This is a genomic window from Streptomyces sp. MCA2 (genome assembly GCF_023544705.1).
In the GTDB taxonomy this organism is placed as follows: Bacteria; Actinomycetota; Actinomycetes; order Streptomycetales; family Streptomycetaceae; genus Streptomyces; species Streptomyces decoyicus.
In genome coordinates this window covers 1-57,500 of the sequence record NZ_JAMJFM010000011.1, presented here as the reverse complement: position 1 = coordinate 57,500, position 57,500 = coordinate 1, and the positions used below count along the sequence as shown (strand labels likewise).

Here is a 57,500-nt window from a genome sequence, read left to right as displayed (position 1 = left end):
GCCACGGCGAGGCGCCGGGAATGCGGGAGCCAGGCGGCGCCGGAGCGATAGGCCTTCGGGGGTTCGGCGGCCGGTGTCCAGGTGGCGCCGGCGTCATTGCTGACCGCGGCGGCATGGGGCGAGGGCTGGTCGGGGCGGAAATCGCCGCCGACCGCGAGGGCGTGGGTGCGGTCGCGGAAGGCGAGCGCGAAGACGCCACGGGCCGGGTCGCCCGCCGGGATGGGGGTGTCGGTGACCGACCAGGTACGGCCGCGGTCGGCGGTGTGCAGGACGCGGGCGGTGGCCGCCCCGCCGGTCGCGATCCAGGCATCACGGCTGCCCGCCGACACCAGACACTGACCGCTGGCGGCGAACGCGGCTTCGCCCTTCTGGGCCGACGGCATGCCGTCCGACGGCAGTACGCGCCAACTGCGGCCCCCGTCCGCGGTGGACAGGATGCGGTACCTGCCGTCGACGGGATCGCTGAGTGCGATGCCGTGCCGCCGGTCGAAGAACGTCAGGCAGTCGTAGAACGCACGAGGGTCGGTGTTGCGGAAGCTTTCGGTCCAGGTGGCACCGGCATCGTCGGTGCGGAAGACGCGTGAGGCCTCGCCCTCGCCGATCGCGAGGACGACCGCGCGGCGTGCATCAAGCGCTTCGATGTCGCGGAACTCCAGCTCCCCGGCGCCGGGCGGGGAGATGTCCCTCCAGTGCTTGCCGCCGTCGTGGGTGCGCAGCACGGTGCCCGCCGTGCCGGCGACCCAGGCCGTCGTGCGGCTGACGGCCGCCAGACCCCGGAAACGGGCGGTGCTGCCGCTGTCCTTGAGCCGCCAGCCGGCGTGCGGGGTGGTGAGCGACGCCGCCGAGACCGGCTCGCCGGCCGAAGCCGGTGCCGCCGCGTACGAACGCGCCTCCCTGGTTCCGTACGACCGCACATACCTGCTTCCGTACGAACCCGCGTCCCCGGTTCCATGCGGATTCTCGTACGTGGTTTCCGGCGGATTCCCGTACGTGGTTCCGTGCGCACTCGCGTATGTGGGTCCGTACGTGTCGGTGTCCGTCGGCCGGGCGGCGGACGCCGGGCCGGATGCCATCGTGGCGAGCGCCGCCGCGCCGGCCGTTACGGCCGCCCAGCGCCGGGCTTTCCGTGTGCGCCGCGCCCGCCTCGTGTCCCTGTCCGAGCTCTCCCACAACAAGCGTCCCGTGCGCCGCATTCGCCCCACCCCGCTCTGGTTTTGGGCTGGAAGCTAGCCCAGCCCGCCCGCGCCGTCCAGACCGCCCCTCGCTCGCGGTCGAGCGCAGCCGCCCCCAGCCGACCGTCCCCGCCCGCGGCAACAGCCCGAGCCACCGGCAGCCGACGGGGTCGCGATTACGGCGCACCGCCAACGCACCACCAACGCGCTGTCAAGGCCCCGCCGACACGCCACCGACGCGCCCACACGCCCCCGCGCCGACGCGCCTGACGGCCCCGAAGCACCTGACGGTCCATCACTTCACGCCCTTGAGGCCCGGTCACCCGCTCCGGGCGCACAGCAAAGAGGGCATATGCGTACATTCAAAGGTCCGTGACGCAGGTCACGCAGGAATCCAATGCACCTGGTGGGATGCCCTACGCGTCCTAGTGGTCAAAGACCCAACGATCCGCACCGAATGCAAGGGAGCCGGCGATGTCCAGCGTCATCGATCAAGCCGTTCAGGCCCGTCTCATCGCGACCGCTCCCCGGTCACAGGTGATTCCGGCGAGCCTGCGTTACGACCGCGCCGATCCGTTCGCGGTGCATTTGGTCTTTCCGCCCGCCGCGTCGCTGGACGGCGCGGAGGTGACGTGGACGTTCGGGCGGGACCTGCTGGAGGAGGGCCTGAGCGAGCCGGCCGGGGCGGGCGATGTGCAGATCTGGCCGTACGACTCCGATGACGTGGTGGTGGAGTTCCACGCCGTCAGCGGCATGGCGGTGGTGCAGTTCGACGTACACGAGCTGCGGGCCTTCCTGACCCGGTCCTACCAACTCGTCGCCAAGGGCGACGAGGCGGGACACCTGGATGTCGAGGCCGATCTCGTCGCCCTGTTGCGCGAGGCGTAGGACTCGCCCCTGAAGGCAAAGACAAAGGCGGAGTCGAAAGCGAAGGCGCAGGCGCAGGCGAAAGCGAAGATGCGGGCGCCGGCGGCGAAGAGGCGCTCCATCGAGGCCGTCGCACATACGAGTTCGGCGCGCACTCCCCTCAAGCCCGCTCCGCCGCCGATACCGGGCGATCCCCGGCGGATGAAGACGGCGCCTCCCCTCCTCCCGACGAGGGCGACACCTCCCCTTCTCCGGACGAACGCGGCACTCCGCCCCCTCCGGACGAACGCGGCACCCCGCCCCCTCCGGACGCAGGTGCCGCATCCACCCCGCGGCCGGAGGACGTCGGCCCTTCCGCGGCCCGCTCCGCCCCGAAGAGGTTCGCCAGATGCAGATCCAGCAGCCGTAGCGCGGTGCTGGGGTCGTGCACACCCAGCAGGACGTAGGTGGCGAGGCCGTCGGCCGTGCTGATCAGCAGCATCGCCTCGTCCTCGGTGGCGCGTTCCGGTGGCAGCTCACCGCGGTCCGCGGCCAGCCGCAGTTGGTCGGCGAAGAAGGCACGGAGCTGAGGGATGCCGCTCTCGGCCTCGGCGCGCAGGGCCTCGTCATGGATGGCGCGGGCGAAGTAGGCGGCACCGACCAGCAGCCCGATGCGACTCTTGTCGTCCAGCGGCAGCATGCCCGACAGACAGGCCCGCAGCACCTGGCGGGGCGTCGGCTCCTCGGTCAGCGACTCGATGCGGGCGCGAATCCGGTCCGCGGCGAGCCGGTTGATGTGCTGGAGGGCGAAGACGAGCATCTCGTCCTTGGTGCGGAAGTAGTGCTGGAGCCGCCCGAGCGAGATACCGGCCTCCGCGGCGACATCGCGCAGGCTCGCGCCGTCCAGCCCGCGGGTACTCGCGATCCGCCACAGCGCCTCGGAGATCTCCTGGCGCCTGGCTTCGTGGTCCACCTTCTTGGGCACGGATGACCTCCCTCATACAGTGCGCGGTCCCTCGCACGTGGCTCCGGCTCGGGAGACCCGGCCCGCTTTTACAAGTCGCTTGTACCGTTATAACGTATCGCCACTCAATACGCTTGACTTGGAAACCGGTGACCCCTCATGCCCGAGCCTGCCGCCCCACTGCTGCGCCCGCCCCGCCACCGTGTCGATCCCCGGGCCCGTCGCTGGTGGACGGTCCAGGCACTGCTGACGCTCAGCGGTCCGATGCTGCTCACCGCACTGACCATGGCGGTCCTGTCCCTCCTCTTCTTCCCGGGCGCACTGCCGTGGCTGGGCCCGCTCCTGCTGGTCGTGCTCGTCCTGCCGGCCGTGGGCTACCTCGCGGTCATGCCGCGGTGGCGGTACGCGGTGCACGCCTGGGAGCTGGGCGAGCGGGCGGTCTACGCGGCCGGCGGCTGGTTCTGGCAGAAGCGGCGGATCGCACCGCTGACCCGGGTGCAGACGGTGGACACGGTGCGCGGCCCGCTTCAACGGCGGTACGGGCTCGCGACGGTGACCGTCACCACCGCCTCGACCGCGGGCGACATCAAGATCGCGGGGCTGTCCGACGCGGACGCCGAGGAACTGTCCCGGCGGATCGGCGAGGCGGCGCAGGACGTACCGGGTGATGCCGCATGAGCGCGCCCCTGGAACCCGAGGTCCCGGGCACGGCCCACGACGCACCCGGAGTGGACCGCACCGTACGCGGCACACACCCCGGCATACCCGGCCCACTTCCGGAGGTATCCGGCATACCCGGCGCACACCCCGATACCCCCGGGACGCCCAGCGCGCACCCCGACGCATCCGCCACACCCAGCACACACCCCGCCACCCCCTCCGTCACGGCCCAGTGGCGGCGGCTGGATCCGCGCACCCTTCTGGTGCACTGCGGCTGGATGGCCGCACCGCTCGGTTCGCTGGCGCTGACGGCGCTGGCCACCGGGGGCCGGATCACCACCGGGGCCTGGTTCACGCTCGCCGCCATCGCCGCCTCGTTCGCCGTCGTCACCACGATCGGCCTGATCCGCTGGGCCCGTACGGAGTTCCGTGTCGCCCTCCCCCGGAGTGCGGACGGCACGGGAGAGGGTTCCGTCGACGGAAGCCACGGACACCCGGCCCTCACCCTCGACGTACGCAGCGGGCTGCTGACCCGGCGGCTGCGCAGTGTGCCGCTGCACCGCATCCGCACCGTCGATCTGACGGCGTCACCGCTGCACCGGCTGCTGGGTGTCACCGTGCTGCGGGCCGGTACGGCGGGCTCGGGGGACGGCCGCAGCGAGCTGTCGCTGGAGGCGCTCGCCGTTCCGGAGGCGGAACGGCTGCGTGCGGAACTGCTCGCGTACGCGGATGCCGAGGCGGTCGCGAACGACCCCGTGGTGGCCCGTATCAGCTGGCGCTGGCTGCGGTATGCGCCGCTCACCTTCTGGGTCGTCGGCGGGGTGTTCGTGGTGGCCGGTTCGGCCTACCGGGTCCTGGACGGCATCGGCATCGAGGCCTGGAAACTCGGCTTCGTCCAGCGGGCGTTCACCGAATTCGGTGCGAGCGCGCTCTGGCTGACGGTTCCGGTCGCGCTGCTCGTCGTCCTCGCCCTCGGCTCGGTCGGCGCCCTCGCCCTGTACATCGAGAACTGGTGGAACTACTGCCTGGAGTGGACCGACGCGCGCACTCTGCGGGTGCGCCGCGGCCTGTTCACCACCCGCTCGGTCACCATCGAACGGGCCCGGCTGCGCGGAGTGTTGCTGCGCGAACCGCTGCTGCTGCGAGCCGGTGGCGGGGCCCTGGTACGGGCCGTAGCGGGAGGCCTGGGCAACCACGAGGAGAACCGCAAGCGCAGCGGGCTGCTGCCGCCGGCGCCCCGTCCGGAGGCGCTGCGGGTGGCGGGCGGCGCCCTGCGGTCACCCTTCCCGGGAAGCACGTCGCCGGCAGCGCTGGCAGCGCACCCCCGCGTCGCCCTTCGCCGGCGCCGGGTGCGCGGGCTGCTGTGGGCGGTGCTGCCCGGCACCGCCGTCCTCGCCGCTCTCGGCGCCGCGTTCACCCCCGTACTGCTGCACTGCGCCTGGATCTACGCGGTGGTCAGCACGGCGGTCGTGCTGTGGCTGGCCCGGGACGCGTACCGCAATCTGGGGCACGGCGTGGACGGCCCGTATCTGGTCGCCCGCTCGGGCACCTTCAGCCGCGACACCCTCGCCCTCCAGCGCGAGGCCATCGCGGCCTGGACGTTCTCCACTTCGCCGTTCAGCCGCCGGGCCGGTCTGGTCACGCTCACCGCGGCGGTCGCGGCGGGCGAGGACGGCTATCGCCTCCCTGACCTCGCGGCCGCCGAGGCCCCGCGCTTCGCCGCGGCGGCGGCCCCGGGGATCCTGGAGGAGTTCCTGACGCACCCCGGGACATCGGCACATCTGCCGGAGCAGCGACTGCCGTAGCGGCGGGGGAACTGCACGTGAGGGATGCGTCCTTACTGTTGGCCGGCTGACAACCGTTCCGGTGGGGACGCCCCGCTCACGGCGTGCGGCGGACCGCCGGACAACGCCGCGGCAACATGAGATACATCACACACATGTCGCGTGCACGGCGAGCGCGGGCACACCGTCCTACTGGACGAGCCATTGCCCATGACCCGGCAGCCGTGAGGGAGCAGCGCGATGAACCCAGTCATCGACCAAGCCGTCCAGGTCCGCCTCATCGCCACCACCTTCGGCCCGCATGCAGTGCCGGCGGTGCTGCACTATCAGCCCGCCGATCCGCTGGCGGTACGGATGTTCTTCCCACCGGAGATCTCGCTGGACGGCTCCGCCGTGGACTGGGCGTTCGCCCGCGAGCTGCTCGACGAGGGGCTGCGGGCGCCTGCTGGGCGGGGCGATGTGCGGGTGCGTCCGTCCGGCCCGGACCGCACGGTGATGGAGTTCCACGCCGAGGAGGGCATCGCCATGGTCCAGTTGAAGACCGCGGATGTCCGGCTGTTCCTCGCCCGTTCCTACGAGGCCGTGCCCGCGGGCGGCGAGCTGGCGCACCTCGGCATGGAGCGCGGCCTCGCGGAGCTGTTCGGCGCGGCGTGAGGCGGAGCATGAGGCACGGCATGGGACACGGCGGGAGGCCGAGCGTGGGGCACGCCATGGAGCAGGGCGAGGTGTTCACGGCGTAGGGCCGGGGGGAGGAGACCGTCGTCCCCGGGGTGTCCGACACGGCCCGGCCAAGCCCGCGAAAACCGGAAAGCCCCGCCCCGCCCGCGGTCGAGCAGGCGGACGGCGGGGCTTCCCGGTCATCCCTCAGCGCTTCGGGAACCCGAACCCGTAACCCTGCTGCTGCAACCACGGCAGCAGCCCGTCCAGCGCATCGACGGTCCGGGAGCGGTCACCCCCGCCGTCGTGGAACAGGATCGTGGGCCCTTTGGGGAGTTCGCCGCGCACCGTTGCCTTGATGCGCTCGACGGTGCCGCCCTCGAAGTCCTTGCTGTCGACGTTCCAGCCCAGCGGGCGCATACCCTGCTTCGCGGCCAGCTGCCGGCTGTAGGGCGTGAAGGCGCCGCCAGGGGCGCGGTAGTACTCGACCTGCGCGCCGCCCGCCGCGTCCTCGATCATCTTCTGCGCGTCGAGTATCTGCTGCGACTGGTAGCTCTCCGGCTGGTGATCCATGCCGGTGTTGTGGCTGATGGTGTGGTCACAGAGCTTGTGCCCGGCGGCCACCACCTTCTTGACCAGGTCCGGGTGCGCCTCGGCCTGCGGGCCGATCATGCAGAAGACCGCTTTGACGTTGTACTTCTTCAGCACGTCGAGCACCTTCGGGGTCCAGACCGGGTCCGGGCCGTCGTCGATGGTGATGTTCAGGCTGCGGCCGGGGCGGTCCGAGGCGTGCACGATGGAGGAATCGACCGGTGCGACGGGGGCCGCCCGCTTGGCCTTGGCCCCGACGCCTTCCGCCTCGGCCTGGGAGGCCGATCCGAAGTTGCCGAACGCGAGCGTCCCCGCAACCGCGAGTGAGACCACTGCCGCCGCAGCCACCCCGATGATGCCGCTCTGCATGCCGAAGCGCCGTGCCATCCCGATCCCGTCCCTCATACCGTGCTCGTGTGCGTACCGACGGCGGTGGGTGTGTGTGCCACGCACCGCCTTGCACCACGTGAGATGCAGCAGAGTTCGGGCAGGCTGCTCCTGTTACCGATCCATCATGAAACTTATTGATACTGGACCCATGCCACGTGTACTTCTGATCGAGGACGACGCCGCCGTACGGGACGGAGTGTCCCTGGCCCTACGGCGGCGCGGCCACGAAGTGGCCGCAGCGGCCAGCGGCGAGGAGGGTCTCGATGTCCTGCCGGGCTTCCGCCCGGACATCGTGCTGCTGGATCTGATGCTCCCGGGCAAGGACGGCTTCGAGGTCTGCCGGCTGATCCGCGCCGATCGGCAGCTGCCGATCATCATGCTCACCGCCCGTGGCGACGACCTCGATGTGGTGCTCGGACTGGAGGCCGGGGCCGACGACTACATCGTCAAGCCGGCCCGCGGTGAGGTCCTCGAAGCACGCATCCGTGCGGTGCTGCGCCGTACCGCGCCGCCGGCCGATGGCGCCCCGGCCGTCGCCGAGCGGGGCCCGTCCCCGGTCGAGACCTACGGCGAACTGGCCATAGACCGCGCCGGTCTGGTCGTCGGCAAGGGCGGCAAGGACCTGGCGCTGGCCCCCTCGGAGATGAAACTGCTGCTGTTCCTGTCCGCCACCCCGGGGCAGGTCTTCAGCCGCCAGCAGCTGCTGGAGCACGTGTGGGAGCACAGCTACCACGGTGATGCGCGGCTGGTCGACGCCTGCGTCATGCGGCTGCGGACGAAGATAGAGGACACCCCGCGCAGCCCCCGTTACGTCCAGACCGTGCGCGGCTTCGGCTACCGCTTCGGACCCCTGTGAAGCGCCCCCGCCGCTGGGCGGACCTCCCCCGTCTCCGGCACGGGAACCCCCAGCTGCTGCGTGGACTGCGGGCCCGGCTCGTCGTGGGATTCCTGGTGGTGGCCGCGGTCAGTGCGCTGACCACCGCGCTGCTGACCTACCAGGAGGCCCGTAACGCCATCCTCCAGAGCGCCCAGGACACCGCCGTCAACGATCTGCGGGCGCAGGTCAATTCGCTGGCACCCGAGCTCCCGGTGCCACCGTCGCAGGCCGACCTGGACTCCCTCCGCGTCCAGCTGGAGCGCTCCGGAAAGGCTCGGGACTGGGGCATTTCGGTGCATTACCGCGGCATGCGGGACAGCGGCGCGGGAAGCCTGCGGAGCGATATCGTGATGCCTGACGACCTCAAGAGGTCGGTGGAGAAGCGCCATGTACCGGTCTTCCAACGCGTGGAGCGCGACGGGGACCCCTATCTGCTGATCGGGATGCCGGTGCGGCAGACCGACGGCCATGCCTCCCCGCTCTCCGTCTATGCCCAACTCCCGCTGTACGACGAGGAGACCAATGTCGAGGCCCTGGTGACCGCCGCCCAGCGGGGCGCGCTGCCGGTGCTGGTGCTGACCGTGATCCCGGCGCTGCTCGCCGCGCGCGGTGTGCTCCGGCCCGTCCGGGGGCTGCGGCAGGCCGCCGGGCGGATAGCCGAGGGCAAGCTGGACACCCGGCTGGAGGTCAAGGGCGCCGATGAACTCGCTGATCTGTCCCAGACGTTCAACGACATGGCGGCACGGCTGGAGGAGAGCATGGCCGAGCTGCGCCGGCTGGAGTCCAACGCCCGGCGGTTCGCGGCCGATGTCTCCCACGAGCTGCGGACGCCGCTCGCGGCGATGTCCGCGGTCACCGATGTGCTCGACGAGGACGCCGACTCCCTCGACCCCGACACCGCCTCCGCGGTCCGGCTGATCAGCCAGGAGACCGGGAAGCTGGCGCGGATGGTGGAGGACCTGATGGAGGTGTCACGGTTCGACGCGGGGGCCGCGGCGCTGCATCTGGACGAGGTGGACGTCGCCGAGACCATCCGCAAGACCCTTCAGGCCAGGGCCTGGCAGAAGCGGGTGTCGGCGGACCTGCCGGCGAACGTACGGGCCGGGCTCGACCCACGGCGGCTCGATGTGGTGGTCGCCAACCTGGTCGGCAACGCCCTGCACCACGGCGGCGAGCCGGTCCGGGTACGGCTGCACGCCCCCGAGCCGGGCGCGGACCGGCTGCTGATCGAGATCTCCGACAGCGGCCCCGGCATCGACCCCGAGGTCCTGCCGCATGTCTTCGACCGCTTCTACAAGGCGGACTCCGCCCGCGCCCGCTCGGAGGGCAGCGGCCTGGGGCTGGCCATCGCCCAGGAGAACGTACGGTTGCACGGCGGCTCCATGCGCGCCGCCAACGCCCCCGGGGGCGGCGCGGTGTTCACGGTGGATCTGCCGCTGCGCCACGAGGAGGCGGGCGAGCCGACGGCCGTCGGGGACTCCGGCCCGCCGGACGACGTCTGGGCGGCCGGGGAACGGACCCCGGACGACGACGGGGGTGCAGGGGCCCGTACCGCGGACGACGACCGGGCCGCCGGGGAGCGGACCGCGGACGACGACCGGGGCGGCGCACTCCCCGAAGCCGGGAAGGAGACCCACGCATGAGCGCCACGAACGCCCGGAACGCGCTGAACGCCCTCCGTGCGACGCGGGCCCGGCGGCGGGCGCTGACCGGGGCGTTCACCGCTGGGCTGGCCTGTGTCCTCACCGGAACCCTGGCCGGTGTGCTGGCCGGCTGCGGTATCGCGCCGACCGATGTCATCGACGCCGGCGAGCCCGCCACCGGCGTGAAGTCGCCGGGCCAGCCCGAGGCCGAGGTCCAGCTGTTCTTCTACGGACCGTCCGGGCTGCGCTCCGCGACCCGGCGGGCGAAGACACCGGCCGATCCGGAGCAGGCCCTTGAGATCCTGCTGAAGGGACCGAATCACGCCGAGCGGATGCGCGGCCTGTCCAGCGTGCTGTCGAAGTTCCCCGGACCGCTGACCGCCGCCACCCGTACGGGCAGCGTCGAGATCACCCTGCCGATCAACGCCAAGGGGCTGGACTCCGCCTCGCTGAACCAGCTGGTGTGCACCGCGGCCAACGCGCAGGTGCCCGGGAACAGGCCGCCGGAAGAGGTCACGGTGACGCTCGCGGGCGACTCCGCCCGTATCGGGCCCATGGTGTGCGGCGGCAACAACGCGTTCCCCGTCGTCGAGCCGAGCCCGACCCGCACCGCCTCGCCCGCCCCGACCCGGACCGCCACGGGCGGGACCGACGCGGGCCCGACGGACGTGGAACCGGGCCCGACGGGCTGACCGGCCGCCCCCACGGGCCCGCCCGGCGTTATCGTGAAGACGGGCATCCGCCCGCCCCGCACCGCGTCCGGAAGAGGAACGGCCGACCAGCCCCGGAAACCTCGGGAGACTCACGCGATGACCGAGCGCAAACCCCCCGGTGTCAGCTTCGAGACCTGGATCGACAAACAGATCCGCGAGGCGACGGAGCGCGGCGAATTCGCCCACCTCTCCGGTGCCGGCAAGCCGCTCCCCCATCTCGACCAGCCATATGACGAGATGTGGTGGATCAAGGACAAGATGAGCCGGGAGAATCTCTCCTGTCTGCCACCGAGCCTCGTACTGCGCAAGGAGGCCGAGGACGCCCTGGAGGCGGCGGTCCAGGCTCCCACCGAGGCCGCGCTGCGCCGCATCCTGACCGCGGTCAACGAGCGGATCGACGCGGCGCTCCGTACGCCGCTCGAAGGCCCGCCGCTGCATCTCGCACCGTTCGACATCGACGAGGTGGCCGGTAAGTGGCGCCAGGAGCACGGGAGTTGAAGCGCGGACGCGGTCCGGGCCGGCCCGTCGGCGACCAGGCGCACCGCTCCACACCCAGCGCCCGGCCCCGCCGTCGTCACCGCCCGGCGGGCCCCATCCGTACGCGCAGGAAGCGCGGCCGGTAGAGCTCCACATCGCCGTTGACCCGGGGGTCGGCCGGGACGCCGGGCGGGCCGAGCCAATTGACGTCGTAGCTGAGCAGAAACTCCCCGTTTGCCGTGAATTCCGGGTGTATCTGGGGGTTGTAGACGGCGACATGCTGCGGGTCGGGGGCCGGCGGGCGGGGCGGGGTGAGGCGGCCGTTCGGCCCGTGCCAGGGGCCGAACGGTGAACAGGACCAGTAGCTGGTGAGCGCCCGCATCCCCGCCGCGCCGTCTCCCCCGGTGTCCATGGTGATCAGCACCCAGGCCGGACCGTCGCGCACGACGCTGAAGGCGCTGCCGACGCCGCGCCGGCCGCCGGCCCGCAGCACCGGTCCGGCCCGCCCGGCCTGCCGCCGCCAGTGGGCGCCGTCCCGGAACCGCCAGCTGCCGCGGTCCGCGAGCCGCCCGGCCGGGACCCGCGCGAGAAAGGCGCTGGAGGCGGGTGACGAGGGCGGGTCATCGCTGCCGAAGACGTAGGTCCAGCCGCCGTCGCGGACCGCCGCCGCCCCGTAGAGGACGCGTCGACCCGGGTCCGCGACGGAGGCCGGGCCGACGGTCTCCGTGATGCCTTCGAGGCGCAGCGCGGGGAGCGACAGCGTGGCGACCTCAGTGGCGTGCGGCACGCCGAAGATCCACGGTCCGGTTCCGGGCGCGCGGTGCCACAGCAGCACCCGGACGACCTTCTCGGGTGCGCCGGGCGTACGGGGCTCCACGCTCGCGCGGACCGGCCAGCGCCAGCCACCACCGGGCGGGTCGGGGAAGAACGGTCCAGGTGCTCCCGCGGCGGGGCCGCCGGTCAGGGTGCGCTCCAGCCGGCCCGAACGGGACATCACCACGGCGGAGTTGTGCCGCAGCAGCGGGACACCGGTGTCGGCGGTGCGCCAACGGTGCTTCTGCCCCTGCGGGTTGGGCGGCGGCTGGATCCGGTCGAGGAAGGTGTCGGAGAAGAGCCAGAGGGTGCGGCCGTCGGGAAGGCGCACCGAGTGGGTGCCGTCGCCGCCGGTCCAGTCGTCCATACGGGCGTTGTCATCGCCATAACGAGCGAATTCCGCGGTATGCCAGGAATCTACGGACCAGGAGGCGATCCGGCGCCCCGCGCAGTCCGCGGCCCGGCCGGAGGGAGCTGCCCGCGGCAGCCCCCACAGGGGCGCGACGCCGAGAAGCAGGGCGGCGACGGCCGCGGTGCGGATCATCGGCCCCTTGGACATGGCGCTCCTCGGTCGGTGCCGCGCCACCGTACTGAACCGCCGCCGCGTGTCCCGGGGCGGCGCGTCCGGTACGGAAAAAGATGACTCCGTGCCATACGGACGACCCGCCCCACCTGCCCCTTCCGACGCATAAATATGAAGATCCATGGGAGGTCAACGAGTGCAACGTCACAGCTGGAGCCCCTGCTCCAGCTAACGGTCGTTCGCCTAGCCTGCTGCCATGACCGCCGAGTCCCCCGAACTCCCCCTGGCCGCCGCCTTCCCCGATGCCGATCGAGAGCAGTGGCAGCGCCTCGTCGAAGGCGTGCTGCGCAAATCGGGCGTCACCGAGGCGACGGGCACCGCCGCCGAGGACGCGCTCGCCACCGATCTCCAGGACGGCATCCGCATCCGCCCGCTCTACACCGCCGAGGACGGCACGGCCTCCCTGGGCCATCCGGGCTTCCCGCCGTTCGTACGGGCCGGCCGGCCCGAGGGCACCTCCGTCGCCGGGTGGGACGTACGCCAGCGCCATGTCCACACCGATCCGCGGCGCGCCAATGAATCGGTGCTGGCCGATCTGGAGAACGGCGTCACCTCGGTCTGGCTGACCGTCGGCGACGGCGGGGTGCCGGTGGAGGGTCTGGAGCAGACGCTCGACGGCGTCTATCTGGACCTGGCCGCGGTGGTACTGGACGCGGGCGCCGATTTCGCGCCCGCCGCCGAGGAGTTGCTGCGGCTGTACACCGCGTCCGGCGCACCGCTGAGCGAGGCGGCCGGATGCCTGGGCGCCGACCCGCTCGGCCTGCTGGCCCGTACGGGCGACGACGCCAAGCTGCGCCTTCAGCTGGAGTCGGCCGCCCGGCTGGCCGCCCGCTGCACCGCCGAGGCGCCCGGCATCCGGGCGCTGGCCGTCGACGCGCTGCCGTACCACGAGGCGGGCGGCTCGGCCGCCGAGGAGCTGGGCATCTCGCTGGCCACCGGCGTCGCCTATCTGCGGCAGCTGACGGCAGCCGGCATCGGTGTCGACGACGCCTGCCGGCAGCTGGAGTTCCGCTATGCCGCCTCCGCCGACCAGTTCCTGACGATCGCCAAGCTGCGCGCGGCCCGCCGGCTGTGGGCCCGGGTCGCCGAGGTCTGCGGGGCCTCGCCCGCCGCGTCGGCGCAGCGCCAGCACGCCGTCACGTCCACGGTCATGATGACCCGTCGGGACCCGTGGGTGAACATGCTGCGCACCACGGTCGCCGGGCTGTCCGCGGGCGTGGGCGGCGCGGATGCGGTGACGGTGCTGCCGTTCGACGCCGCGCTGGGCGTGCCCGACGCGTTCGCCCGCCGGATCGCCCGCAACACCCAGTCCGTGCTGCTGGAGGAGTCGCACCTGTCGAAGGTGATCGACCCGGCGGGCGGCTCCTGGTACGTGGAGAGCCTCACCGACGAACTGGCCCGTGCGGCCTGGGCCTGGTTCCAGGAGATCGAGGGCGCGGGCGGCCAGGCCGCCGCGCTGCGCTCCGGCATGATCGCCGGCCGGCTGGCCCGCACCTGGGAGCGCCGCACCGAAGACCTCGCCCGCCGCCGTGAACCGATCACCGGTGTCAGCGAGTTCCCCCATCTCGCCGAGCCGCCGGTACACCGCGAGCCGACACCCACGCCGATCGGCGGCGGGCTGCCGCGGGTGCGCAGGGACGACGCGTACGAGCGGCTGCGGTCGCGCTCCGATGACCACCTGGCGGCGAGCGGGGCCCGGCCGAAGGTCTTTCTGGCCGCGCTGGGCCCGGTGGCGGCCCACACCGCGCGGGTGGCGTTCGCCGCCAATCTGTTCCAGGCGGGCGGCATCGAGACGGTCGCGGAGCCCGCGCCGGTGGATGCGGAGTCGGTGGCCGAGGCGTTCGCCCGCAGTGGCGCGCGGATCGCCTGCCTGTGTTCGAGCGATGCGGTGTACGGCGAGCAGGCGGCGGCCGTGGCGGCCGCGCTGAAGTCGGCGGGGGCGCTGCGGGTGCATCTGGCCGGCAAGCCGGGTGAGCGCCGGGAGGAATGGGTAGCGGCCGGTGTGGACTCCTTTGTCTTCGCGGGCTGCGACGCGGTCGAGGTGCTGTCCTCGGCCCTGGATGTCATGGAGGTGGCGTGATGAACGACACGACACAGCAAGCGGGCGCCATCCCGGACTTCAGCACGGTCGAGCTGGGCGCCCCGGTCACCGCGGACGCCGCCGGTGACACCGGGGAGTGGGCCGCGGCCGTGGCGCAGTCCACCGGCAAGGGCGTGGCGGACCTGACGTGGGAGACGCCGGAGGGCATCGACGTCAAGCCGCTGTACACCGACGAGGATCTCGACGGTCTGGACTTCCTGGGGACGTACCCGGGGATCACGCCGTATCTGCGCGGCCCGTACCCGACGATGTACGTCAACCAGCCCTGGACGATCCGGCAGTACGCCGGGTTCTCCACCGCCGAGGAGTCCAACGCCTTCTACCGGCGCAATCTCGCGGCCGGCCAGAAGGGCCTGTCGGTCGCCTTCGACCTGCCCACGCACCGCGGCTACGACAGCGACCACCCGCGGGTGACCGGCGATGTCGGCATGGCGGGCGTCGCGATCGACTCCATCTATGACATGCGGCAGCTCTTCGAGGGCATCCCGCTGGACAAGATGACCGTGTCGATGACGATGAACGGCGCGGTGCTTCCGGTGCTGGCGCTGTACATCGTGGCCGCGGAGGAACAGGGCGTAGCGCCCGAGAAGCTGGCCGGGACCATCCAGAACGACATCCTCAAGGAGTTCATGGTCCGCAACACCTACATCTATCCCCCGCAGCCCTCGATGCGGATCATCTCCGACATCTTCGCGTACACCTCGCAGAAGATGCCGCGCTACAACTCCATCTCCATCTCCGGCTACCACATACAAGAGGCGGGCGCGACGGCCGACCTGGAGCTGGCGTACACCCTCGCGGACGGGGTGGAGTACCTGCGTGCGGGCATGGCGGCGGGCATGGACGTGGACTCCTTCGCGCCGCGGCTGTCGTTCTTCTGGGCGATCGGCATGAACTTCTTCATGGAGATCGCCAAGCTGCGGGCGGCCCGGCTGCTGTGGGCGCGGCTGGTCCAGCGCTTCGACCCGAAGAACCCCAAGTCCCTCTCGCTGCGCACCCATTCGCAGACCTCGGGCTGGTCGCTGACCGCGCAGGACGTGTTCAACAACGTCACGCGGACGTGTGTGGAGGCGATGGCGGCGACGCAGGGCCACACCCAGTCCCTGCACACGAACGCGCTCGACGAGGCCCTCGCCCTGCCCACCGACTTCTCCGCCCGGATCGCCCGTAACACCCAGCTCTTCCTCCAGCAGGAGTCGGGCACCTGCCGGGTCATCGACCCGTGGGGCGGCAGCGCCTACGTCGAGAAGCTCACCCACGATCTGGCGCAGCGGGCCTGGCAGCACATCGAAGAGGTCGAGGCGGCCGGCGGGATGGCCAAGGCCATCGACGCGGGCATCCCCAAGCTGCGTGTCGAGGAGGCGGCGGCGCGTACTCAGGCACGGATCGACTCGGGGCGGCAGGCGCTGATCGGCGTCAACAAGTACCGGGTGGAGACCGATGAGGAGATCGACGTCCTCAAGGTCGACAACTCGTCGGTGCGCGCCCAGCAGATCGAGAAGCTCAAGCGGCTGCGGGCCGAGCGCGACGAGGACGCCTGCCGGACGGCGCTGGAGGCGCTGACGGCGGCGGCGAAGTCCGGTCCCGGCGAGGGTCTGGAGGGCAATCTGCTGGCGCTGGCGGTGGATGCGGCCCGTGCCATGGCGACGGTCGGCGAGATCTCGGACGCCCTGGAGTCGGTCTACGGGCGGCACTCCGGCCAGATCCGTACGATCTCCGGTGTGTACCGAGACGAAGCGGGCCCCTCCTCCGGTGTCGAGCGCACCCGGGCGCTGGTGGCCGAGTTCGAGCGCGCCGAGGGGCGCCGGCCGCGCATCCTGGTGGCCAAGATGGGCCAGGACGGCCATGACCGCGGCCAGAAGGTGATCGCCACGGCCTTCGCCGACCTGGGCTTCGACGTCGATGTCGGCCCGCTGTTCCAGACCCCGGCCGAGGTGGCACGCCAGGCGGTGGAGGCGGACGTCCACATCGTCGGGGTGTCCTCGCTGGCGGCCGGGCATCTGACGCTGGTGCCCGCGCTCAAGGAGGCGCTGGCCGCGGAGGAGCGGGAGGACATCACCATCGTGGTGGGCGGGGTGATCCCGCCGCAGGACGTGCAGCCGCTGCGCGACATGGGCGCCGCCGCGGTCTTCCTGCCCGGCACGGTCATCCCCGAGGCCGCCCACGATCTGGTGCGGGACCTGGCATCGGTCCTGGGCCACGAGCTGTGAACGGGTGAGCATGCCTGCGAGGATCGATGTCGAACGGTATGCCGAAGGTGTCCGCGCGGGCTCCCGGGCCTGGATCGCCCGCGCCGTCACCCTGGTCGAGTCCACCCGGCCCGACCACCGGGCGGCGGCCCAGCGGCTGTTGATCGAGCTGCTGCCGTACTCCGGCTCGGCCCGCAGAGTGGGCATCAGCGGGGTGCCCGGCGTCGGCAAGTCGACCTTCATCGACGCCCTCGGTTCCCTGCTGACCGGCGCCGGGCACCGGGTGGCGGTGCTCGCCGTCGACCCGTCCTCCAGCCGTACCGGCGGCTCCATCCTGGGTGACAAGACCCGGATGGAGCGGCTGGCGACGGATCCGGCGGCGTTCGTCCGCCCCTCCCCCACGTCCGGCACGCTGGGCGGGGTGGCGCGGGCCACCCGGGAGTCCATCGTGGTGATGGAGGCCGCGGGCTATGACGTGGTCCTGGTGGAGACGGTCGGCGTCGGCCAGTCCGAGACCGCCGTCGCGGGCATGGTCGACACCTTTCTGCTGCTGACCCTGGCGCGCACCGGCGACCAGCTCCAGGGCATCAAGAAGGGCGTGCTGGAGCTGGCGGACCTGGTCTCCGTCAACAAGGCCGACGGCCCGCACGAGCGCGACGCCCGCTCCGCGGCCCGTGAACTGGCCGGTGCGCTGCGGCTGTTGCGCCCCCAAGCTCTCGACGACGCTCGAGCAGGGGGGACCCCCACCCCGGACGCGGCCTGGACACCCCCCGTGCTGACCTGTAGCGCCCGCGAGGGCACCGGTCTGAAGGGGCTCTGGGAGCGGGTCGAGCAGCATCGCACCCTTCTGGAGTCCACCGGTGCGCTGGCCGAACGGCGCCGTACCCAGCAGGTCGACTGGACCTGGTCGATGGTGCGCGAGCGGCTGATCGACCGCCTCCAGGAGCACCCCGAGGTGCGCCGGCTGGGCCCCGATGTCGAACGTGCCGTCCGCGACGGCGAGCTCACCGCGACCCTGGCGGCCGAGCGGCTGCTGGAGGCCTTCGGCCTGGGGGACGGGGCGGCGGGCGAGGCCTAGGCCGACGGCCGGGCGGTGTCCGGCCGCCCGGCCGTCGCACGCCCCGGCCCTGTCACGCCCCGGCCCTCCCCGATGCTCCAGCGCTCAAGAACTCCGGTCGGACCGACGCGACGTCTGACCTATCCCCCTGCACCCAACTCCCCCGCCGGGATGGTGCGTTGCGCCCGCTCGGCGAAGTGGGCGACGGCCATGTCACGGAACCGCGCGGCGGCCGTGGAGAGATAGCTGTCCTCGCGCCGGACCAGACTCAGGGTCCGTACGCAGTCGGGGGTGTCGAGGTGCAGCCAGGCGAGCGGCGTCCGGGAAAGATCGGCACGGGCGAGCGAGGGCATCAGCCCGATACCGAGACCTGCCGCGATCAGGAAGTGTGTGGCGCCCGGCTCGTCGCCCTCGCAGGAGATCACCGGGCGGCGTCCGATCGCGGTGAACAGCCGCTCCAGCAGGGCCCGTTGCCAGTGACCCGCCCGGGTGGTGATGAAGGGTTCCTCGGCGACCTCGGCGAGCGTCAGCCGGCCCCGGCCGGCCAGCGGATGACCGGCCGGCACGGCAAGCAGCACCTCTTCGTGCAGCAGCCGCACCGCGCCCAGACCGGGCCCGGACAGCGGCTGCGAGGCGAAGCAGAAGTCCACCTCCCGCGCCCGCAGCTGATCCCGCATCACCTCGGGCGTGGACTGGAAGCACCGGACGGTGACACCGGGATGGGCGGCACGGAATGCGGCCAGCAGCTCGGTGAGGGGCAGCAGGGTCTCGGCGGCGACGGCGACGGAGCCGTCGTCGAGCCCGGCGGCGTCGGCCGCCTCCCTGCGGGCGTCGTCGAGTTCGTCCAGCGCACGCTCGACCCGGGCCAGGAAGGCGGCGCCGCAGGGGTTGAGCCGGATGGTGCGGCCCTGCCGGTCGAAGAGCGGCACCCCCAGCTCCGCTTCCAGCCGGGCGATCGTCCGGCTCACCGAGGGCTGGGCCACCCGTAGTTCCGCTGCGGCCCGGCTGATGTGCTCTCGGCGCGCGACCTCCCGGAAGTAGCGCAGGGACAGCAGATCCATCGGCTTCTCGGACCTTCCGCTCGGGTGACGGCAACCCGGGAATCGTCACACACGGCAGGTCCGTGAAGTGTTCCGCTGAGGCGGGCCCGCCCCCCGTACGGGCCCGCCTCAGCCGCGCATCGACACCGTCGCCCACACCGTCTTGCCGGTGCGGTCCGGTGGTGTCCAGCCCCAGGCGTCGCTCAGCTGGTCGACGATGTGCAGTCCGCGCCCGGATTCCGACAGGGCGTCCGGGGGCCTGACGACGGGCGCTCCGGTGCCGGCGTCCGAGACCGCGCACAGCACCGTGGCGTTCTGCCGGGTCAGGGCGAGCCAGGCGTTGCAGAAGGGGGCGGGCACCTCGCGGGCCTCGTCCTCCCCGGGCGCCGTGCCGTAGCGCAGCGCATTGCTGACGAGTTCGGAGACGACCAGGGCCACGTCGTCGGCCACGTCGGCGCACAACTGCCAGCCGGCGAGAGTCGCCCGGGTGAACCGGCGGGCTTCCGGCACGGTGCGCGCGGAGCCGCTGAGGGCACAGGCGGCGAAACCGTCGGGAGCGGGCATCCACCAGCTGTCCTCGTGCGGTTCCTCCCTAAGGGCGTCGTGCACGGTCTCTGCCGGATGTGTGGTCATCAACATCTCCGCGAGGGCGATTTCAGGGCTGGGCCGGACTGCCTCGGAGAGCTAATATCCTCGGCAGCCGTCCCATGATGCAAGTGCATCTGCAATTACATCAGTAAGGACGGTCGCCCAGGGGCTCGTTCACGCCAAGGTGATCGCAGGCTCGAAAACGGTCGGAGAAGCGACCTCCAGCAAGGGAGCAGCTGATATGGAGTCGGTGACCAACGGCATGCAGGCGACCAGCATCGAAGGTGCCGTCTGGCGCAAGAGCCGCCGCAGCAACCCCAGCGGCAACTGTGTGGAACTGGCCGTTCTTTCGGACGGCGGGGTGGCGGTGCGCAACTCGCGGTTCGCCGCGGGTCCGGCCCTGGTCTACACCCGCGCCGAGATGGTGGCTTTCGTCCAGGGAGCCAAGGACGGCGACTTCGACGACCTCATCGCCGGCCACTGACAGATGCGCACCGCGATTGGCGCATATGTCGTTCGGATAGTCGCCCCGGCTGTACGAACCGCTCGGGGCGGTGGGACACTGGGCGCTCGCCCGACCACTCAGGGGAGTCAGCATGACCGCCGCGCAGCCGAGCAGCGATCCGTCCCTGCGCCGCTACCTGGACCATCCGCGCGGCGGCCCGACCGTCCTGCGTATCGTGCTGGGCACCCAGCTTCGCCGGCTGCGTGAAGGGGCGGGCATCACCCGGGAGGCCGCCGGGGACGCCATCCGCGGTTCGCACGCGAAGATCAGCCGCCTGGAGCTCGGCCGGGTGAGCTGCAAGGAGCGGGATGTCGCCGATCTGCTGACGCTCTATAACGTCACGGACGATGCGATCCGCTCCGACTTCCTCAAGCTGGCCCGCAAGACCAGCAGTCCGGGGTGGTGGCATCAGTACGGCGATGTGCTGCCCGGCTGGTTCGAGACGCATATCGGCCTCGAAGAAGCCGCCTCGGTGATCCGTACGTACGAAGTCCAGTTCGTGCCGGGCCTGTTGCAGACAGCGGACTACGCCCGTGCGGTGGCGCAGCTCGGGCATCCGCGGTCCTCCCCGGAGGAGATCGAGCGGCGGGTGCAGCTGCGCGTACAGCGTCAGGAGCTGCTGACCGTCCCGGACGCGCCGCGGGTGTGGGCCGTGATCGACGAGGCGTCACTGCGCCGTCCGCTCGGCGGCCCTGAGGTGATGGCAGGTCAGCTCAGACATCTGCTGAAGATGGCCGAGCTGCCGAATGTCACGTTGCAGATCGCGCCGTTCAGCCTCGGCGGCCTGGCGGCGGCCGGTGGTCCGATCACGATCCTGCGGTTCCTGGAGCCGGATCTGCCGGACATCGTCTATCTGGAGCAGCTGACCAGCGCGCTCTACCTGGACAAGCGCGATGATGTCGACCATTACCTCGCGGTGATGGACCGGCTCAGCGCACAGTCCGAGTCTCCTCGCGAGTCACGGGAGATCCTGGAGCGGCTGCTCAAGCAGGAGAACTGACGCGCCGCATCTCGGCGGAGAGAAGAGGGGCGGGGTGCCCGGTGGGCGCCCCGCCCCTCTTCCGCGCTGTGGCGCCCCGCCCTACACCTTGCGGGCGACGCCGCCGAACTCGATCCACTCCTGGGTGAGTTGCTTGGGGCCGATGTCCGCATCCGGCTTCCAGGTGGAGACCTCGACCAGGCCCGGCTCCTGGATCTCCAGCCCTTCCAGGAATCCCGCCAGCTCATGGGCCTGCCGCACCCGGCCCCACTGACCGTGGGTGCTGACCCGCATGAATTCGGTGACGAAGTCGCGGGTGGCGGCGTCCTCGCTGACGAGCTGACACACCACCAGGAAGCTGCCGGGCACGAGCCGGTCGGCGACCCGCTTGATCAGCCCGGCCGGGTCGTCGGCATCGGTTATGCAGTGGAGGACCGAGACGAACAGCGCGGCGACGGGCTCATCGAAATTGATCAGCCGCTCGACCTCGGGGCTGCCGAGGATGCCGTCGGTGTCGCGCATGTCCGCCTGGATGACGGCGGTGTTGGCGTTCTCCTCCAGCAGCGCGCGGCCGTGGGCCAGGACGATGGGGTCGTTGTCGACGTACACCACACGGGATTCCGGGTCGACCTGCTGGGCGACCTGGTGGACGTTGTCCTGGGTCGGCAGGCCTGATCCGTGGTCGATGAACTGCCGGATGCCGTGTTCGCGAGCCAGCCAGCGGACCACCCGCTGGAGAAAGCGCCGGTTGTTGATCGCCAGCACCTGGGTGCTCGGTACGACCTTGCTCAACTCTTCGCAGGCCTCGCGGTCGACCGCGTAGTTGTCCTTGCCACCCAGGTAGTAGTCGTACATCCGCGCCACACTCGGGATGCTGATATCAACGGCGCCTGCCTGCGGTTGTGATTCCTGGCTCATTCCACACTTTCCCGTCGCTTCGACAGTCATCAGCCATGGGGCAGGGGTGATCGCTCCGTATAGGAGTGACCACGCGCTGCAAGCCCCCAACATACCCATCGATCGGGGGTTGTTGCAGACGAGCGGCAGGGTCCCTTGAAGGAAGTGCGGGGTGTTGTTCCGCCGGGCACACATCAGTACCCCAACAGGCGTGCGAATCAAGGGTGTTCAATCAGCCAGATCGCGAGCCGGCGTGCCCGCCATGACCGTCATGGCCGGGAATCGTCCCATCAGGTTTGGCGATCAGGAGCAGCCCGGCCATCCCCATGTCGGAGTGGCTCTGGACATGGCAGTGATACATCCACGCGCCGGCCCCGACGCCTTCGCCGGCGACGACCTGGAAGCCGAAGGAGTCGGCGGGCCCGGTGATCTTGGTGTCGATGACACGGCTGGGGTCATCGGGGCCTCCGAGGAGGCCGGTGCGGTTGTCCGCCCAGCGATGACCGTGCACATGGAAGGTGTGGTAGTACTCCCCGTGCGTGATCATGATGATCTCGATCCGCTCGCCGACGGTCGCCCGGAAGTCGGGCCCGGCCGGCAGGTTGTTGATCGTCATGTCGTTGAAGACGATGGTGAACTGCCGGTCGGGCAGGGGGTCGCCGGCCCGGCGCACGACGACCGGGCCGTACATGCCGGCCCGGATGCCCCCGGTGCCGTGCTCGGTGCCGACCGCATGGTCGTGGTAGTGCCAGTAGCCGGCGCTCCCCGGCCGCCAGCTGCCGTCCTTGCGCCTGCCCGGTGCGTGGGTGCGCCAGGTGTAGGTGCGGGTGCCGCCGGGCTCGACGGAGCTGTGGCTCATCTTGGTTCCGTCGCTGGCCACGTCGTAGTCGAGGCCGTGGACGTGCAGGCTCGCCTCGACCTCCATGGTGTTCTCGAACTCGATGTGCAGGGTGTCGCCCTCGACGAGTTCGACAAGCGGGCCGGGGACGGAGGCCTTGCCCTTCTCCAGCCCGTATCCCCGCCTGCCGTCGGCCAGCTTCTCGGCGTACAGCTTCAGATGTTTCACCTCGCCCGCGGCCACCGCCCGTCTGCCGTCGGCGGCAGCCGGGGTGGCGGGGCCGGCGGCCGCGGTGACCGGCCCGAGCGCCGCGGCGGCGGCGCCGCCGGCCAGGAAGCGGCGGGTGAACAGGCGTCGCGGCAGGGTGCGGAGGGCGGGGTGCTCGACTGCCTCGGTCATCGTGCTCCCATCGGGTGGCGGGAAACGAACCGTCTGGGACGGTAGCCGCACGATCTTCGTTTATCCACGCCCAGGACAAAGTTTGTTGTACCGCGGTCATAGCTCTTGGCGGGCCACCAAAAGAGGTCTAGCTTCAACGGCTGTTCGGATGACCGGAGAGGGGTGGGTGGGCCAATGGGACGTACACCGCGTCAAGAACCCTCGGGCATACGGGGGTGGGGACGACGAGGGGCGGAGCGACTGCCGGGGCGGCCGACGGGAGCGCCGCGGGCTCGGCGGGAAAGACCCGGACCGGCCAAGTCCCGCAGACCGGGCGCACGTTACGGCTGGGTCGCCGCGATGGCCGCCACGGCCGTCACCGCAGCGCTGCTCGGCGGCGCTCCGGCAGTGGCGGGGACGGCCCCCGAGTCCTCGCCCCGACTCGATCTGCCGTCCCCGCCGGGCGGCGAGCAGGTCCGCGTCCTGGTCTTCCACGCCTCGGCCGGCGCCGAGCCGCCGACCGTCGACGCCGGAATCGCGGCCATCGAGAAGATCGGCCAACAGGGCCCGGCGGCCGAGCACTTCACCATCGAGGCGACCGATGACGCCTCGGTCTTCACCAAGCCCCGGCTCGGCACCTTCCACGCCGTGGTCTTCCTCACCGGCGGCGGCGATGTGCTCGACCCCGATCAGGAAGCCGGCCTGGAGAGCTATATGAAGGCCGGCGGCGGCTTTCTCGGCATCCATGACGCGGCGCGCACGGAACCGTACTCGGACTGGTTCACCGGGCTGATCGGCGCCCGGCCCACGGCCACCACTCCGGCCGGCACCCAGCGGGCGACCGTCGAGGTCGGCGACCGTACGCACCCGGCCACCAAGGACCTGCCGGTGCAGTGGAAACGCCCCGACCGGTGGCTCAACTGGCAGACCAGCCCCAGTGGTGCGGTACACACCGTCGCCCGCGTACGGGAGAGCACCTACCAGCCGGGCGCCGGGGCCAACGGCTGGGACCACCCGGTGTCGTGGTGCCGCGACTACGACGGCGGACGCTCCTTCTACACCGGCATGGGCGGCACCGCCGCCAGTTTCCAGGAAGCCGACTTCCGCACCCATCTGCGGGGCGCGCTGCTGTGGACCACCCGGCTCGCCCGCGCCGACTGCCAGTCCACCATCACCGCCAACTACCGAGCGGAGCGGGTCACTTCACCCAACCAGCCGGGGCAGTCCGATCAGATCGGCGAACCCCACGGCCTGGTGACCGCCAAGGACGGCCGGGTGTTCTACATCGGCCGCGGCGGTGGTGACGCGAGCGCTCCGGTGGTCACCGACTGGAACGATCCCGGCGTCGGCAAGGGCGAGGGCACCGTCCACATCTGGGACCCGAAGACCAAGAAGGTGACCCTGGCCGGTTCGGTGACGGTCTTCGGCAACAAGGGCGGCGGCGACGAACTGGTCAAGAACGAGGAGGGGTTGCTCGGCATCGAACTCGACCCCGGCTTCCTCTCCAACGGCTGGATCTACCTCCACTACACCCCGCACTCCCGCATCGACCGCGACGCCCACATGGCCGAGCGCCGGGTCTCCCGCTTCACCCTGAACCAGAAGACGAACAAGCTGGACCTCTCCTCCGAGAAGGTCCTCCTCGCCTGGCCGGTCCAGATCCACAGCTGCTGCCACGCGGGCGGCGGTATGGCCTGGGACTCGCGGAACAACCTCTACATCGCGACCGGAGACAACAACTCAAGCCAGTTCAGCGACGGTTACTCGGGCAACAACCCGGCGCCGAACTACAAGGGGGTCTCCTTCGCCGACGCCCGCCGCACCGCCGGCAACACCCACAACCTCAACGGCAAGATCCTGCGCATCCACCCCGAGCAGGACGGCACCTACACCCTGCCGGAGGGCAATCTCTTCACCGGCAAGGAGACCGACGAGGGCGGCGGCAAGACCCGCGGCGAGATCTATGTGATGGGCGTACGCAACCCGTCCCGGATCTCCGTCGACAAGAAGACCGACACCCTGTACGCGGGCTGGGTCGGCCCGGATGCCGTTACGCCGAGCACCACCTGGGGCCCGGCGAAGTACGACACCTTCGCCGTGATCACCCATGCCTCCAACCGTGGCTGGCCGTTCTGCATGGGCAACAAACAGCCCTACCGGGACCGCAATCTGCCCGATCCCGCCAAGCCGCTGGGCTGGTACGACTGCGACCACCTGAAGAACGAGTCGCCGAACAACGACGGCCTGGTCGCCATCCCGCCCGCCGAGGCCAACAACATCTGGTACTCCCCACAGGGCGGCGGCCCCGACTACCCGCGGGACGCCGACGACATCCCCAGTTACCAGCTCTCCGAGCAGAAGCTGCTGCTCCCCTGGCTCAAGGGCGGCGGCCAGGCCGCGATGGACGGCCCCGTCTACCGCTTCGACGCCGACAGCGCGAGCAAGGACACATGGCCGGCCTACTGGGACGGCAAGTGGTTCGTCGGTGACTTCTACGACGGTGACCAGCCGCGGCATGCGGTCGTGATGGACCCGAAGACCGCGGGCAGCGGCGGGCTGCCGGCCCATGCGGAGAGCCTGGACAAGATCGTCCCCGTGGGCGCGGACGGTATCCGCAACCTCATGGGCTGGACCTTCGGGCCCGACGGCGCGCTGTACGTCCTGGACTACGGGCGCGGCTTCTTCACCTCCGACCCCAAGTCCGCCCTGTGGCGCATCAGCTACCAGGGCGGCGAGCCGACGCCGCTGCCGCAGCAGCTCGCCCGAAAGGCGGCCCGATGACCCGCGGAACGACGCACCAAAGGACCTGGGCCGCACTGCTGGCCGCCCTCGCCCTGCTGCTCGGCCTGGCCCCGGCGATGGCATACGGGCAGCCGCCCGCCCCCGCCCCGCGGCAGGCCGCGCAGACCCTCACCTGGACCGCGGGCGACGACATCACCCGCTACACCTCCGCACCCGCGACGGCCGTGGCAGGCAAGGCCACCCTCGTCTTCGAGAACAGCACGGCCACCGGCAACACCATGGGCATGCCGCACACCCTGACCTTCGACACCTCCGACCCCGAGTACAACCAGGACGTCACTCTCAACATCCTGGCCAACCCCGGCGACGCCCAGGGCGGCAAGCACACCGCCGAGGTCACCCTCACCCCCGGCAGGTACCGCTACCACTGCACCATCCCCGGCCACACGGCCATGCAGGGCGTGCTCGTGGTCACCGACGGCGGCGGCTCCGACAGCACACCCCCCGACACCTCCGCCAAGCTCACCGGCGAACAGAACGCGGACGGCGCCTACGTCGGCAGCGCCACCGCCACCCTTTCCGCCTCCGACGCCGGTTCCGGCGTCAGCACCATCGAGTACGCCCTCGACGCCGCCGCCTACCAGCCGTACACGACCCCGGTCCTGGCCGACGCCCCCGGCAGCCACCACCTCCGCTACCGCGCGACGGACAAGGCCGGCAACACCGCCCCCGAGAAGACCGTGGACTTCACCGTCGTCGCCCCGCCCACCGGCGACACCACTCCCCCGGAGACCTCCGCCGAGCTGACCGGCGCGAAGAACTCCGACGGCGACTACCTCAACCGGGCCACGGTGACCCTCACCGCCACCGACGCCGGATCGGGCGTCGGGAAAACCGAGTACGCCCTGGACGGCGGTCCCTACCTCGCCTACACCGCACCGGTCGTCGTGGACCGGGCCGGCCGCCACACCGTGGCCCATCGCGCCACCGACAAGGCCGGCAACACCTCACCGGCCCGCACCGTCTCCTTCACCATCGCCGAGGGCGGCGGGGTCCCCGCCCCCGACTGCGCCGAATGGGACGAGCGACTGACGGTGATCATCGGCACCGTCAACACCGGCATCCCCAACCGCATCACCCGCAACCGCTGCACCATCAACGAGCTGATCGAGGACGAGAAGGACTGGTCCTCCCAGGCCCTCTTCCTCAAGCACGTCCGCGGCGTCGCCGACGCCCTCCGCACGGACGGGGTCGTCGACGACCGGGAGTACGAGGCCGTCAACAAGGCCGCCCGGCAGTCCGGCATCGGCACCCCGGGACAGCACACCGGCTACCGCGACCTCTTCGACGGGACGCAGAAGTCCTTCGCCGCGTGGGAACACGTCGGCGGCGGCGCCTTCAGCCGCACCGCCGACGGCCTCATGACCAGCAGCTCCACCGTCCCCGGGATGGGCATGCTCTGGTACCCCCGGCGCACCTACGACAACTTCTCCCTCAAGCTCCAGTTCCGCGACGACGCCCCCGGCACCGGCAACGCCAACAGCGGCGTGTTCGTCCGCTTCCCCGGCGTCCACGACCATCCCGAGGAGCCCCGCCCCGAGTGGGTCGCCATCAAATACGGGCACGAGATCCAGATCCTCGACCGCCCCGACGGCGACATGTACAAGACCGGATCCGTCTACGGCTTCGACCGCGTGGGCCTCGGCGGCGCCGGCGTCACCCCCAAGGGCACCTGGAACGACTACGAGATCCGCGTCGTCGACCAGCACTACTCCGTCTACCGCAACGGCGTCCTGCTCAACGAGTTCGACAACACCGGCGGCCAGGACTTCTCCCCGCCCCGCGCGGACGACCCCGGCACGGACGGCCGCCGCTACGCCTCCGGCTACCTCGGCCTTCAGGTCCACAGCGAGACGGATGTGATCTCGTACCGCAACATCCGGATCCAGGAGCTGTAGTACGGCGACGGGGCGGCACGGCGTCCCGGGCACGGGGTCCGCAGCGCGGGGCCTGCGGATTCCCGGGCCTGCGGCCCCTCAGGTCACGGCCTCCTGAGGAGCGGTGGTGACTTCGCGGGTACTGACCACGTGTGCCGGCAGCACCCTCTCGGCGTACAGCAGGACCGCCGCGCCGGTCAGGACCAGCAGTGCCAGAACCGTCCACAGTTGCCATTGCCCGGCGTCGAGCAGGAATCCCAGCAGCAGGGGCGCGGTGGTGCGGCAGACCGACCAGGACAGCTGGTAGCTCGACAGGTACCGCCCCCGCAGGTGAGCGGGGGCGGCCTGGACCGACAGGCCCTGCGAGGGTGCGGAGTGGACGAGCTCGCCGGCGGTGTAGAGGACCGCGACCGCCAGGACGGCGACGAGGGCGTCGGCACCGCTGATGAGGTGGGGAAGGGCCGCGAAGGCGGCGAAGGAGAGCGCGAAGATGACGGCGCCGAGCGCGGCCGCGCGGGTGCGCCTGCCGCGCAGGGTGAGGCGGGCGGTGGGGACACCGAGCGCGGCGACCAGAACGGTGTTGACCGCGAACACGGCCCCGGCCAGGGCATCGGGCAGGCCGACGTCACGGGTGAGGAAGACCGGCAAGGCGATGGCCTGGGTGGTGTAGCCGAAGGCGATCAGGAAATTGGCGGCGGTGATGAGCAGGTAGGGCCGGTCGGCGAGCACCTGCCGGTACCCGTCCCGTGCCCCCTCCGGTCGCCTGTCGCCGCCGTGGACGACCGAGATCCGGGCCACCAGCACCGCGCCGAGGGCGAAGACCGTGGCCAGAGCCACCGCGGCGCCGATGAAGCCGACACTGCCGTTCCACGCCAGCAGGCCCGCCGCCGCGAGGCTGCCGCATCCCATGCCGGCGTTGCGCAGGCTGCGGTCCCACGCCAACAGCCGGTCACGCTCGGCGCCTTCGGCGATCTCACCGATGAGAGCGTGCTGGCTGGGCGAGGAGGCCCACATTCCCACCGCCACCACCAGGGCGATCGCCAGGAATGCGGGGTAGGAGCCGGCGAACGGGTAGGCGGCGAAACCGGCCGCCCGCAATGCGAGCGCGACGATGAGCACCCGTCGGCCGCCGAACCGGTCGATGAGGACGCCCGCGACGGGCATGAACGCCAGGGCACAGAGTCCGGCGACGGTCAGGCCCGCGCCGATCGACGTCAGCGACAGGCTGGTGAGCGAGTGGATGAACAGCATCGTCAGGGGCACGTAGATGCCGTCGCCGATCGAGCTGACCAGGCTTGCGGCGATGAGGCGGCGGCGGGTGCGAACGCCGGGATCAGCCGAAGTCGAGCGCACCGCGTCCCCGCTTCAGCTCGGCGAACGCGCCCATCCCGGCCAGGGTCCGAGTGGCCCGGAAGAGCCGGATCGCCTCCTCGCCTTTCGGTATGGAGGTGAGGACGGGGCCGAAGAAGCCGGCGCCGTCCACGGTGATGACGGGTGTTCCGGCCTCTTCGCCGACCGCTTCCTGTCCTTCCTGGTGGCCGGCGCGCAGGGTCACGTCGATGGCGTCGGTGTGAGCGGCCTCGGCCAGGGACGCGGGCAGTCCCAGCTCGTCGAGGGACTCGGCGACGACCGCGTCGAAATCCTTGTTGCGCGCCACGTGGATGCGGCTGCCGAGCGCGGTGTAGAGATCGCGCAGGACCGCATTGCCGTGGCGGGCTTCGGCGGCCGCGCACACCCGGGCCGGGCCCCAGGCGCGGTCATTGAACTCGCGGTACCAAGGCTCCAGTTCGCGGTGCTCGTTCAGCACCGAGAGGCTCATGATCCGGAAGCGCAGGTCGATCGGCTGAAGCCGTTCGACTTCGAGCAGCCATCGGGAGGTGACCCAGGCAAAGGGGCAGCTGGGGTCGAAGTAGCAGACAACCGCCGTCGCGGCTTGCGGAGCAACATTATCTTCCATGGAAGCTAGATTACCTTCCATGGAAGGTATAGTGGAAGCCATGCAGCCAGACCCCGTCGTCGCCATCGTCGAACAGTGGAAACGCGAGAGGCCCGATCTCGACACGACGCCGATGCTCGTCATCGGCCGGCTCTTCCGGCTCACCGGCACGCTGGACCAACGGCTGCGCCCGCCCTTCGGCGCCGCATGCCTGGGAAGCGGCGACTTCGACGTCCTTGCGGCGCTTCGACGTTCAGCAGCGCCGCACGCCCTGTCCGCAGGCGAGCTCAGCCGTACCGTCCTCGTCACCACCGGCGCGATCACCAAGCGGGTCGACCGGCTCGAAGCCCGTGGCCTGGTCAGCAGAGCCGTGGCCGAGGCCGATTCCCGCGGACGCCTCATCACCCTCACCGCCGAGGGCGTCGAACTCACCGACGAGCTCATCGCCGTCCACCTGGACAACCAGCGCCGGCTTCTCGCCGGGCTGAGCGGGGAGGAGCAAACTCAGCTCGCCGGCCTGCTCGAACGGCTCGCCTCCACGCTGGCCGCGAGCGATCACTGACCCGCAGGTGGCGTCAGGGGGCGCAGACATCCCCGCTCCGCATGGGCGGCCCCCCGAAGCGGATCCCGCCCGCAGCACCGACTGGGCCGCGGGGGTACGGGCCGCCACCACGCCACTCACAGGCGGCGGCCCGTTCCTTTTCCCCCGGCGACACCCGACGCCGGGCACGCCCCCGCGCGGTCCGGCCCGGCCGAGGAGCGCACCCGGCCGGGGCCGCATCCGGTTCCGCATCGGCAGACACCCGAGCAACAGCCGTTGCGGAAAGGAGCGTTGCGTGAGGACGCCTACCACCATCGACTCGCTTTACACCTGTCAGCTGAACCGCCGACGCGCGCCCCCTCCCCCCAACTATCTGACTTTCCAGTAAACTTACTCGCCAGTAAGGTTGCGGTAGGCTGGCAGCAATGACTGACACACGCAGGCGACGCATGCCCAGGCCGGTCCGGGAACAGCAGATCATCGACGCCGCGATCCGGGTCTTCGCCAAGCGCGGCTACCACGCCGCCTCGGTCGACGAGATCGCCGAACTCGCCGGAATCTCCAAGCCGATGGTCTACCTCTATCTCGACTCCAAGGAGGGGCTGTTCCTCGCCTGTCTGCGACGTGAGGCCGAGCGTCTGGTGGCCGCGTTACGGGCGGCCGCGGGCCCTGCCCACCCTCCCGAGCTACGGCTGCGGGCCGGACTGCTGGCGTTCTTCACCTTCGTCACCGAACACCGCGACAGCTGGGTGGTGCTGCACCGCCAGGCGTCGGAGCTGAGCCCGGCGATCACGGCGGAACTGGGCCGTACCCGGCAGGCGGTGATGACGGAGGTCTCCGGGCTGGTCCGGACCGGCGGCCCGGAGGGCGCCGCGCCCGCCTGCCCCGACGACGAGGCCGACTTCGTGACGTACACCCTGGTCGGGGCCGCGGACTCGCTCACCGACTGGATGACGCTCCATCCGGACGAGCCCCCGGAGCGGATCACCCTGCGACTGATGAACATGGTGTGGGTGGGGATGCGCAATGTGCTGGACGGGGAGGTGTGGACGACGCCGGCCGGGGAGCCGTAAGGGTGCTCTTCGCGCCATGGCGTACTGGCCCGCTCGCCCGCCCGGCCGGTACAAGAGGGGGATGACCACAGAGCAGAGTGAGCCGTCGACCGTCCCCGTGCCCGCGCCCACCACCGAGGAGATGGTGCGCGCCAACCAGGCGAACTGGGACGCCCGTACCCCCGTCCATGTGGCGAGCGAGTTCTACGGCCTGGACGGTTCCCGGACCGCCGAGCACTGGTTCGCGCCGTTCGAGTGGACGGATCTGGGCGATCTGGCCGGGCGGGACGTCCTGCATCTGCAATGCCATCTGGGCACCGAGACGGCCGCGTTCGCCGAGCGGGGTGCCGCGCACACGGTCGGGCTCGACTTCTCCGCGGCGGCGGTCGCGGAGGCGCGACGGCTCGCCGAGGAGGCCGGACGGAATGTGGAGTTCGTCCGGTCGGATGTGCACCGGGCCGTGGAGGCGCTGGACGGGCGCCGGTTCGATGTGATCTACACGGGCAAGGGCGCGCTGTGCTACCTGCCGGATCTGGCCACCTGGGCCGGGATCGTCAGCTCGCTGCTGCGGCCCGGCGGGACGTTCTATCTGGTCGAGTTCCATCCGCTGCTCGACGCCCTGGGCCCGACGCCGAGCCCGGACCGGCAGGAACTCCGGCTGCACCATGACTACTTGGGCGGACGCGGCCCGCTCAGGAGCGATACGCCGTCCACGTACACCGACGGACCGCCCGTCGAGGGTGCCACGACGAGTTACGAGTGGCGGCACGGCCTCGGGGAGGTCATCTCCGCCGTGGTCGGCGCGGGACTGACCGTGCAACTGGTCCGGGAGACCGAGCTGCTGCCGTGGAAGCGGTTCGATGCGATGGTGCCGTCCGAGAACGGCTGGTGGCGCCTTCCGCCGTCGGAGCCGATCGTTCCGCTGCTGTATGCGCTGCGGGCGGTGAAGGCCTGAGCCACCGGCAGACGCGGGCACGGACTCGGACTCGGACGCGGACGCGGGCGCCCGACGGCATCGGGGTCCCTCGGCACCGCGCCCGGCGCAGCGCCCCCCTCAGCTCGCCGGCCCGTGGATCCTGCGGTGTGTCAGCGCCCACCAGATCTCCGCGAGATCCGCCGGGTCACGCAGACTGGTGCCGGTGATCTCCTCGAACCGCCGGAGCCGGTTGCGCAGGGTGTTGGGGTGCACGTAGAGGGTGCGCGCGGCGGCCTCCAGCCGCAGCCCCTGCTCCAGATAGGCGGCCGCGGCCTCCTCCAACTGGGCGCCGTCCTCGCCCCGTTCGGCCAGCGGCGCCAGACGCAAGCCCACCAGCGCCTCCCCCACGGCAGGGAGCGCCACGACCGTGGCCCGCAGCCCCAGCTCCTCACGGGTGAACGCCCCGACGAGTCCAAAGCCGGTGGCGGCCCGGAGCGCCTGGGTGGCCCGGGTGAACTCCGCGGCGAGCCCGGACGCGGGGGCCGGGGTGCCCAGCCCCAGGACCAGACCGCGGCACAACCCGGCGGGGCGCCCGGCCAGCAGCCCCGCCACATCCCCGTCCACGGTCGTGACCAGAGGTTTCCCCGTCCCGTCCAGGGCGAGCCAGGGGCGCAGCAGGGCGACGATCCGGCCGAAGGCGCCGTCGCCGGGGCCGGGGTGGCCGGTGGCATACGGGGCGGGGCCGGGCTCGGGGGTGCGGACCGGGCCGCCGGGCGGCGCGACGTCGGGCAGGCGCGCGCGGAAAGGGCGGCGGAGCGCGCCGCGGTCGTACCAGCCGTCCGCCGCCGCCTCCTCGTCAGCGAGGTATCGGCCGGCCGGACGGACATCGGCAGGCCCGGCGCCCCACGCGTCGCCGCCGGAAGGCGACTTGTCCCACCGCACCTCGCCGAGCAGCAGGGCGCGGACCTGCACGGCCCGCCGACGGTCCGTCATCGCGTCTTCCTCGAAGCCGACCCGGCAGCTGCGCACGATGCGCAGGGTGTTGGCGTCGACCCAGGCGCGGAGCGTCTCGGCGATCGGCAGCAGGTCCTCGGCGGTGCCGCGGCGGGCCGCCATCTCCTCGCCGAACCGCCGCCAGACGATGTCCGTTCCGATCCGGTAGGCGGAGATGATGTCCTCGACGGGCAGTGAGCGGGCCAGGGCCGTCACCTCGTCGAGATGGGTCTCCGGGATGGCGTACGCCCGGCCGTCGTCGCGCCCGGAGCCCTGCGGTGTCCGCCGCTCCTCGGACCAGCGCTGCACCAGTGACAGGCCGTTGCGCAGGGACGCCAGCACCCGCGGCCGGAGCTGGTCCACCGACGCCGCGGCGTAGGAGGGGAGTTGGGCCCGCAGGCCGCCGATGACCTCGTCGGTAAGGGCGTCGATTGCGGCGTGCAGTGCGGCGACGGACTCCGGCACCGTTGTGGAAGTCTCCACCCGTCCCCTCCCGACTCGGTGTCTTTCCCCATGGCGAAATCGATCATTCGTCGCCATGCTACGAGGAAGCCGCCCGAACCCCTACAGATGTTCGATCTTGGACGACTTTTCCCCGGCCGTCCTGATCCGTCCGGCGTTCGGCGCCCGGCCCCGCTGTTCCTCCCCATCACCCCCCGCACCATCAAGGAATCCCATGGCTGTTTCCTGGCGTCGTATCGCGGTGCCCGCCGCCGCGGTCGGCGTACTCGTCCCCGCCGCCCTCGGCACCCATGCGCTGCTCTCGGGTCCCGACGCGCCGCGCACCTCCGCGGCCGGCATACCGGCCACCGGGCCGACAGCCCCCGGTGCCGTGCCGGACGATGCCCGGGCCTCCGGCCCCGAGGGCGCTGCCGCGGTCGCCAGGCCGTCCGACGCGCCGACCCGTTCCGGAAATTCGGTCTCCGTGCAGCTCTCGTCGTACGACGCGCACCGCAAGCAGGCGGAACTCAAGCCGTCCGCCGGCAAGACCGTACGGACCGGGGATGTGATCGCCGCCGCGCCCAACCGGCACGCCCCTTCGGGTGCGCTGTTCAAGGTCGGCAAGGTCACCGGCTCGCGCGACGGCAAGGTCCGGGTGACCACCGCCCCCGCCACGCTCTCGGAACTGCTCGGCGATCAGAAGGTGGACCAGCGCACGGCGTTGCGGCCCGGCGAGATCTCGGTCAGGCCGCTCTCCTCGGGTGTCACCGTGCAGAAGCCCGCTGCCGGCACCGGTTCGGCCGGCGACGGCCCGGCCACTCCGTCCGGCGACCCGGCCCCTCCGTCCGGCAGCCCTGACGCCACCGCCTCCGGCTCCCCGAGCCCCTCGGCGTCCGGCTCCTCCGGGGTCCGCACCCAACTCGTTCCCTCCGCTCCCCGCCCCGCCCCCACCTCCTCCGGCAGCGCGCTGTCGCCCGACGCGCGCAAGGCGCTCACCACCCTGCGGCTGGGCCTCAATGTGCCGCTGCCCAAGGGCGTGGAGGCGACCGGCAAGTCTCCCGCCCGGCTGTCCGGCGACGTGATGTTCCGGCCCGAGCTGATCTTCCAGTACGAGAAGCGCGGCGGGCTCAACCTGCTGCCGCAGCGCGCGGCGGTCGGCCTGGGCGGCTCCTACGCCTATGGCTGGCAGGTGCACGGCAAGGTGCGCGGGACCGCGGACACCGGGCAGGTCGCGGTGCCGATCGCGGCGGTCACCGGACGGCACGTCTTCTGGGTGGGCCCGGTCCCCGTCGTGGTCAGCACCGAGGTCACCTTCACCTACCGCTTCACCGCCGGCGGCCGCATCGTGCTCGACGCCGACCAGCGCACCTCCGGTTCTTTCGCCGTCGGCGCGAAGTACGACCGCGGGAACGGGTGGCAGCCGCTGCACGAGGCGGACCAGCAGACCAAGGGAACCACTCCCCGGGTCGAGGGTGCGGCCTCCGCGACGGCCCGTATCGGGGCACGTGCCCAGGTGTTCCTCTACGACACCGCGGGCGTCGGGGGCGAGCTGTCCGTCCACCTCACCGGACGGGCCGCGGCTGCCACCGGCGGCGGTGCCCCGGCGTGGGCGCTGAGCGCGGGCTACGACCTGAAGACCGAGCTGATGCTGCAACTGAAGATCTTCGGCATTCAGCTCGTCGACCTCAGGACCACGCCGTTCGCCCTGCACGACGAGCGCAAGCTGTTCGGGCGGGGGAAGCTGCCCGCCGCCTGAGCCCTCGCTCTCCGCACGAAGGACGGCGCCCCCGGGGACCTCTGCCCCGGGGGCGCCGTCCGTGTGTCCGCGTACCGGCCCGGCGCGCGTCCGCGCCCGGCCACGCCGCGTTCACCCCAGCCGCCGGTACACCGAGCGCAGCAGCTGGTCCTTCGCCGGCCCGCCGACCCGCCACTCCAGCTGCCAGGTGTCCGCCCCGACGACGGTGAAGGTTCCCTCGTACCGGTCCGCGGCACAGGGGTGGACGGCGGTCCAGCTGCCGGTCCTGAGGTCGAGGTCGTGGAAGGGCCGGCCGTCGGCGAAGTCGACCTCGGCGGTGCCGTCCGGCCGGGGCCGCAGCAGCAGGGTGCGGCTCGCCGGATTCGCCGTCCCGCCCCACGTCAGTTGCCCCTCCTCGACGTGCAGCAGGGCCTCCCCCACCGCGTCGGGCCGGAACTCGGCGGTGCCGCGGAAGCTGCCCTCGGCGCCGGACCGCAGGTCGTGCACCGTGCGCTCGATGCTCCAGCGGCCGGAAAGGTACGCCGCGGCATCGGGGACGGGGTGCGGTCCGACGTCCGGCGCCGGCTCCGGATCCTGCCCCGGCTCCCGTCCGCGTCCGTGCCCTCGGCCCCTCTCACTGCTCATCCCCCCATTCTCCCGTCCGCCCGCCCGCCTCACTCCGTCGGCCCCACCCGGCGCCGCTCCCCTCTCCCCCGGCCCCTCGTACCGTGCGGAGCCGCACCGCCCGTCTTAGTCTCAGGGCAGTGACCCGCACCGAGGTCCGCACGGCGGGCCGCCCGTCGGCCTGACGCCGTCGGCCGGGGCGCCGCGCCTGCCGCAGTCGCCCCGTACGAGCCCGGAGACCGGAGGCATCACCATGCCGGAGCTGTTCATCGGAGGTCAGTGGACCGCAGCGGCCGACGGGCAGGTACGGGAGATCCGTTGCCCGGCGGACGGCACGCTGGTCGCGACCGTTGACGAGGGCGGTCCGAAGGACGTGGCGGCGGCGATCGGCGCCGCTCGTGCGGCCTTCGACGACGGGCCGTGGCCGCAGACGCCGGCGGCCGAGCGCGGCCGGCTGGTCCTGCGGGTCGCCGAGCTGCTGGAGCGCGACAAGGACGCGCTGGCCAGGGCCGAGTCGCTGGACACCGGCAAGCGGCTGGTCGAGAGCGCCTACGACATGGACGACATCGCCAACTGCTTCCGCTACTTCGGCAATCTCGGCGCGGCCGGCGGCACGGACCGGGTGGTGGACGCGGGCGCGGCGGAGATCGACAGCCAGGTGCGGCACGAGCCGGTCGGCGTCTGCACGCTCATCACCCCGTGGAACTACCCGCTGTTGCAGACCGCCTGGAAAGTCGCTCCCGCCCTGGTCACGGGCAACACCTTCATCCTGAAGCCCAGTGAGCTCACCCCGCACACCGCCATCCACCTCATGCGGCTGCTGGCCGAGGCCGGGCTGCCGGACGGCGCGGCGAATCTGGTGCTGGGCACCGGCCAGAGCGTGGGCGCGCCGCTGACCGAGGACCCACGGGTGGACATGGTGTCGTTCACCGGCGGTCTGCTCACCGGCCGGCGCATCATGGCCGCGGCGGCGCCCACGGTGAAGAAGATCGCGCTGGAACTGGGCGGCAAGAACCCCAACATCGTCTTCGCGGACGCCGATTTCGACACCGCCGTCGACTACGCCCTGATGGCGGTCTTTCTGCACTCCGGGCAGGTCTGCTCGGCGGGCGCCCGGCTGCTCGTCCAGGAGGAACTGCACGATGCGTTCGTCGACGAGCTGGTCACCCGGGCCCAGCGGATCCGGCTCGGCGGGCCGTTCGACGAACACGCCCGGTCCGGCCCGCTGATCTCGGCAGCGCACCGCGCGAAGATCGAGGCGTATGTGGCGGGCGGGCTGGACGAGGGGGCCGTACTGCTCTGCGGCGGCGCGCGGCCCGACGATCCGTCACTGGCGAACGGCTTCTACTATCTGCCGACCGTGCTGGACGAGTGCACCCCGGACATGTCCGTCGTCCGCGACGAGAGCTTCGGGCCGGTGCTGACCGTCGAGCGGTTCCGCAGCGAGGAGGAGGCGGTCTCGCTCGCCAACGACACGGTGTACGGGCTGGCCGGAGCGGTGTGGACGCAGGACAGCGAACGTGCCCACCGGGTCGCCGCCCGGCTGCGCGCGGGAACGGTGTGGATCAATGACTTCCATCCGTATGTGCCGCAGGCGGAGTGGGGCGGCATGAAGCAATCGGGCGTCGGGCGCGAGCTGGGGCCCGCGGGACTGGCCGAGTACCAGGAGGCCAAGCACATCTGGCGCAATACCGCGCCGCGTCCGCAGAGGTGGTTCGAGTGACCGACTCCGAGTCCGCGCGCCCCGGCACCCGGGCCGACGGTTCGCACGACGACGATTCGCTCGCCGAGCTCGGCTACAAGCCGGAGCTCAAGCGCACCCTGGGCAACTTCCACACCTTCGCCGCCGGCATCAGCTACATCTCGATCCTCACCGGCACCTTCCAGCTGTTCTACTTCGGCATCGCCCACGGCGGCCCGGCCTACTGGTGGTCCTGGCCGATGGTCTTCGTCGGCCAGTTGATGGTGGCGCTGTGCTTCTGCGAGCTGGCCGCCCGCTACCCCGTGGCCGGGTCGATCTACAACTGGGCCAAGAAGCTCGGCGGCCCGCACATCGGCTGGCTCGGCGGCTGGATGATGCTGACCGCCACCATGGTCTCGCTGTCCGCGGTGGCGCTGGCGTACCAGGTGACGCTGCCGCAGATCTCGTCGTGGTTCCAGTTCATCGGCGACGGGACCGGCCAGTCCGCGGCCGAGAACGCCGTGGTGCTCGGCACGATCCTGATCGCCTTCACCACCCTGGTCAACGCCTTCGGCGTCAAGCTGATGGCGCGGATCAACTCCGCGGGCGTGGCGATCGAGCTGATCGCCGCCATCGTTCTGGTCATTCTGCTCGCCGCGCACGTCACCCGCGGCCCCGGCGTGGTGCTCAACACCTTCGGTCTGGGCAGCGGCACGAACCTCGGCTACTTCGGCGCGTTCCTGACCGCGTCACTGGCCTCGGCGTATGTCATGTACGGCTTCGACACCGCCTCGTCGCTCGGTGAGGAGTCCAAGGACCCCGGCCGCAACGCACCCCGCGCCATCCTGCGGGCCCTGATCGCGTCCTTCCTCATCGGCGGTCTGATCCTCCTCTTCGCCCTGCTCTCCGTGCCCGATCTGCACTCCAAGGAACTGTCCGTGGACGGCCTGCAATATGTGGTGCTCTCCACGCTCGGCTCGACCATCGGGCAGATCGTGCTCTGGTGTGTGGTCATTGCGATCACCGTGTGCGAGCTGGCGGTGCACACCGCCGGCATCCGGCTGGCCTTCGCGATGGCCCGGGACAACAACCTCCCGGCCGCCTCCCTGCTCGCCAAGGTCAGTCCGCGCTTCCAGACACCGGTGCTGCCGGCCGTCATCATCGGCCTGGTGGCGATCGCCATCCTGCTCATCAACGTCAACCAGCCGCAGATCTTCTCGGTGATCACCAGCATCGCGATCATCATGATCTATCTGGCGTATCTCGCGGTCACCCTGCCGATGCTGGTCCAACGGCTGCGCGGCAACTGGACACCGGCCAAGGGGAAGTTCTCGCTGGGCAGGTTCGGCATTCCGGTGAACGTCCTCGCCGTGCTCTGGGGCTTCGGGATGTCCCTCAACCTCGCCTGGCCGCGTGCCGCGGTGTACAACGCGACCGGCCCCCAGCACTGGTATCTGCGCTGGGGCGCCTTCTTGTTCATCGGTGTCGTGGCGATCGGCGGCTTCACCTACTACTGGTTCGTCCAGCGCAAGCACACGGGAGTCCTGGCCACCCACGCCGCCGTCACCCCCGACAGCGGCGGCCCGGGCGACAGCAGCACCCCCACCCCCTGATCTGGAGACGCCGCCATGTCCCAAGAGGCCCCTGTGGACGAGTTCGACTATGTCGTGGTCGGCGGCGGCACGGCCGGCGCCGTCGTGGCCGCCCGGCTCAGCGAGGACCCCGCCGTCACCGTCTGCCTCCTGGAAGCCGGCCCCTCCGACGTCGGTGACGAAAACGTGCTGCGCCTGGACCGCTGGATGGGCCTGCTGGAGTCCGGCTACGACTGGGACTACCCGGTCGAACCGCAGGAGAACGGCAACAGCTTCATGCGGCACGCCCGCGCCAAGGTGCTCGGCGGCTGCTCCTCGCACAACTCCTGTATCGCCTTCTGGACCCCGGCCGAGGACCTGGACGAATGGGCCGCGATGGGCTGTACGGGCTGGGGCGCGGCGGACTGCTTCCCGCTCTTCCAGCAGCTGGAGACCAACGACGCCCCCGGCGACCACCACGGCCGCAACGGCCCGGTCACCCTGCGCACCATCCCGCCGAACGACCCGTGCGGTGTGGCCCTTCTGGAGGCCTGCGCGGCAGCCGGCATCCCGACCACGCCGTTCAACACCGGTCGGACCGTCGTCCGGGGCGCGAACTGGTTCCAGATCAACTGCCGCCCGGACGGCACCCGTTCCTCCGCCTCGGTGTCCTACCTCCACCCCGTCATGGGCACCCGCAAGAACCTCGAGGTACGCACCGGGCTCCAGGCCAAGCGCCTGAACTTCGACTCCTCCCGGCGCTGCACCGGTGTGGACTGTCTCGCGCCCGACCTGATCCACACCCGCACCGTCAACGCCCGCCGCGAGACCATCGTCTCCTGCGGCGCCATCGATTCCCCGAAACTCCTCATGCTCTCCGGCATCGGCCCGGCCGGACATCTGCGTGCCACCGGTATCGACCCGGTCATCGACTCCCCCGGCGTCGGCTCCTACCTCCAGGACCACCCGGAGGGCGTGATCATGTGGAACGCCAAGCAGCCCATGGTCAGTTCGTCCACCCAGTGGTGGGAGATCGGCATCTTCGCCGACACCGAACCCGGCCTCGACCGCCCGGACCTGATGTTCCACTACGGTTCCGTGCCCTTCGACATGAACACCTACCGCCGCGGCTACCCCACCTCGGAGAACGCCTTCTGCCTCACCCCGAACGTCACCCGGGCCCGCTCACTGGGCACGGTGCGGCTGCGCACCCGCGACTTCCGCGACAAGCCCGAGGTCGACCCGCGCTACTTCACCCATGAACACGACGTCCGCGTCATGACCCACGGCCTGCGCCTCGCCCGCGAGATCATCTCCCAGGCACCCATGGCCGACTGGGCCGGCACCGAACTCGCCCCCGGCCCGTCCACCCTGTCCGACGCCGAGTTGTTCGAGTACATCCGCACCACGCACAACACGGTCTACCACCCCGCCTGCACCGTGCAGATGGGCGCCCCCGATGACCGGACGACGCCGCTCGACCCCCAGCTGCGGGTCAAGGGCGTGACCGCTCTGCGGGTGGCCGACGGTTCGGTGATGCCGTTCCTGCCGGCCGTGAACCCCTGCATCACCACGATGATGATCGGGGAGAAGTGTGCGGACATGATCAAGGGCGCCCGGTAGGGGCGCCCCTGCGTCCATGCGAAAGCCCCACCCACGGGCGGGGCCACTCACACATCCACGGCCTACGAGGTGGGCTCCCTTCGCCGGCATTGTCCGAATCAGGTGCTAGGGGTCGCCGTCCGGTCCTGTGACCTTTCGGCCTCTCAGCCCGACTTTTCTTCTTGTCCTCGGCGAGAGCCAGAGCTCCCTTCCCCGAGGCCGGTCCAGTCGAACTCCCTCGCTCGCCCCGTAGGCCTACGTTCAGGGTACTCCCACACAAAGGGGATGGAACAGGTTATTCACACTTTTTCTTCCGTCACCCGGAGCGGCGGAACCCCCGCTGAGAAGGGGTTTTTCCGGAGATCCGAGGGGCGCGAACCATACGCACACGCCAGTAACCGTGCGTATGCACCGGCGCAGCGACGGAAGCTTGGGCGCAGCGGGGCGAGCAGACCCCGGCCGGGCCGGATCACCGCGCCGAAGCCGCGCACGGAGGGCACGGCCGGTCCCGTCCACCGGGACCCTCGGTTTCCGGGCTGTGTCACGATCGTGGCGTCACGCAGGCCGGAGAGGGGACGCGCATGGCTGGTCGGGCCGCAGAGCACAGCAACCACACGGAGGGCGGCACGGACCCGGAGCCGGCGGAACGGGACGCCGGCTCGGGGGCGACCGTGGCCGAGCGGGTGCGGCGGGCCGAGGGGAACCTGTCTCCTGCCGAGCGGAAGATCGCGCGGGCGCTGACGGCCAATTACCCGGCGGCCGGGCTGGAGTCCGCCTCGGGGCTCGCCTCCCAGGCCGGTGTCAGTGCACCCACCGTGGTGCGGTTCGTCGCCCGGCTCGGCTTCGACGGCTACCGGCACTTCCAGCAGTCGCTGCGCGAGGAGGTGCAGGCGCGTCACGCCTCGCCGCTGACCCTGGCGCCGGTGATCGGCGCGGACTCCCCCACCTCCGAACTGGTCGAGGCCGCGCAGCAGGTGAGCAGTGCGACGCTGGGCCAGACGTTCGCAGCCCTCCCCGAGCGGGAGTTCGAGCAGGCGGTCGGTCTGATCTGTGACCCCGCCAAGCGGATCGCATGCTTCGGCGGGCGTTTTTCGCAGCTCCTGGCCGAGTACCTCGACCTGCATCTGCGGCTGCTGCGGCCGGGGACCCTCCTGCACACCGCGGCGCCGGGGCGCGATGCGGGATTCCGCCTCGATCTGAACCGACGGGACGTGTGCGTGGTCTTCGACTTCCGCCGCTACCAGGACGACACCGTGCAACTCGCCCGGCACGCACACGAACGCGGGGCCAAGGTCGTGCTGTTCACCGACCCATGGCTCTCACCGGTGGCCGAGTTCGCCGATGTGGTGCTCCCCGCGCGCGTCGAGGCACCGAGTCCGTTCGACAGCATCGTCGCCCCCCTGGCACTCGTCGACACCCTGGTTGCCGCCGTGCATGCGCGCCTGGGACCGGCGGCCGACGAGCGGATGCGGGCCGCGGAGGAGGAGTGGAGCGGAGAAGTCGGAGCCTACTGAAAAATTCATTTCAACACACCCCTTGACGCTCCGCTTGAAACAAATATTTCATGAGGGTGTCTCGGGCCGCACCCCCTGCGGCCCCCTTCTGCTCGGGAGTGTGTTGTGCCCGATCATCCTCATCCCTCACGCAAGCTGCGGCTGTGGGAAGCCTTGGCCCTCTCCGTCGGTCTCATGGGGCCGACCCTGGCGATGGGCCTCAACGGGGCCGGCGTCGCGGCCACCGTGGGCAAGGCCGTGCCCCTGGTCTTCCTGCTCGGCCTGCTCGGCGTCGGCCTCGTGGGCTACGGCTTCTGGCGGCTGACCCAGCACTTCCACCACGCCGGCTCCGTCTATGCCCTCGCCGGAGCCACCATCGGGCCCCGCGCCGGCTTCTTCGGCGGGTTCGCCCTGCTCGGCACCTACCTCGCCTTCCTGGTGTGCACGCTCGCCGCGACCGGGGTCTTCGCCCATGCCTTTCTGCACGCTCTGGGCATGACCTCCACCGGCCCATGGGCGGTCGTCGTGGTCGTTGCCGCCCTGGGCGTCACCCTGCTCAATTCACGTGACACCCGCCTCACCGCCCGCACCCTGCTGATCACCGAAGGCGTCGGCATCGCGGCCATGCTGGTCCTCGCCCTTGTCGTCATCGGGCGTACCGGCACCGGTTCGGCGCCCCGCCACCAGTCCTTCGACCTGTCGGTCTTCACCCCCGGCGGAGCCGGCTTCGGCGCCGTCATGACGGCGACCGTCTTCGCCTTCCTGTCCTGGGCGGGCTTCGAGGCGTGTGCGTCACTGGGCGAGGAGACCGACGACCCCAAGCGCAATATCCCGCGCGCCCTGGTGGGAAGCGTGCTGCTCACCGGCGTTCTGTACCTCCTGATGATGTTCGTCCAGACCATAGGGTTCGGCACCGACGGCAAGGGGGTGAAGGAGTTCGCCGGGGCGGAATCGGCTCTTGTGACGCTCTCCGACGACTACCTCGGCACCTGGTTCTCGCTCGTCATCGCCTTCACCGCGGTCGCCTCCGCCTTCGCCGCCGCACTGTCCTCGTCCGCCGCCGCGGCCCGCATGGTCTCGGCGCTGGCCCGGGACGGCTTCGGTCCCGCCGGGCTCGCCCGCACCCAGCCGCTCACCGGCGCCCCCACCAGGGCCCTGTGGCTGTGCGGGGCCCTGGCCGTCACCATCACGGCCGTCATGTACGGCCTGGGCACCACCGCCTTCGACACCTACTACTGGTACGCGACCATCGGCGTGCTGTGCGTCCTGGTCGTCTACGCGGTGGCCGGTGCCGGCGTGATCGTCTTCACCCTCTCCCGCCGCGGCAACATCCCCCGCCGCGAACTGGTCATCCCGCTCGCCGGTCTGGGCTACCTCTGCTTCGTCTTCTACCGGCAGTCCACCGGCCAGGGCGCGCCCTACACCTACTTCCCCTGGATCGCCGCCGCCTGGTGTGCGACCGGACTCGCCGTGGTCCTCCTCGCCCCCGCCCTCGCCGGGCGCATCGGCGCCCGTCTCACCAGTGAACTGAACGGGGGCCAGGGCCCCCGCCAGGAGCAGAGCCCGGAGCCTCCGGCCGCCGACAGCATGAAGGTGATCTCATGACTCCCCGCACCGACGACTACGCGACCGTCTTCGTCGCCACCTGCGATCTGGCCGGTCAGGTACGGGGACGTGCCGTGCCGCCTTCGGAACACGACGCGGTTCTGCGCAGCGGCACCGGCTGGGTTCCCGCGAACCTTGCGATCTCCTCGTTCGGCCCGATCGCCCCCGACAACGTCTTCGGCTCCCGGGGCGACCTGCGGCTGGTCCCCGACGCCGGCACCGCGGTCGGCATCCCGGCGGACGGCACCGCCCCGGGGATGCTGCTCTACCTCGCCGACCAGACGCTGCCGGACGGACAGCCCTGGGCCTGTTGCCCGCGCACCTTCCTGCGGGATGCCCTCGCGGAGCTGCGCGAACGCACCGGCCTGGAGGTCGTCGCCGCCTTCGAGCACGAATTCGTGCTCGAAGGCCTGCCGGCGAGCGCTCCGTTCTCGCTCCGGCGCTTCCGCGAGGCCGAACCTTTCGGATCCGATCTGGTACGGCTGCTGGAGCAGACCGGCCTCGAACCGGAGACATGGATTCCCGAGTACGGCGACGGCCAGTTCGAGGTCACCCTCCGCCCCGCCGCTGCCGCGGTCGCGGCCGACCGGGCCGTTCTCCTCAGGGAACTCGTCCGCGACCTGGCCCGCCGCCGTGGCCTGCCCGTCACTTTCGCCCCGCTCCTGGACGCCGACGGTGTGGGCAACGGCGTTCACCTCCATCTGAGTCTGCGCGACGCCGATGGCCGCCCCGCGCTGTACGACCCGCAGCGCCCCGGCCGGCTCTCCGCCCTCGGCGCCCGTTTCAGCGCCGGCGTCCTGGCCCATGCCCCGGCGCTCACGGCCCTGACCGCGCCGAGCCCGGTGTCCTTCCTGCGCCTGACCCCGAACCGCTGGAGCGCCGCCGGGGCGTTCCTGGCCGAGCGCAACCGCGAGGCGCTGCTGCGCATCTGCCCCACCACCGAGCTCTCCGGATCCGGCCCCGCCGCCCAGTTCAACCTCGAATACCGGGCCGCCGACGCCACGGCCAACCCCTGGCTCGCCCTGGCCGTCCTCGTCCGGGCCGGCCTGGCCGGTCTCACCGGGGACTACGACGAGCCCACCGTGTGGCCCGAGGACACCGACCGGTCCGATCTCGCGTCGGCGCCGCCGCTGCCCGCCACCCTCGAAGAGGCCCTGGAGGCCCTGGAGAAGGACCACGTCGTCCGCTCCTGGTTCGACCCACGTCTGCTGGCGACTCAGCTCTCGGTCAAACGCTCCGAACTCGCCCAGCTGGACGGTCTGGACGACGCCGCACGCATTCGGAAGGTCCGCAATGTCTACTGAACGACTCCTCGCGGAGATCACACGGCTCCCCCTGGTGGACCACCACGTCCACGGCGCCCTCCGCCACGACGCCGACCGCTGCGCCCTGGAGCAGATGCTCACCGAGTCCGACCGCCCGATCCCGCCGTGGATGACCCAGTTCGACTCGCAGATCGGCTTCGCCGTCCGCCGCTGGTGCGCCCCGGTCCTCGGCCTCGAACCCCACACCGACCCCGAGACGTACCTGGCCAGGCGCTCCGAACTCGGCACCGACGAGGTCAACCGCAGACTGCTCGAAGCCTCCGGCATCGGCCACTACCTGCTGGAGACGGGCTACAAAGGGGAGGACATCCTCGGCCCCCCGGGCATGGCGGCCGCCTCAGGACGCCCTGTCGACGAGGTGGTGCGCCTGGAAACCGTGCTGGAGGACGTGGTGCGCGACGGGGTCACCGCCGCCGAACTCCCTGACCGGTTCCGGGCGGCCCTGGCTGCGCGTACGGTCACCGCGGTGGGCCTCAAGAGCATCATCGCCTACCGTCACGGCTTCGACTTCGATCCCGGACGCCCCGACACCCACGAGGTGGCAGCCGCCGCAGGCGCCTGGCTCGCCGAGTACGAAGCCACCGGCGCCCTCCGCGTAAGCCACCCGGTACTGCTGCGCTTCGCCCTGTGGTGCGGTGTCGACCGCGGTCTGCCGATCCAGCTGCACGCCGGTTACGGCGACCCGGACGTCGAACTCCACCGCTGCGACCCGCTGTTGCTCACCCGGTTCATCAAGAACGTGGAACCGCACGGCACCGACCTGCTGCTGTTGCACTGCTACCCCTTCCAGCGCAACGCGGGCTACCTCGCCCAGGTGTTCCCGCACGTGTACTTCGACGTCGGCCTCGGCATCAACTACACCGGCGTGCGCTCCGACGCCCTCATCGCCGAATCACTGGAACTCGCCCCGTTCGCCAAGATTCTCTTCTCCTCCGACGCCTGGGGGCCGCCGGAACTGCATCACCTCGGCGCCCTGTTGTGGCGTCGCGGCATGGCCCGGACCATCGCCGCGTGGACCGAGAGCGGGGAGTGGGACGTCGAGGAAGCCCTCAAGGTGGTGCGCATGATCGGCCACGACAACGCCCGCCGCGTCTACCGGCTGGAGGCCCGGACATGACCGGCCACCACCTGCCTGCGCTGGCCGCCGCGCTCGACGAGGAACTGCCGGCCGCCGCGGCACTGCGCCACCGCATCCACGCCCGCCCCTGCCTGTCCGGCGCCGAAGCCCCCACCCGCGACCTCGTGCTCGCCGCACTGCCCGCAGGCTCCCTCGCCAAGGTCGCCGACACCGGTGCCGTCCTCCGGATCGGCGGACCGGGCCCCGCCGTCGCCGTCCGCGCCGAACTCGACGCCCTGGCGGTGGAGGAGAAGAGCGGCGCGGCATGGATGTCCGAACACCCCGGCCTCATGCATGCCTGCGGCCACGACGTACACCTGGCCGCGCTCACCGCCCTCGCCCGGGCCGTCGACCGCGCCGGCGGCCCGGCCCCCCTGCTGGCCGTCCTGCAACCGAGGGAGGAGACCTACCCCTCCGGCGCCCGGGACATCGTCGAGGACGGCATCCTCGACCGGGAGCAGTGCCGGGCGGTGATCGGAGCGCATGTGCAGCCGCTGCTGCCGCCCGGCACCGTCGCCTGCACCCCCGGCGGCGTCAACGCCTCGGCCGACGAGTTCACGATCACGGTCCGGGGCCGCAGCGGCCACGCCGCCTACCCGCACCTCACCCGCGACCCCGTCGTCGCCCTGGCCCATATCGTCGTCGCCCTGCAAAGCCTGGTCAGCCGCGGTACCGACCCCATGTCGCACGTCGTACTCACGGTCAGCACCCTCGCGGCGGGCACCGCCGCCAACGTCATCCCCGGCACCGCCGAAGCCCGCGGCACACTGCGCGCGCTGGGCAAAGACGACCGCGAGATGCTGCACACCCGGCTGGCGGAGGTCGCCGGACTGGTGGCACAGACCCATGGCTGCACCGCGCAGGTGGACATCATCCGCGGAGAGCCCGTACTCGACAACGACCCGGCGCTGACCGCCGCCACGAGACCGCTGCTCGGCACGCTCGGTCTGAGCGCCGGTGACGACCTGCGCTCCGCCGGCTCCGACGACTTCTCCTTCTTCTGCGCACATCTGCCGTCGCTGATGCTGTTCGTCGGCACCCACGGCGGCACCGAACAACTGCACTCGCCCACGTTCCTGCCCCCCGACGGGCGGATCCGCGACGTCGCCCACGCCATGCTCGCCGGCTACCTGGCCGCCGCGGAACCGCTGGTCTGAACTCCCCGCCGCCTTCGCACCCTTCGCACCTTCTCGTACACAAGGACCGCCTCATGGCCACCACCGAAACGCACGGCATACCCCACCCCGGCTCCACGACCCGGCACCATGTGTCGCTGGCCGAGACGGCCACCGCCCACAACTACGCCCCCCTGCCCGTGGTGCTGGCCTCCGGCCAGGGCGCCTGGGTCACCGATGTCGAGGGCCGCCGCTACCTGGACTGCCTGGCCGGATACTCGGCCCTCAACTTCGGCCACGCCCACCCCCGGCTGACGGCCGCTGCCCAGGAACAGCTGGCCCGCCTCACCCTGACCAGCCGGGCGTTTCACAACGACCGCCTCGGTCCGTTCTGCCGGGACCTCGCCGACCTGGCCGGCATGGATCTCGTACTGCCGATGAACACCGGTGCCGAGGCCGTCGAGACCGCGATCAAGGTCGCCCGCAAATGGGGCGCCGACCGCAAGGGCGTAGCCCCGGATCGCGCCAACATCATCGTCGCCGACGGCAATTTCCACGGGCGCACCACCACGATCGTCAGCTTCTCCACCGACCCCGTCGCCCGCGACGGCTTCGGCCCCTTCACGCCCGGCTTCCGTAGCGTCCCCTACGGCGACAGCGCGGCGCTGGAAGCGGCAGTCGACGAGGACACCGTGGCCGTGCTCCTCGAACCCATCCAGGGCGAGGCCGGCGTGGTCATCCCTCCGCCGGGCTACCTCCAGGCGGTGCGGGAGGTGTGCAGCCGCAAGAACGTGTTGTTCCTCGCGGACGAGATCCAGTCCGGACTCGGCCGTACCGGCACCACATTCGCCTGCGACGCCGAGGGTGTCACCCCTGACGTCTATATCCTCGGCAAGGCCCTTGGCGGAGGCATCGTGCCGGTGTCCGCCGTGGTCTCCCGCCACGACGTCCTCGGGGTCATCCGCCCCGGCAGCCATGGCTCCACCTTCGGTGGCAACCCGCTCGCCGCCGCCGTCGGTCATGCCGTGGTGGAGCTGCTGCGCAGCGGTGAATACCAGGCCCGGGCGGCCGCATTGGGCGAGCGGCTGCGCGGCCGGCTGGAGGATCTGACCGGCCGCGGCGTGGTCGCGGTCAGGTCCCGCGGCTTGTGGGCCGGCATCGACCTCGACCCCGCACTCACCACCGGACGCCAGGCCTGTCTGCGGCTCCTGGACCATGGTGTGCTCGCCAAGGACACCCACGGCTCCACCCTCCGACTCGCCCCGCCACTCATCATCGAGCCCGGTCAACTGGACTGGATGTGCGATCAGCTGGGCGAAGTCCTGGCACAGGCCGGCACCTGAGGTCCGGGGGCGGGGCAGGGCCGGGCGGTGTCCGCCACAACCGTGACCGGTGCAGCGCACGTGCGAGACGGCGCCCCCCGCTGCACCCGAACGCAAGCACCCCTTGCACGAGGGCTTCGGGCTCGCCCTGACCCTCGACATGAGAAAGAGGGCTGTGACCGTGGAGTCACAACCCTCTCAACATGCACTTGCGAAAAGTGTCCGAGGGGGGACTTGAACCCCCACGCCCGATAAAGGGCACTAGCACCTCAAGCTAGCGCGTCTGCCATTCCGCCACCCGGACTAGGTGTGATCTTCGCGGGGCGTTCCCCGCGGCGACATGGACAACAATACCAAGGTTTCGGAGTGCCTTTCACCTGCGTATCCGTCGCCCACATAACCTCAATTTATGGGCAATGCAGGACATGTCGTGCATATCAGTGGTCCACGCAGGCCACGGGCGCTTTCACCGCTGCGGGAGCATCTGCGGGACACCTTCTGGTTCGCGCCGACGGCGGGGCTGGCCTGCGCGGCGCTGCTGTGGTGGGCGGCCTCGACGCTGGACCTCAAGCTCATCGCGGCGCTCCAGCGGGCGCACGCGTACGCGGCGGTCGGGGAACTGGTCTCGATCGCCGAGGACACCAAGACGATCGTGACAACGATCAGCTCGGCGATGATGACCTTCATCGGTGTGGTCTTCAGCATCTCGCTGGTCGCGGTGCAGATGGCGAGCGGTCAGCTCACCCCGCGAGTGGTGCGGATCTTCATCCGGAGCCGGATCAGCAAGATCACGCTCACGGTCTTCCTGGCGACCTTCCTCTTCTCCCTGCTGGTGCTCACCTCGTACGAGAGCGAGACCGATGCCCGGCAGGTCACCTCGGTGCCGGTGGTGCAGAGCCTGCTGACGATGGTGTTGGTGGCGCTCAGCCTGATCCTGTTCATCGCGTATGTGTCGGCCACCTTGCGGCTGATGCAGGTGGGGCCGGTGGTCGACCGGATCACCCGGGAGACGCTGCGGATGCTGGCGCGGCAGGGCACCGGTGGGGAGGTCGGGGAGGACCGGGCCTCCCTGCCGCCCGAGGCGGACCGTGTGGCGCACGCCGGGCGGGCGGGGGTCCTCCTGGACGTGCATGTGGCACGGCTGGTGCGGGTGGCGCGGCGGCAGGGAGTGGTCCTGCGGCTGATTCCGCGGATCGGGGACTTCGTGCTGCCGGGAACGCCGGTGCTCGCGGTGCACGGCGGGGCACCGCCGCCGCGGTGGGCGCTGCGGTACACCGTGTCGGTGGGCGTGGAGCGCACCTTTCACCAGGATCTCGGGCTCGGGCTGCGCCAGCTGTCGGACATCGCGCTGCGGGCCTTGTCGCCGGCGGTGAACGATCCGACCACGGCCGTGCAGTGCCTGGACCGGATCGTGCAGATTCTGGCGGCGGTCGTGCGGCGGCCGCTCGGGACGGTCCTCCACCGCGATCGAAGGGGTGTGGTGCGGCTGGTGCAGAACGTTCCGGGCTGGACGGATCTGGTGGACCTGGGGCTGACCGAGGTCCGGGCGGCCGCGGTGCACAGCCCGCAGGTGAGCCGGCGGATCCTGGCCGGGATCGACGATCTGCTGCTGCTCGCGCCGGAGCACCGGCAGGTGCCACTGCGGCGGCACCGCACGCTCCTGTTGCAGGCGGTGGAACGTACGGTGCCGGCCGCGGCGGACCGGCGGTTCGCCTCGCACCCGGACCGGCAGGGGATCGGCTAGGGCCTGTCGTCAAAGGCAGGCGGGACGCTGAAGACAGGCCCTCGGGCCGCCGGCGTCGGGCTTGGTTACGGCATCAGGTGGTAGTCGGGGAAGTTGCCCGGCAGACGCTCCGACGCCGGGCCCTCGGTCACCGCGCGGACGAGGAGTTCGCCGCCGACGAACGCGCCGCTCCAGGAGTTGCCGAAGCCGCCGAAGAGCTCGTCGCGGTCGCCGCGGGAGCGGGGCTTGCCATGGCCCACCTTGAACGCGCGGATCTGTGGGGCGAGACGGTCGTAGCTCTCCTTGTCGTCGCAGGAGAGGCTGGCGACCAGGGCGCCGTTGCTGGCGTTCATGGCGGCGAGGAGTTCGGCCTCGGTGTCGACGAGGACGAGGGTGTCGATGGGGCCGAACGGCTCGGCGTGGTGGAGCGGGGAAGAGGAGGGCGGGGCCAGGAGGGTGGTCGGCGGAAGATACGCCGAGGTGTCCTGGGAGGGCAGGAAGCGGCCGTCGGCGAGGCTGCCGCGGTGCAGCGGGACGGCGCCGCGGGAGATCGCCTCGGTGGTGAGGTCGGCGAGTTCCTTGGCCTTGGCGGCGTTGATCAGCGGGCCGAAGTCGAGTTCGGGGAGCGGGTCGGCGGGGTCGGCGACGGCCAGGGGGTGGCCGAACCGGACGCTGCGGACGGCCGGGAGGTACGCGGCGAGGAAGTCGGCGAAGGCTTCGCGCTGCACCACGAAGCGGGGGTAGGCGGTGCAGCGCTGCTTGGCGTAGTCGAAGGTCTTGCGCACCAGGGGCGTCAGGGACTGCCAGTCGGTGTAATTCCAGATGCCCCAGGTGTTGAGGCCCTCTTGTTCGAGGATGTGGCGTTTGCCGAGGTCGGCGACGGCGGTGGCGACGCGGGCGCCGGTGTCCCGGCCGCCGACGAAGGAGACACAGCCGATCTCCGGCGAGCGCACGAGGGAGGGCGAGAGCTCTTTGCCGCTGCCGCTGACGAGGGTGGCCGGGACCCCCTCACGGGCGGCGAGGGCGCAGGCGAGGGTGAGACAGACCAGACCGCCGTCGGTGGGGGTCTTGGCGATCACCGCGTTGCCGGCCAGCGCCTGGACGAGCATCGCGTGGATCAGCACCGACATCGGGTAGTTCCAGCTGGCGATGTTGCTGACCGGGCCGGGCAGCGGGGTGCGGTCGGCGAGCATCCGGTCGATCTCGGAGACGTACCAGCGGACGCCGTCGATGGCACGGTCGACGTCGGCCTGCGCGAGCTTCCAGGGCTTGCCGATCTCCCAGACGAGCAGCAGCGCGAGCAGTTCGCGGTGTTCGGTCAGCGCGTCGAGGGTGGCGGAGATCCGGGCCTTGCGTTCGGTCAACGGGACATGGCGCCAGGCCCGGTGCTGGTCGAGGGAGGCCCGTACGGCGTGCAGCGCGGCGTCCGCGTCGAGGCGGGGCGGGCCGGCGATGGGGGTGCCGTCGACGGGGCTGGTGGCGGGCAGCGGGTCGCCGTCCGGGTGCCAGGCAGCGGCCCAGAGGTTGAGGGCCTGGTCGTCGCGGAAGGCTTCGGGGGCCGCGGCAAGGCTGCGCTGCCAGGCGTCCTGCCAGGACGTTCCGGGCTTGAGGAGGAGCGGCGGTGCGGGTGTGGTGCGCGCGTTCCACGAGGGATTCGAGCTGGATTCGGCGGTGGGGGCCATCGGTTGTCTCCGCTCTCGGTGCACGGCCGGAGGGGCAGGGTGGTGGCGCTCGGGCGGCTCCCGGAGGAACCGTGTTACTGGACGGTAGTGGGGCATGGGGGCACTGCGGGACGGTCCGGCGTCAGGTATGGCGAGTGTCACTCGGTGGGGGCGACGGGGCCACCCGGGTGAGGCGACCGCGTGGCCCGCCGCGGTGGGGCGGGCTTCCCGCGGGCCGTTGGCGCTCCCGGCGCGCGGCATCAACGTGCTCTGACTGTCGCGGAGTTCCCCTGCTCACTGCACGACGAGGGTGGGCGGCGCCACGATGGCACCGCCCACCCTCGTCCGTCGTGCGTACGGGCTCAGCCGGCGGCGGGCTCCCCGTTCTCCTGCGTACGGTCGGCGATCGCCCGGTGGTGGCGGACGACCTCCCCGATGATGAAGTTGAGGAACTTCTCGGCGAAGGCCGGATCCAGCTTGGCGTCCTCGGCCAGCCGGCGCAGCCGCTCGATCTGCGCGGCCTCACGGGCCGGGTCGGCGGGCGGCAGGCTGTGCCGGGCCTTGAGCTCGCCGACCTGCTGGGTGCACTTGAAGCGCTCGGCGAGCAGATGCACCAGGGCGGCGTCCAGGTTGTCGATGCTGCCGCGCAGATAGCTCAGCCGTTCACGGGCCGCCTGGTCGGAGATGGCGGCCGCTTCGCCGGCCGCCGGTGCTGTCCCCTCGCTCATGTGCGTCTCGCCATTCGTGATCGGTCGGGTGCCTGGTGCGGTGTCGTGCTGGTGCTGCTTCATTCTTGATCGGGTGCACATTACCCGGCCGGTGACGGGGCGCCGGGCCGGTCTCGCGAATCGGACCGGAGGGGGCGCGATCCGGCCGGAGGGGGAACCGACCGGCCGGAGCGGGGAGCCTGACCGGCCGGGTCGGGGAGCCTGACCCGGCCGGATCCGGAAACCCGGCCGGCCGGAGTGGTCCGCGGGAGCTCCGCGCGGGGGTGGCGGTCCGGCGTCGTGCCCGGCTCTCCACGCAGGTTCTGCGCCCGGTTCTGCGCCCGGTTCTACGTCCGGCTATCCGCGCAGGTGACGGAGGTGGCGGGCGGAGCGGGCGGCGGTGGACAGCGAACCGGCCGGGTTGGCGGCCGGATCGACGGCGTCGTCGCGCTCGACGATCCAGTGGTGGTCGCGGTGGCCGTGGCCCTTGCGGCGGTACACGGTGGCCAGAAATCGCCCGTAGTCGATATCGCCGTCGCCGACATCGGTCATGTGGTAGCCGTCCTGGGCGGCGGTGTCGTGCTCACCGTCCTTGACGTGGAAGAGCGGATAGCGGTGCGGGGCCTTCAGCACGTAGTCGAGCGGTTCGAAGGGGGCGGGGGTGCCGTCGGGCCGTCGTGAGAAGCGGTACCGCGCGACATACGCCCAGTAGATGTCCATCTCCAGGAAGACCAGTTCGGGGTCGGTCTCGGCGAGCAGCACGTCGTAGAGGCGCACGCGCGGGTCGTCGGTGGCGAAGGAGAATTCGTCGGCGTGGTTGTGGTGGTAGAAGCGCATCCCACGGGCCTTCGCGGCGGCACCGTAGGTGTTGAACTCCTCGGCGGCGCGCTTCCAGGCATCGACCGTGTTGCCGTAGCGGTCGGGGCTTGAGGGGGTGCCGATGTGCGGCAGGCCGAGCGCCTCGGCGTCGTCGAGGACCTGGGTGAGCTGGGTGGCGAAGGTATACGCCTTCGGGTCGGTGGAGGAGTAGCCGACGTGGCTGCCGACGCCGCGCAGGCCGTTGTCCCGCAGCAGGCGCTTGAGCTGGGCGAGGCTGATGGCGCCCGCGCTGCCCTGGGTGTAGCCGGCGAGCTCGACCTCGTCGTAGTGGTGGCGGGCGAGTTGCTCGAAGACCCGGGCGAAGCCGAGCGATCCGGTCTGGTCGCGCAGGGTGTAGAGCTGGATGCCGAGCCTGCCGGGTGGCAGCAGCCGGCGCCGGCCGTGTGCCGCGGGGGCGGCAGCGGGCTGGGCGGCGGCGGTCCGCGCACCGAGCAGGGCAGCGGCGGTGGTGCCGGCGGCGACGCCGAGGAATCTGCGGCGGGCGAGCTTCCGGGCGAGTTCGCGGGTGCGCTCGGGGTCGTACGTCATGGTGGTGGGCTCCTCGGGAAGGACTGGGGGGTGGAGGGACTTGTGGGGCCGGAGCGGCTCAGGTGAGGCCGGCGAGGCGCAGCAACAGCGGCTTCACGTCGGTGGCGGCGGGGGCCGGGGGCAGGACGTCCGGCTGTGAGCAGATGAGGACCGGGCCGTCGGCGGGGTCGGCGGGCAGCAGTCCGTGGCTGCCGCGGACCGGCTCGGGGTCGAGCGGGACGACCGCCATCCGGTAGCGCATCCCCGCCTTCTTACGGGCGAGCGCGGCCGCGGCACGGAGGCGCACATACGGGTCGCGTGGGTCCATGAAGAGTTCGGCCGGGTCGTAGCCGGGTTTGCGGTGGATCTCGACGAGCCGGGCGAAGTCGGGCGCGCGGGCGTCGTCGAGCCAGTAGTAGTACGTGAACCAGGCGTCGGGCTCGGCCAGCGCGACGAGGTCACCGGCCCGCGGATGGTCGAGGCCGTACTCCTTCTTGCCCCGGTCGTCGAGGAGTTGCCCGATCCCGGGGAGGCCGGAGAGCGCTTCGCGGGTGGCGGTCAGGTCTTCGGGGCGCCGGACGTAGACGTGCGCGATCTGGTGATCGGCGACCGCGAAGGCACGGGAGACGGTCGGGTCGAGATACTCCATCCCGTCCTGGGTGTGCACCTCCAGCAGTCCGGCCCGGCGCAGCGCGCGGTTGATGTCGACGGGGCGGCGCACCCGGGTGATGCCGTACTCGGACAGCGCGACGACGGTGGTGCCGGCGGCGCGGGCATCGTCCAGCAGCGGGGCGAGGACGGCGTCGAGTGCGGTGGCGGCGGCGTGCGAGCGGGGGTCGTCGGGGCCGTGGCGCTGGAGGTCGTAGTCGAGGTGCGGGAGGTAGGCGAGGGTGAGATCGGGCCGGCGGGTGCGGTGCAGGTGGCGGGTGGCGTCGGTGATCCACTGGGAGGAGGCGAGCGAGGCGGTCGGCCCCCAGTAGGTGAAGAGGGGGAACGGGCCGAGCAGCTCGGTGAGTTCGTCGTGCAGGTCGGGCGGCCGGGTGTAGCAGTCGGGTTCCTTGCGGCCGTCGGCGTAGTAGATGGGGCGGGGCGTCACGGTCCAGTCGGTGTCCGCGCCCATCGCGTACCACCAGCAGACATTGGCGACGGTGTAGCCGGGGCGCGCACGGCGCGCGGCGTCCCAGATCTTGTCCCCGCCGACCAGCGCGTTGTGCTGCCGCCAGAGGTGGACCTCGCCGAGGTCGCGGAAGTACCAGCCGTTGCCGACGATGCCGTGACCCGCGGGTGTCGTCCCCGTCAGAAAGGTCGACTGGACGGTGCAGGTGACGGCGGGCAGCACCGTGCCGAGCGGGCGGTACGCCCCGGCTTCGGCGAGCGCGGAGAGCCGCGGCATATGGGTCAGCAGGCGCGGGGTGAGGCCGACGACGTCGAGGACCAGCAGGCGCCGGCCGGGGGTGGGCTCCGGGGTGGGGTGGGTCGGTCCTTTCACGGCAGCTCCTTCAGGCCCAGATCGGTCAGCAGGTCGCGGGCCAGGGCGAGTTCGGCGGCGATCCCGTCGATGAGCCGGCCGCGGGTGCGCGGCCGCAGTTCGGGGGGCAGGGCCTGCCAGGTGTACGTCTCCACCTCCAAGTGATGGGTGCGCGGGGCCGGTCCGCCGACCAGGAGGGCGAGGGCGTCCTGGAGGACCGCCATGGTGGAGGTGAGCGGCGGCTGGGGCGGGGCGTGCAGCGGCACATGGAAATGGGCGCGCCAGGGGCGGTTCGTGGGCAGCCCGCTGTCCGCGGCGAGCGCCTCGTCGAGGTCGTCGGTGGCCAGCAGCGCGCCCTGGGGGCCGCGGGTGCGGGTCTGGTGGAGGAAGCGCGGCTCGGCGAAGGCACCGAGGGCGGTGCGTACGGCGGTGCGCCCGGGGTGTTCGGCGTGCAGGGCGGCGGAGAGCTGGGACTTGACGATCGGCACGGCGGCGCGGTGCAGCGCGGCGAGCGCGACGCGGGGGTCCTCGAAGGAGGTGGCGAGGTGGCAGGTGTCCAGGCAGAGGCCGATCCGGGACGGGCGCCCCGCTGCCGACGGGTCCCGGCGCAGGGCGGTGACGGGGCCGATGGCATCGGCGGTGGTCTCGATGAGGCAGCCGGGCTCCGGCTCCAGGCCGATGCGGATCGAGCGGCCGGTGAGTTCCTCCAGAGCGTCCAGCCGGACGGCGAGGGTGCGCAGCGCCTCCAGGGCGGTGTCGCGGCGGTCGGCGGCCCCGCGGACCGGGTCGAAGTCGGTGCGCCAGGCGAGCGGGAGGGTGGAGATGGTGCCCTCGGCGGCGTCCTCGGGGAGCAGGGCGGTCAGCAGCCGCGCCAGGTCGGTGGTGTGGTCGAGCCGGGCGGGTTCCGTCCAATCCGGCCGGTACACGCGGTACTTGACCCGCTGGTCGCCGAACCCTTCGTAGGGGAAGCCGTTGAGCGTGACGACTTCCAGGCCGAGGGTGTCGAGCTGCCGGCGGAGGCGGCGCAGGGCGGCGGGGTCGGCGGTGAGGGCACGGGCGGCGTCCCTGGCGAGCCAGAGTCCGATGCCCAGGCGGTCCCGGCCCAGGCGCTTGCGGACCGGGGCACAGTGGTCGCGCAGCTGGGCGAGGACGCCGTCGAGGGTCTCGGCGGGGTGGACGTTGGTGCAGTAGGCGAGATGGACGGTGGACCCGTCGGGGTGGCGGAAGCGCATGGCGGCCGGACCTCCTCATTCCCCGCCGCGGAGGATGGAGTTGCCCTCGTGCAGCGCGCCGGGCGGCCGGGGGCTGTTCAGGTTCAGCCGGCCGCTCTGTCCGTAGAAGGCGGCGGGGTTGCGCCACAGCACCTGGTCGACGTCGTCCTCGCTGAAGCCGGCCGCGAGCATCGCGTCGCCGGCCTCTCGGGTCTTGAGCGGGTCGCTGCGGCCCCAGTCCGCCGCGGAGTTGACCAGGACCCGTTCGGTGCCGTGCAGCCGCAGGATCCGCACCATGCGGTCGGGGGTCATCTTGGTGTCGGGGTAGAGGGAAAAGCCCAGCCAGCAGCCACTGTCAGTGGCCGCGCCTACGGTTGTCTCATTGAGGTGGTCGAGGACGACGCGCTCGGGGGCGAGGGCGGATTCGCGCAGCACGTCCAGGGTGCGGCGGAGCCCGGCCGCCTTGTCGCGATGGGGGGTGTGGACGAGCGCCGGCAGGCCGTGGTCGGCCGCGAGCTGGAGCTGGGCGGCGAGAGCGGTGTCCTCGGCGGGGGTCATGGAGTCGTAGCCGATCTCACCGACGGCGACGACCGCATCCTTGACGAGGTAGCGGGGCAGGGCGTCGAGGACGGGGGTGCAGCGGGGGTCGTTGGCCTCCTTGGGGTTGAGGGCCAGCGTGCAGTGGTGAGCGATGCCGTACTGGGCGGCGCGGAAGGGTTCCCAGCCGAGGAGGGAGTCGAAGTAGTCGTAGAAGGCGGCGGGCGAGGTGCGGGGCTGCCCCAGCCAGAAGGAGGGCTCGACGACGGCCCGGACGCCGGCGGCGTACATCGCCTCGTAGTCGTCGGTGGTGCGGG

General features: G+C 71.5%; 47 protein-coding genes and 1 tRNA gene (1 of these 48 running past the window's edge). 29 read left to right on the top strand and 19 right to left on the bottom strand.

Features of this window, described 5'->3' with window-relative positions:
* Window positions 1-1,073: the 5' portion of an oxidoreductase gene (locus M8I34_RS11545; RefSeq protein ID WP_284050217.1), read on the bottom strand. It extends 151 nt beyond the left edge of the window; 1,073 of the gene's 1,224 nt are visible here — the first part of the coding sequence; its start codon is at window positions 1,071-1,073; its stop codon lies off the left edge, out of view.
* A 573-nt stretch (window positions 1,074-1,646) separates the two neighbouring features.
* Here M8I34_RS11545 and M8I34_RS11540 point away from each other — a divergent pair.
* Window positions 1,647-2,060, top strand: a complete 414-nt coding sequence (locus M8I34_RS11540) for an SsgA family sporulation/cell division regulator (RefSeq protein ID WP_250049330.1) — start codon at window positions 1,647-1,649, stop codon at window positions 2,058-2,060.
* Between the two features lie 139 nt (window positions 2,061-2,199).
* Here the strand turns inward: M8I34_RS11540 and M8I34_RS11535 are convergent, their stop codons facing one another.
* Complete coding sequence (locus tag M8I34_RS11535) at window positions 2,200-3,003, bottom strand: TetR/AcrR family transcriptional regulator (protein WP_250049329.1); 804 nt, start codon at window positions 3,001-3,003, stop codon at window positions 2,200-2,202.
* 138 nt (window positions 3,004-3,141) lie between these two features.
* On the opposite strand from M8I34_RS11535, the gene M8I34_RS11530 reads away from it, so the two are divergent.
* The 3 genes from M8I34_RS11530 (at window position 3,142) to M8I34_RS11520 (ending at window position 6,080) form a co-directional block, all read left to right on the top strand.
* A complete protein-coding gene (locus M8I34_RS11530) occupies window positions 3,142-3,660 on the top strand; it encodes a PH domain-containing protein (protein ID WP_250049328.1) in 519 nt (172 codons plus the stop codon).
* A complete protein-coding gene (locus M8I34_RS11525) occupies window positions 3,657-5,447 on the top strand; it encodes a PH domain-containing protein (protein WP_250049327.1) in 1,791 nt (596 codons plus the stop codon). The genes M8I34_RS11530 and M8I34_RS11525 overlap by 4 nt, the downstream gene beginning before the upstream one ends.
* A 219-nt stretch (window positions 5,448-5,666) precedes the next feature.
* Complete coding sequence (locus M8I34_RS11520; RefSeq protein WP_244417833.1) at window positions 5,667-6,080, top strand: SsgA family sporulation/cell division regulator; 414 nt, start codon at window positions 5,667-5,669, stop codon at window positions 6,078-6,080.
* A gap of 210 nt (window positions 6,081-6,290) precedes the next feature.
* On the opposite strand, the gene M8I34_RS11515 is transcribed toward M8I34_RS11520, so the two are convergent.
* Window positions 6,291-7,079: a polysaccharide deacetylase family protein gene (locus M8I34_RS11515; RefSeq protein WP_374210888.1), complete on the bottom strand. Its 789-nt coding sequence runs from the start codon at window positions 7,077-7,079 to the stop codon at window positions 6,291-6,293.
* A gap of 133 nt (window positions 7,080-7,212) precedes the next feature.
* Here M8I34_RS11515 and M8I34_RS11510 point away from each other — a divergent pair, with 133 nt between their 5' ends.
* The 4 genes from M8I34_RS11510 (at window position 7,213) to M8I34_RS11495 (ending at window position 10,795) form a co-directional block, all read left to right on the top strand.
* Window positions 7,213-7,920 carry a response regulator transcription factor gene (locus M8I34_RS11510; RefSeq protein WP_250049326.1) on the top strand — a complete coding sequence of 236 codons (708 nt, stop codon included), beginning with the start codon at window positions 7,213-7,215 and terminating at the stop codon, window positions 7,918-7,920.
* Window positions 7,917-9,584 carry a HAMP domain-containing sensor histidine kinase gene (locus tag M8I34_RS11505; RefSeq protein WP_250049325.1) on the top strand — a complete coding sequence of 556 codons (1,668 nt, stop codon included), beginning with the start codon at window positions 7,917-7,919 and terminating at the stop codon, window positions 9,582-9,584. The genes M8I34_RS11510 and M8I34_RS11505 overlap by 4 nt, the downstream gene beginning before the upstream one ends.
* A complete protein-coding gene (locus tag M8I34_RS11500; protein ID WP_250049324.1) occupies window positions 9,581-10,276 on the top strand; it encodes a hypothetical protein in 696 nt (231 codons plus the stop codon). The genes M8I34_RS11505 and M8I34_RS11500 overlap by 4 nt, the downstream gene beginning before the upstream one ends.
* A gap of 117 nt (window positions 10,277-10,393) precedes the next feature.
* On the top strand, window positions 10,394-10,795 hold the full coding sequence (locus M8I34_RS11495; RefSeq protein WP_250049323.1) for a DUF1992 domain-containing protein: 402 nt from the start codon (window positions 10,394-10,396) through the stop codon (window positions 10,793-10,795).
* Between the two features lie 76 nt (window positions 10,796-10,871).
* Here the strand turns inward: M8I34_RS11495 and M8I34_RS11490 are convergent, their stop codons facing one another.
* Window positions 10,872-12,146: a hypothetical protein gene (locus tag M8I34_RS11490; protein WP_250049322.1), complete on the bottom strand. Its 1,275-nt coding sequence runs from the start codon at window positions 12,144-12,146 to the stop codon at window positions 10,872-10,874.
* Window positions 12,147-12,366: 220 nt separating this feature from the next.
* On the opposite strand from M8I34_RS11490, the gene M8I34_RS11485 reads away from it, so the two are divergent.
* From M8I34_RS11485 to meaB, 3 genes are read left to right on the top strand one after another with little or no spacing between them, the layout of a single operon-like run.
* Complete coding sequence (locus tag M8I34_RS11485; RefSeq protein ID WP_250049321.1) at window positions 12,367-14,250, top strand: methylmalonyl-CoA mutase family protein; 1,884 nt, start codon at window positions 12,367-12,369, stop codon at window positions 14,248-14,250.
* Window positions 14,250-16,481: a methylmalonyl-CoA mutase gene (scpA, locus tag M8I34_RS11480; RefSeq protein ID WP_250049320.1), complete on the top strand. Its 2,232-nt coding sequence runs from the start codon at window positions 14,250-14,252 to the stop codon at window positions 16,479-16,481. Before M8I34_RS11485 ends, scpA begins: the two co-directional genes overlap by 1 nt.
* Before the next feature lie 10 nt (window positions 16,482-16,491).
* Entirely contained in the window at window positions 16,492-17,538 is a 1,047-nt protein-coding gene (meaB, locus tag M8I34_RS11475; protein ID WP_250049319.1) for a methylmalonyl Co-A mutase-associated GTPase MeaB, read from the top strand.
* A gap of 119 nt (window positions 17,539-17,657) precedes the next feature.
* Here meaB and M8I34_RS11470 read toward each other — a convergent pair whose 3' ends face one another.
* Both M8I34_RS11470 and M8I34_RS11465 read right to left on the bottom strand, forming a co-directional pair.
* Entirely contained in the window at window positions 17,658-18,578 is a 921-nt protein-coding gene (locus M8I34_RS11470) for a LysR family transcriptional regulator (protein ID WP_250049318.1), read from the bottom strand.
* A gap of 108 nt (window positions 18,579-18,686) precedes the next feature.
* The gene (locus M8I34_RS11465; protein WP_250049317.1) at window positions 18,687-19,190 is read right to left on the bottom strand and encodes an ATP-binding protein; all 504 of its coding nucleotides are present in this window, start codon (window positions 19,188-19,190) and stop codon (window positions 18,687-18,689) included.
* Window positions 19,191-19,386: 196 nt separating this feature from the next.
* On the opposite strand from M8I34_RS11465, the gene M8I34_RS11460 reads away from it, so the two are divergent.
* On the top strand, window positions 19,387-19,629 hold the full coding sequence (locus M8I34_RS11460; protein ID WP_244417844.1) for a DUF397 domain-containing protein: 243 nt from the start codon (window positions 19,387-19,389) through the stop codon (window positions 19,627-19,629).
* Between the two features lie 112 nt (window positions 19,630-19,741).
* A complete protein-coding gene (locus tag M8I34_RS11455; RefSeq protein WP_250049316.1) occupies window positions 19,742-20,650 on the top strand; it encodes a helix-turn-helix transcriptional regulator in 909 nt (302 codons plus the stop codon).
* Window positions 20,651-20,731: 81 nt separating this feature from the next.
* Here the strand turns inward: M8I34_RS11455 and M8I34_RS11450 are convergent, their stop codons facing one another.
* Window positions 20,732-21,547 carry an SAM-dependent methyltransferase gene (locus tag M8I34_RS11450; protein ID WP_244417846.1) on the bottom strand — a complete coding sequence of 272 codons (816 nt, stop codon included), beginning with the start codon at window positions 21,545-21,547 and terminating at the stop codon, window positions 20,732-20,734.
* A 211-nt stretch (window positions 21,548-21,758) separates the two neighbouring features.
* Entirely contained in the window at window positions 21,759-22,727 is a 969-nt protein-coding gene (locus M8I34_RS11445; RefSeq protein ID WP_374210894.1) for a multicopper oxidase domain-containing protein, read from the bottom strand.
* A 375-nt stretch (window positions 22,728-23,102) separates the two neighbouring features.
* On the opposite strand from M8I34_RS11445, the gene M8I34_RS11440 reads away from it, so the two are divergent.
* Complete coding sequence (locus M8I34_RS11440) at window positions 23,103-25,523, top strand: ThuA domain-containing protein (RefSeq protein ID WP_250049314.1); 2,421 nt, start codon at window positions 23,103-23,105, stop codon at window positions 25,521-25,523.
* Window positions 25,520-27,442 (top strand): OmpL47-type beta-barrel domain-containing protein, encoded by a 1,923-nt coding sequence (locus M8I34_RS11435; RefSeq protein WP_250049313.1) that lies wholly within the window; start codon window positions 25,520-25,522, stop codon window positions 27,440-27,442. Before M8I34_RS11440 ends, M8I34_RS11435 begins: the two co-directional genes overlap by 4 nt.
* A 78-nt stretch (window positions 27,443-27,520) precedes the next feature.
* Here M8I34_RS11435 and M8I34_RS11430 read toward each other — a convergent pair whose 3' ends face one another.
* Both M8I34_RS11430 and M8I34_RS11425 read right to left on the bottom strand, forming a co-directional pair.
* Window positions 27,521-28,774 carry an MFS transporter gene (locus tag M8I34_RS11430; protein ID WP_250049312.1) on the bottom strand — a complete coding sequence of 418 codons (1,254 nt, stop codon included), beginning with the start codon at window positions 28,772-28,774 and terminating at the stop codon, window positions 27,521-27,523.
* On the bottom strand, window positions 28,755-29,378 hold the full coding sequence (locus tag M8I34_RS11425) for a disulfide bond formation protein DsbA (RefSeq protein ID WP_250049311.1): 624 nt from the start codon (window positions 29,376-29,378) through the stop codon (window positions 28,755-28,757). Before M8I34_RS11425 ends, M8I34_RS11430 begins: the two co-directional genes overlap by 20 nt.
* 40 nt (window positions 29,379-29,418) lie before the next feature.
* On the opposite strand from M8I34_RS11425, the gene M8I34_RS11420 reads away from it, so the two are divergent.
* From M8I34_RS11420 to M8I34_RS11410, 3 genes are all read left to right on the top strand, one after another.
* Window positions 29,419-29,919, top strand: coding sequence for a MarR family winged helix-turn-helix transcriptional regulator (locus M8I34_RS11420; protein ID WP_250049310.1), 501 nt, complete (start codon window positions 29,419-29,421; stop codon window positions 29,917-29,919).
* A gap of 404 nt (window positions 29,920-30,323) precedes the next feature.
* Window positions 30,324-30,971: a TetR/AcrR family transcriptional regulator gene (locus M8I34_RS11415; protein ID WP_250049309.1), complete on the top strand. Its 648-nt coding sequence runs from the start codon at window positions 30,324-30,326 to the stop codon at window positions 30,969-30,971.
* A 61-nt stretch (window positions 30,972-31,032) separates the two neighbouring features.
* The gene (locus tag M8I34_RS11410) at window positions 31,033-31,905 is read left to right on the top strand and encodes a class I SAM-dependent methyltransferase (RefSeq protein ID WP_250049308.1); all 873 of its coding nucleotides are present in this window, start codon (window positions 31,033-31,035) and stop codon (window positions 31,903-31,905) included.
* Between the two features lie 99 nt (window positions 31,906-32,004).
* On the opposite strand, the gene M8I34_RS11405 is transcribed toward M8I34_RS11410, so the two are convergent.
* On the bottom strand, window positions 32,005-33,342 hold the full coding sequence (locus M8I34_RS11405) for a PucR family transcriptional regulator (RefSeq protein WP_250049307.1): 1,338 nt from the start codon (window positions 33,340-33,342) through the stop codon (window positions 32,005-32,007).
* A 193-nt stretch (window positions 33,343-33,535) separates the two neighbouring features.
* Between M8I34_RS11405 and M8I34_RS41265 the strand changes: the two genes are divergently transcribed.
* On the top strand, window positions 33,536-35,056 hold the full coding sequence (locus tag M8I34_RS41265) for a hypothetical protein (protein ID WP_284050216.1): 1,521 nt from the start codon (window positions 33,536-33,538) through the stop codon (window positions 35,054-35,056).
* A gap of 111 nt (window positions 35,057-35,167) precedes the next feature.
* Here M8I34_RS41265 and M8I34_RS11395 read toward each other — a convergent pair whose 3' ends face one another.
* On the bottom strand, window positions 35,168-35,680 hold the full coding sequence (locus M8I34_RS11395; protein ID WP_250049306.1) for a DUF6314 family protein: 513 nt from the start codon (window positions 35,678-35,680) through the stop codon (window positions 35,168-35,170).
* A 232-nt stretch (window positions 35,681-35,912) separates the two neighbouring features.
* Between M8I34_RS11395 and M8I34_RS11390 the strand changes: the two genes are divergently transcribed.
* The 9 genes from M8I34_RS11390 (at window position 35,913) to rocD (ending at window position 48,511) form a co-directional block, all read left to right on the top strand.
* Entirely contained in the window at window positions 35,913-37,382 is a 1,470-nt protein-coding gene (locus M8I34_RS11390) for an aldehyde dehydrogenase family protein (RefSeq protein WP_244417858.1), read from the top strand.
* On the top strand, window positions 37,379-38,953 hold the full coding sequence (locus M8I34_RS11385; RefSeq protein WP_250049305.1) for an amino acid permease: 1,575 nt from the start codon (window positions 37,379-37,381) through the stop codon (window positions 38,951-38,953). The genes M8I34_RS11390 and M8I34_RS11385 overlap by 4 nt, the downstream gene beginning before the upstream one ends.
* Window positions 38,954-38,968: 15 nt before the next feature.
* On the top strand, window positions 38,969-40,534 hold the full coding sequence (locus M8I34_RS11380) for a GMC family oxidoreductase (protein ID WP_250049304.1): 1,566 nt from the start codon (window positions 38,969-38,971) through the stop codon (window positions 40,532-40,534).
* A 560-nt stretch (window positions 40,535-41,094) separates the two neighbouring features.
* A complete protein-coding gene (locus M8I34_RS11375; RefSeq protein WP_250049303.1) occupies window positions 41,095-42,027 on the top strand; it encodes a MurR/RpiR family transcriptional regulator in 933 nt (310 codons plus the stop codon).
* Between the two features lie 105 nt (window positions 42,028-42,132).
* Window positions 42,133-43,611: an APC family permease gene (locus M8I34_RS11370; protein ID WP_308372177.1), complete on the top strand. Its 1,479-nt coding sequence runs from the start codon at window positions 42,133-42,135 to the stop codon at window positions 43,609-43,611.
* On the top strand, window positions 43,608-44,915 hold the full coding sequence (locus M8I34_RS11365; protein ID WP_250049301.1) for a glutamine synthetase family protein: 1,308 nt from the start codon (window positions 43,608-43,610) through the stop codon (window positions 44,913-44,915). Before M8I34_RS11370 ends, M8I34_RS11365 begins: the two co-directional genes overlap by 4 nt.
* Entirely contained in the window at window positions 44,905-46,053 is a 1,149-nt protein-coding gene (locus M8I34_RS11360; RefSeq protein WP_250049300.1) for an amidohydrolase family protein, read from the top strand. The genes M8I34_RS11365 and M8I34_RS11360 overlap by 11 nt, the downstream gene beginning before the upstream one ends.
* The gene (locus tag M8I34_RS11355) at window positions 46,050-47,210 is read left to right on the top strand and encodes a M20 family metallopeptidase (RefSeq protein WP_250049299.1); all 1,161 of its coding nucleotides are present in this window, start codon (window positions 46,050-46,052) and stop codon (window positions 47,208-47,210) included. Before M8I34_RS11360 ends, M8I34_RS11355 begins: the two co-directional genes overlap by 4 nt.
* Before the next feature lie 53 nt (window positions 47,211-47,263).
* A complete protein-coding gene (gene rocD, locus M8I34_RS11350) occupies window positions 47,264-48,511 on the top strand; it encodes an ornithine--oxo-acid transaminase (RefSeq protein ID WP_250049298.1) in 1,248 nt (415 codons plus the stop codon).
* Between the two features lie 198 nt (window positions 48,512-48,709).
* Here the strand turns inward: rocD and M8I34_RS11345 are convergent.
* Window positions 48,710-48,794: transfer RNA gene (locus M8I34_RS11345), tRNA-Leu, on the bottom strand.
* 105 nt (window positions 48,795-48,899) lie between these two features.
* Between M8I34_RS11345 and M8I34_RS11340 the strand changes: the two genes are divergently transcribed.
* Window positions 48,900-50,234, top strand: a complete 1,335-nt coding sequence (locus M8I34_RS11340; RefSeq protein WP_284050215.1) for a DUF2254 domain-containing protein — start codon at window positions 48,900-48,902, stop codon at window positions 50,232-50,234.
* 65 nt (window positions 50,235-50,299) lie between these two features.
* Here M8I34_RS11340 and M8I34_RS11335 read toward each other — a convergent pair whose 3' ends face one another.
* The 6 genes from M8I34_RS11335 to M8I34_RS11310 form a co-directional block, all read right to left on the bottom strand.
* A complete protein-coding gene (locus tag M8I34_RS11335) occupies window positions 50,300-51,895 on the bottom strand; it encodes an aldehyde dehydrogenase family protein (RefSeq protein WP_250049297.1) in 1,596 nt (531 codons plus the stop codon).
* Between the two features lie 341 nt (window positions 51,896-52,236).
* A complete protein-coding gene (locus M8I34_RS11330; RefSeq protein ID WP_244417862.1) occupies window positions 52,237-52,602 on the bottom strand; it encodes a chorismate mutase in 366 nt (121 codons plus the stop codon).
* Between the two features lie 336 nt (window positions 52,603-52,938).
* Window positions 52,939-53,988 carry a sugar phosphate isomerase/epimerase gene (locus tag M8I34_RS11325; protein WP_250049296.1) on the bottom strand — a complete coding sequence of 350 codons (1,050 nt, stop codon included), beginning with the start codon at window positions 53,986-53,988 and terminating at the stop codon, window positions 52,939-52,941.
* A gap of 58 nt (window positions 53,989-54,046) precedes the next feature.
* A complete protein-coding gene (locus M8I34_RS11320) occupies window positions 54,047-55,456 on the bottom strand; it encodes an alkaline phosphatase family protein (protein WP_250049295.1) in 1,410 nt (469 codons plus the stop codon).
* Window positions 55,453-56,667 (bottom strand): metabolite traffic protein EboE, encoded by a 1,215-nt coding sequence (gene eboE, locus M8I34_RS11315; RefSeq protein WP_250049294.1) that lies wholly within the window; start codon window positions 56,665-56,667, stop codon window positions 55,453-55,455. Before eboE ends, M8I34_RS11320 begins: the two co-directional genes overlap by 4 nt.
* A gap of 15 nt (window positions 56,668-56,682) precedes the next feature.
* Window positions 56,683-57,500, bottom strand: an 818-nt coding sequence (locus M8I34_RS11310; protein WP_250049293.1) for a TatD family hydrolase, incomplete at its 5' end; no start/stop codon positions are given.

Bases quoted from the DNA above. Each gene is read 5' to 3' on its own strand.
- M8I34_RS11390 (WP_244417858.1), top strand. From the start codon at position 35,913: ATGCCGGAGCTGTTCATCGGAGGTCAGTGGACCGCAGCGGCCGACGGG.
- M8I34_RS11435 (WP_250049313.1), top strand. From the start codon at position 25,520: ATGACCCGCGGAACGACGCACCAAAGGACCTGGGCCGCACTGCTGGCC.
- M8I34_RS11415 (WP_250049309.1), top strand. From the start codon at position 30,324: ATGACTGACACACGCAGGCGACGCATGCCCAGGCCGGTCCGGGAACAG.
- M8I34_RS11425 (WP_250049311.1), bottom strand. From the start codon at position 29,378: ATGGAAGATAATGTTGCTCCGCAAGCCGCGACGGCGGTTGTCTGCTAC.
- M8I34_RS11525 (WP_250049327.1), top strand. From the start codon at position 3,657: ATGAGCGCGCCCCTGGAACCCGAGGTCCCGGGCACGGCCCACGACGCA.
- M8I34_RS41265 (WP_284050216.1), top strand. From the start codon at position 33,536: ATGGCTGTTTCCTGGCGTCGTATCGCGGTGCCCGCCGCCGCGGTCGGC.
- M8I34_RS11360 (WP_250049300.1), top strand. From the start codon at position 44,905: ATGTCTACTGAACGACTCCTCGCGGAGATCACACGGCTCCCCCTGGTG.
- M8I34_RS11510 (WP_250049326.1), top strand. From the start codon at position 7,213: ATGCCACGTGTACTTCTGATCGAGGACGACGCCGCCGTACGGGACGGA.
- meaB (WP_250049319.1), top strand. From the start codon at position 16,492: ATGCCTGCGAGGATCGATGTCGAACGGTATGCCGAAGGTGTCCGCGCG.
- M8I34_RS11495 (WP_250049323.1), top strand. From the start codon at position 10,394: ATGACCGAGCGCAAACCCCCCGGTGTCAGCTTCGAGACCTGGATCGAC.
- M8I34_RS11530 (WP_250049328.1), top strand. From the start codon at position 3,142: ATGCCCGAGCCTGCCGCCCCACTGCTGCGCCCGCCCCGCCACCGTGTC.
- M8I34_RS11515 (WP_374210888.1), bottom strand. From the start codon at position 7,079: ATGAGGGACGGGATCGGGATGGCACGGCGCTTCGGCATGCAGAGCGGC.
- M8I34_RS11460 (WP_244417844.1), top strand. From the start codon at position 19,387: ATGGAGTCGGTGACCAACGGCATGCAGGCGACCAGCATCGAAGGTGCC.
- M8I34_RS11380 (WP_250049304.1), top strand. From the start codon at position 38,969: ATGTCCCAAGAGGCCCCTGTGGACGAGTTCGACTATGTCGTGGTCGGC.
- eboE (WP_250049294.1), bottom strand. From the start codon at position 56,667: ATGCGCTTCCGCCACCCCGACGGGTCCACCGTCCATCTCGCCTACTGC.
- M8I34_RS11490 (WP_250049322.1), bottom strand. From the start codon at position 12,146: ATGTCCAAGGGGCCGATGATCCGCACCGCGGCCGTCGCCGCCCTGCTT.
- M8I34_RS11500 (WP_250049324.1), top strand. From the start codon at position 9,581: ATGAGCGCCACGAACGCCCGGAACGCGCTGAACGCCCTCCGTGCGACG.
- M8I34_RS11355 (WP_250049299.1), top strand. From the start codon at position 46,050: ATGACCGGCCACCACCTGCCTGCGCTGGCCGCCGCGCTCGACGAGGAA.
- M8I34_RS11325 (WP_250049296.1), bottom strand. From the start codon at position 53,988: ATGACGTACGACCCCGAGCGCACCCGCGAACTCGCCCGGAAGCTCGCC.
- M8I34_RS11440 (WP_250049314.1), top strand. From the start codon at position 23,103: ATGGCCGCCACGGCCGTCACCGCAGCGCTGCTCGGCGGCGCTCCGGCA.
- M8I34_RS11395 (WP_250049306.1), bottom strand. From the start codon at position 35,680: ATGAGCAGTGAGAGGGGCCGAGGGCACGGACGCGGACGGGAGCCGGGG.
- scpA (WP_250049320.1), top strand. From the start codon at position 14,250: ATGAACGACACGACACAGCAAGCGGGCGCCATCCCGGACTTCAGCACG.
- M8I34_RS11375 (WP_250049303.1), top strand. From the start codon at position 41,095: ATGGCTGGTCGGGCCGCAGAGCACAGCAACCACACGGAGGGCGGCACG.
- M8I34_RS11420 (WP_250049310.1), top strand. From the start codon at position 29,419: ATGCAGCCAGACCCCGTCGTCGCCATCGTCGAACAGTGGAAACGCGAG.
- M8I34_RS11330 (WP_244417862.1), bottom strand. From the start codon at position 52,602: ATGAGCGAGGGGACAGCACCGGCGGCCGGCGAAGCGGCCGCCATCTCC.
- M8I34_RS11365 (WP_250049301.1), top strand. From the start codon at position 43,608: ATGACTCCCCGCACCGACGACTACGCGACCGTCTTCGTCGCCACCTGC.
- M8I34_RS11540 (WP_250049330.1), top strand. From the start codon at position 1,647: ATGTCCAGCGTCATCGATCAAGCCGTTCAGGCCCGTCTCATCGCGACC.
- M8I34_RS11520 (WP_244417833.1), top strand. From the start codon at position 5,667: ATGAACCCAGTCATCGACCAAGCCGTCCAGGTCCGCCTCATCGCCACC.
- rocD (WP_250049298.1), top strand. From the start codon at position 47,264: ATGGCCACCACCGAAACGCACGGCATACCCCACCCCGGCTCCACGACC.
- M8I34_RS11410 (WP_250049308.1), top strand. From the start codon at position 31,033: ATGACCACAGAGCAGAGTGAGCCGTCGACCGTCCCCGTGCCCGCGCCC.
- M8I34_RS11465 (WP_250049317.1), bottom strand. From the start codon at position 19,190: ATGACCACACATCCGGCAGAGACCGTGCACGACGCCCTTAGGGAGGAA.
- M8I34_RS11470 (WP_250049318.1), bottom strand. From the start codon at position 18,578: ATGGATCTGCTGTCCCTGCGCTACTTCCGGGAGGTCGCGCGCCGAGAG.
- M8I34_RS11335 (WP_250049297.1), bottom strand. From the start codon at position 51,895: ATGGCCCCCACCGCCGAATCCAGCTCGAATCCCTCGTGGAACGCGCGC.
- M8I34_RS11340 (WP_284050215.1), top strand. From the start codon at position 48,900: ATGGGCAATGCAGGACATGTCGTGCATATCAGTGGTCCACGCAGGCCA.
- M8I34_RS11485 (WP_250049321.1), top strand. From the start codon at position 12,367: ATGACCGCCGAGTCCCCCGAACTCCCCCTGGCCGCCGCCTTCCCCGAT.
- M8I34_RS11450 (WP_244417846.1), bottom strand. From the start codon at position 21,547: ATGAGCCAGGAATCACAACCGCAGGCAGGCGCCGTTGATATCAGCATC.
- M8I34_RS11455 (WP_250049316.1), top strand. From the start codon at position 19,742: ATGACCGCCGCGCAGCCGAGCAGCGATCCGTCCCTGCGCCGCTACCTG.